This is a genomic window from Spirosoma pulveris, from assembly GCF_054781875.1.
In genome coordinates, this window is the sequence record NZ_BAAGTO010000003.1 from 749,728 (window position 1) to 806,122 (window position 56,395).

Consider the following 56,395-nt stretch of genomic DNA (forward strand, 5'->3'; position numbering starts at 1 on the left):
GGCCAGCCGATCAAGTCGTATACCTTCAAACAGGATTACTACTTCATGATGGGCGACAACCGCGATAACTCCCTCGACTCACGTTTCTGGGGCTTCGTTCCGGAAGATCACATTGTGGGTAAAGCGGTATTTGTCTGGATGTCGCTCGACCCTAACCCGGCCAACATCTGGAATAAAATCCGCTGGAACCGGTTGTTCAGAACAATCGATTAAAAAAAGGGAGTAAAAGGGAGGAGGGGGAGTAGAGCGACGAATGGGAGAAAAGGGTGGCGAATGTAGCCCTCTCTTTCCCTTCGTCGCTCTACTCCCCCTCCTCCCTTTTACCACTCCACCGGGGCCAATCCCTTACCTTCCAGATAAGCGTTGGCCTGACTGAAATGTTTATTGCCAAACCAGCCGCCATAATTAGCGGCCATAGGCGACGGGTGTTTCGCTTTTAGGATCAGGTGTTTTTTGCTGTCGATCACGGCTCCTTTCTTTTGAGCGAAAGCGCCCCAGAGCATAAAAACGACATGCTCTTTCTCTTCTGAGATCAACTTGATAACGGCATCGGTAAACGTTTCCCAGCCTTTGCCCTGATGCGACCCGGCCTGTCCGGCACGAACGGTAAGCGTAGCGTTAAGCAGCATAACACCCTGGCTGGCCCAGCGCTCCAGATTGCCTGATTTCGGGATGGGCTTGCCTAAGTCGTCCTGTATTTCCTTAAAAATATTGATTAGGGACGGTGGCTTGGTGATGCCATCGGCAACCGAGAACGCCAGCCCATTGGCTTGCCCTTCGCCATGATACGGGTCCTGCCCCAGTATAACGACCCGCGTATCATCGAAACTACACTTGTTAAAAGCATTGAACATCAAGGCACCCGGCGGAAACACACGTTGAGTACTGTATTCGTGTCGTAAAAATTGGGCAAGTTCAGCAAAGTAAGATTTATCGAATTCGGGCTGTAACCGATTTCGCCAGGATTCGGCAATAGATACGTTCATGAAGGGAACTGATAAGGGTGATTCGGCATTATACGCCTACAAACGCCAAAAACCCCTTTACAAAAATTTTTTGAGAGTGGTTCTTGCGTAACAAAACTAATCAACTTAATTTTCGTTCTAAGGTTGCAAAACGACACTAATATTTATGGTTTCGTCAGTCACAGAAGGCGTGAAAGTTAGCGTAAAGACTGAGTATCAGGCCGATTACTCTAGTCCACTCCAGGCGCACTACGTGTTCACCTATCGGATTACCATCGAAAATGCCAGCGACTACACAATCCAGTTGCTCCGGCGTCATTGGTTGATTTTTGATTCCAATGGTACCGTTCGGGAAGTAGAAGGCGAGGGCGTTGTTGGACTGCAGCCGGTACTTGAGCCCGGTGAAGTCCACGAATACGTATCGGGCTGTAACCTGCGGTCGAGTATTGGTAAGATGGCAGGAACGTATCTTGTCGAACGAATTATTGATGGCAAACAGCTTCGGGTTAGTATCCCTGAGTTCACGATGGTGGTGCCGTATAAACTGAACTAATTGTTGTTACTCGCTTATCTTCGGTATTTAAGTCGCGCCCGCGACGAACATTCGCTTCACTCTCCCTTTCTCTTTTCGCTGTATCTTCAGGTCATTCGGGCAAGAACCGGATCGAAAGAATTATTTGCGCCTATACGGGTACTTCGGAAAGAGCTCCGTAAAAGCCGTCAGCTCATTACAATCGCTGATCTGGGAGCTGGGTCCAAAGTAAACGCATCCCGGCAGCGTACCATTGGCGATATTGCCCGAAACTCCCAAAAGCCGGCGCGCTTCGGTCGGCTGCTGTTTCGGTTGATTCAGCGATTTGAGGCAAAAGTTGTCGTTGATTTAGGAACATCGCTGGGTATGACAACGGCTTGTCTGGCCGAAGCCACCAAACCGTACGGAGGCCATGTACTGACGTTTGAAGGCTGCCCGGAAACGGCGGCTGTGGCCCGGCAGAATTTTGAGCGATTAGCTATTCAGAACGTAGATGTATTGGTTGGTAATTTAGACGAAACGCTTGCCCCTGCTATTGCCGCGCTTCCTGCCGTTGATTTTGTCTTTTTTGATGCCAACCACCGGTATGAGCCAACGGTGCGCTACTTCGAAACCTGCCTGGCCAATATCCACAACGACACCGTATTCGTCTTTGACGATATTCACTGGTCGGAGGAGATGGAACAGGCATGGGCCTTTATTAAAAGCCATCAATCCGTTAGTGTAACGGTCGATTTATTTTGGGTAGGGTTGGTTTTCTTTCGAAAGGAGCAGCCGAAGCAGGATTTCGTACTTCAGTTTTGACGAAAGTAACCATAAATTACGTTACCTTTCTGAGGGCTTTATGGCCCATGAGCATCTATGAACTTCCTGAATTATACCCGATTAGCCCTGGCTGTTGGTGTTTCGGCTCTGGGGCTGAATTTAGTGTCCTGTTCTAAAGACACGACCGAAACCCTTGCTCCAACAGAGACATCGTCTTTCGATCTGATCCAGCAAAAGATACTGACGCCTTCCTGCGCTACATCGGGCTGTCACTTATCGGATAAAGATGCTACGTATTTCCAGCACGGACTGGTCTTGGCGGAAGGTGTGGCTTATCAGAATCTGGTAGGGGTCGACCCTAAGAACAGTGGTGCCAAAGCCGATGGACTCAAGCGTGTGAAGGCGTTTGCTTCACTGGAGAGCTTACTTTATCATAAGATTACAACAACCGCCAGCCATCATAGTGGTAAACAATATGGCAATCAAATGCCGTTGGGCGGCCTCTCACTGTCCGACGGGCAGGTTGAGTTCGTTCGTCGCTGGATTGATGCCGGAGCTCCCAAAACGGGTATCATTGCGGATGCTGCCTTGTTAAGCGATAAAACCGTTACGGAAGTGGCTTATGAGCCGTTGGCTGTACCAGCGCCCGGAACGGGTTTTCAAATGGCCGTTCCTTCGTTCGACATACAGCCGAATTTTGAACGGGAACTGTTCACCCGAAAAATGCTGGGTAACACCCAGGATGTGTATGTAAATCGCTATGAGACCAAAATGCAGAGTGGAAGCCACCATTTTGTTGCTTATGATTTTCGCAATAAATCGGTGCTGCCTAACTTAAACGATATCCGCGATTTACGTAATCCGGACAACTCCCTGAACATACTCACGGCACTTACGATGTCGAACCATGTGTATCTGGCGGGTTCGCAGGCACAATATCAGGATTATGTATTTCCCGAGGGGATGGCGTTACTTATTCCGGCAGGTGCTTCGTTTGACCTTAACTCGCACTTCGTCAACAAAACCACGGCCGTGCGCAAGGGCGAGGCCCAGATTAATCTGTACACAGTCGACAAAGCAAAGGTCAAGAATATTGTCCAGACGCTTGACCTGAGTAATACCAATCTATCACTACCCGCCAAGACGCGTGTCACGCTGACCAAAACGTTTACTTTCAGCAAGCCCCGGAAGGTGTTGACCCTTACGTCGCACATGCACAAGCTGGGGGAGAAGTTCGTGATTAAAATTGTGGGGGGCGCCCGCAACGGGGAAATCGTTTACACCTCCACCGACTGGGAAAACCCTGAAATCATCACTTTCAAAACGCCCATCGACCTGCAGAAAGGGGAAGGGCTCATGTCTGAAATAACCTATAACAATACTACCAGCAAAGCCGTAAGCTTCGGCCTGACGAGTGAAGACGAGATGGGAATTATTTTCGGATATTTCTATGAGGAATAGACTTTAGTGCCGTAAGTGAAATAGGTGGAATAAGTAAAATGGCTGACGCGAGATCAAAACTCCTGCGTCAGCCATTTTACTTATTCCACCTATTTCACTTACGGCATTAAACTACCGTGCTACTTCAATATTTACCCGGCGACCTTTAATGGTGTTGCCTTCCATAGCGTCGACAACGCGGTTGGCTACATCTTTCGGTACGTCAACATAGGTGAACTTGTCGAAGATGTCGATGCTGCCGATGCTGTTACCCGGAATGTTGGCTTCACCAGCAATGGCGCCTACGATGTCGCCCGGACGGACGAAATCTTTGCGGCCAATGCTTACCATCAGGCGGGTCATGTTCGCTTCGCGCTCACGGGGAACACGCTGATCGTCGCGGTCGAAGTAAGGTTTGCCGCTGCCCGACCGATCCCGGTCGTTGAAACGTGGACGGTCACCACCGTCATTCCGGCGGTCGCCAAAGCGGGACGGTCCGTCGTTACGGGCACCCCGGTCGCCACCCTCACGGCGGTCACCGAAACGCGAGCTGTTGCCCCGCTCATCGCGGTCGCCAAAGCGTGACCCACCCCGACGGTCTTCGAAACGTCCACCGCTCTCACCCCGACCACGGTCGGCGTATTTGTCGCGGCCATTCCGGCGATCATCTTCCAGGTTGAGGTTCTGATCCGCGAATTCGTTCTTCTCCAGACCCATGCTGCGTTTTACCAGCGCGGCCACAATCTGCTCGGTCGAGAAACCGGCGTGGTTGAGCTGCGTCAGTAAATCATCATACAGGTTCAGGTCTTTGCTTTCCTGAATCGTTTGTTGCAGTTGCTCGATGAAACGGGCTTTGCGAACACCTACGATGTCTTCGAATGAAGGAATAACACCTTTCTCAACCTTAACTTTTGTATAGGTCTGAATTTCACGGAAGCGGTACTTCTCATCGCGGCCTACGAATGAGAACGCCCGGCCCGATTTACCCGCCCGGCCTGTCCGGCCGATCCGGTGTACGTAATATTCTTCGTCGAGGGGAATGTCGAAGTTGATAACGGCGTCGACATCGTCAACGTCAATACCACGAGCGGCAACGTCGGTAGCAACCAGAATGTTGGTCGTACCGGCCCGGAACTTGCTCATGACGTTGTTCCGTTGCGCCTGGCGCAGATCGCCGTGCAAGCCTTCGGCCTGATAGCCACGGATTTGCAGGTCTTCAACGATCTCGTCGACTTTACGCTTTGTGTTACAGAATACCAGCAGCAGTTTCAGGTCGTACATGTCGATCAGACGGCACATTACTTCAACCTTTGCCTTCGATTTCACTTCAAAGTAAACCTGCTCGATGTTTACGTTCGTCAGTTCTTTCTTGACGACTTTCACAAGCACAGGATCTTTCTGGAACTTCTGGGTGATCTGCATGATCGGCTTCGACATCGTTGCCGAGAACAGAATCGTTTGCCGCTCTTCGGGCATTTCTTCCAGAATGCTCTCAATATCTTCACGGAAGCCCATATCCAGCATCTCATCCGCTTCGTCAAGAATCATCATCTTAACGTTGTTGAGTTTGAGGGTATTCCGCTCCATGTGGTCCATTACACGACCGGGCGTACCGATCACGATATGCACACCGCTCTTGAGCGACCGAATCTGCCGCTCAATGGAGTCGCCCCCATAAATGGCTTCGATACGGATACCACGCTTGTATTTGGCCAGTTTCTTGATCTCTTCGGCTACCTGCAGTGCTAATTCACGCGTTGGGCAAAGGATCAGCGTTTGAACCGAGCGGTCCTGAACATCGATCAGATCAAGAGCCGGGATACCAAAGGCAGCCGTTTTACCGGTACCGGTCTGGGCCTGTCCGATTACATCGCGACCGTCCAGGATTGGCGGAATCGCTTCGGCCTGAATGGGCGATGGGCTAACAAAGCCCATGTCCGTAACGGCCTGCAATACTTCGGCTGAAATGGACAGGCTGGAGAATAAAATCTGATTGGGATCAACCTTAGGCACTGCTACTTCTGCAGCGGCAGGCGTCGTAGAAGAAGCCGCTTTAGGTTCGTCAACGTGTGCAAGAGGTTCGTCGGCCACGATAACGACTTTATCGGCCACACCTTCCGCAACGATTTCGGCTGCTGTATCGTCAAAACCGGCTTCAACGGCTGGTTTTGCTACTTTCTTTTTAGGAACCTTAGCTGTTTTAGCTTCGGTAGTTGCCGAATCAGCAGGAGCGACCGCGCTGGCGGCCATTTCCGTGGCTATTTTTTCAATATCCAGGAAGTCATCCTGATTGGCTGATTTAGTTGTTTTCGTTTTCATTAATTGGAAATGATTAAATAAAATGAATCATCCAAACGAAGACGAGTATGTGCCAGTGAACGGCGCGATAATGCGAGAATTGCCCAACGAACCAAGCTGCCCCAACGACCCAACAGGACCATCACCCCATACCTCTTCAAGGGGGATAAAGACAACGACCGGATCTACCGGTACGACCATTTGACGATTAGCCCACGCGCAAGAGAATTCACTCCGAGTGCCCCACTCGGGAGCGTCCACACAGAAACCCATCCTGTACATCCGTACATAAGCTCTGTCAGACCTAACTCAACACGTAAAAAAGGAGAGAAACAGAGACGCGAACGGATGTCGCTTGTAAAATCTGGTGCAAAAGTACAAATAAGTTTATTGAAAAGCAAGAGGTCTTCTACTAATATTGTATTTATTTGAGAAACGACCGGATACGTTCGCTTGTTTCTAAGATGTAATTGACTTTTATCAATAGTAGCCTATGACACCTGCTGCCGGAAAATACATCATTCTCATCGGAGCCTTAATCGTACTGGTTGGTATACTGGTTTACCTTTTCGGCGATAAGCTGCATTGGCTGGGGCGTCTGCCCGGCGATATTCGCATTGACGGGAAGGACGGTGGCGGATTCTATTTTCCGATCGTGACCTGCATTGTAGTGAGTATCGTCCTGAATCTTCTCATCGTCCTGATCCGGCGTTTTTTCGACTAGTCGCCTTATCTGTTTCCGACGAACAGTTGTCTTCGCTGTAGGTCAACTTATTCAGGTAGAATACCTCCCGCTGACCGGCCGTCACGCTTTTCGTGGCCGCAATTTTCTGAAAGCCACAGGCTATAAAATGCCGGTCATACCAGGCCATTAAGTTGTCCTGAGCCGAAAACGTTACTTTCTCGTTTTCAGCGTTCGTTTTCAGTTTGAATTTCTCGGTTTCTTTCAAAACCTTACTGCCCTGAATCACTTCTGTAGTGATTTCGCCGTCGTTGGGGTAAGCCAGCACCATTTTATCCTGCTGATGCGACACCTGCACCATCTCGGTTAGTTCGGTGCTCAGCAGTTCCTTAATGGGGAAGCAGTTATCCCACAGCAATTTTCCCTGTTTGTCGAAGCCGCAGATGAAGGCGTGTGTATAGCGGAAGCCTTCATAACGATCGCCCCCGCGCAGGTAACCGCCATAAGCCAGCGTACTGCCCCGGTATTGGGGGTAATAGACTTCGGCAACCAGTGTGAGGCCGTCGGGGGTGGGTTTTAAGTCGTGTACCAGTAATCGATAGCGAAATTTATAGTCCTTGCCTTCTTCCTTCTTTTTCTGGGCCTTTGCCAGCAGCTTTTGCTGCCGGTGGGGTTTCAGGTAATTGAAGAAGTTCTGGAGCTGTGAGAATTCGATGTACTGAATATCATTGATCGTTTCTGTAGTAGACACACTACCACCTTCACTATGGTGAATACGCGCTACGTAAATACCTTGTGAATACGGCGTACAGTCCGTCGAGTAGTTGCCAACGAGGATGGACTCCTGCTGATTAACGGGCAACAGCTTACCGGAAATCAGGCTGTTTTGCGCTCCGTCGAAGTCGAGTGTTCGCAGGAGTTTGCTGTCGTAATTATAGGTCCGGATCGAAAATTTGCAGTGCCGCCGGAGGGAATGCACCAGCACGTTGACCTCCTGACGTGCTTCGTCGATTTCGAGGCTGCTGATTTCCATTCGGTTCGCATACAAGCCGGGAAGAACCTTCACGGTATGATCGAAAAACGAGAACGACATAACAACCGGGCGACCGTGGTGAAAGCCACTTACGTAGGCCTGGCTCCCCATTACCTTGAATTCATGCACGTCCAGTTGGTCAATGAGCTCACCTTCGAAGGTTTCAATTACGCCATCATCCAAGTGCAGCCGAAGGAACTGGTACTGGTTGCCGTCGTATTCCCGGAAGAGATGGTATACATATTGGCCAGACTCATAGGTACTAACCGGCTTGTATTTGAGGTCCTGTTTGAATTCGGTACGCCAAATGGGTTTAAGGTTAATATCGTACTTCTGAAAGTGTAACCTGACCGGGGTATTGTCCACAAAACTGCCCGTCCGGATGGTCATCAGCACCCCGCGTTCGGCCAGGGGCGTTACGTCAAATGATTCCGCTTCATTCGGGTCCGATGGAATCTCGATCCGCATGGACTGTGCCAATTGCGCCCGCACAGGTCTGACGCCAATGGCTAACAGAGACAGACAGATGATGGATATGACAAGACGCATGGAGTTGAATTTACGACCGGACGACCTGGTTAAATTCAGGCTATACGAAGTTAATCAGAATAAGTAACAAAAATCATACCTCATACAGGCGGCTATTGTTGGGCCGCCTGTATAAACAAATCAGACCTGCCAGCGTTTTTTCAGGTAATCTTTCATAAATACGTTTATATCCCACTGGCTGGCAACGGGTTGCTGGGTGAACGGAATCGTTGGCAAGTACCCCGCCGGACCGAATTCGCAGGTGACGGTCAGGGTAGGGGCGTTCGCCTTTTGAAATCTGTCGCGAATAGCGTCCCACCATTTGGCATGACTTTCCAGGGCATCTTTCCACTCCGGTGCACGCGGATCGTTCACCTGTGGTCCTTCGGGGTGTCCAACGCGGCAATGAATATGATCACTAACGGTAATGGCCCGGTTCACGTTTTCTATCTGGTCGGATAGATAGGATTCGGCTACGTTTACCCAGTGCGAGTAATCGGCGGTCAGGCGTAGCTCCGGTACTTTGAGGAGGTAGGACTGAATAGCGGGGGCGCTGTACGAAAATCGGCCCCGGTGCGTTTCATGCAGAATTCGGACGCCCGTTTGTTTTTCTACAGCCATGGCTACTTGGATCAATTCCACGTTCTGCTCAAACGTAAAGTAGTCGTGACCGGTATGGGCGTTGATGAACAGGGGTTTATACCGGGCGATGTCCAGCAGGTCGTCCTGGTATTTCTTTTTGTGTTCGCTGAAGTTACGGCCACCGCCGAAGGCCATGAGAATGAGCTGAAGGCCATGGTCGTGCGTGATTTGAACGGCTTCATTTCGTTTGTCTTGTCCGGCCGAGATTTCCATACCGTCGTATCCGGCGGCTTTCACACGTCTGGCAGCTTCGGCCATACCAAGGTTTTCCATACCCCAAAGTGGGCAGAAGAAAAGGGTTTTCACAGATTTAAGGGGTTAGTTTACAGGACTAAAATTGGTGGAAAAAGGGTTTTTGGGTAAATATTAATTGGTCGATCAGCCAAGAAGCATGTCCGTAAGATTAGTATTTTTTTTACAATATCCCCAACTTTACCATCTGAAACCAAATAGGTTAACCGTCCTCTTTTTCGGTAAACTATTTCTTGAACGAATCCAAAATTAACCCCAATTATGAGTGAAGTAGCCACCCGTTTTGCTCCCGGCGTTGTGACCGGCGAAGGTGTTGCCGAAATTTTTCGCCACGCCAACGAAAATGATTACGCCCTTCCCGCCGTCAATGTTGTTGGCACGGACTCCGTCAACGCCGTACTGGAAACAGCAAAAGCGGTTAACTCTCCGGTAATCGTTCAGTTCTCGAACGGTGGAGGTATTTTTTACGCTGGTAAGTCGCTGCCCAACGACAAGCAACAGGCTGCCATTGCCGGTTCAATTTCGGGTGCTTTACACGTTCACCATATCGCTGAACTGTATGGTGTGCCCGTGATTCTGCATACCGACCACTGCGCCAAAAAACTGCTTCCCTGGATTGATGGTCTTTTGACCGCTGGTGAAAAGCATTTTGACCAAACGGGTAAGCCGCTGTACTCCTCGCACATGCTCGACCTCTCGGAAGAGCCGATCGAAGAGAACATCGAAATCTGCTCGAAATACTTTGAGCGCATGGCCAAAATCGGCATGACGCTCGAAATTGAACTGGGTGTAACGGGTGGTGAAGAAGATGGCGTCGATAATACAGACGTTGATGATTCGAAACTGTACACGCAGCCATCTGAAGTGGCTTATGCCTACGAAGAACTGAGCAAAATTTCGCCGAACTTCACAATTGCCGCTGCTTTTGGTAACGTACACGGTGTATATAAGCCGGGCAACGTGAAGCTGTCGCCAATCATTCTGGACAATTCGCAGAAATTCATTCAGGAGAAATACAACACGGGACCGCTGCCGGTCAATTTCGTATTCCACGGTGGATCGGGTTCCAGCCGCGAAGAAATCCGGGAAGCCATCCGCTACGGTGCCGTGAAAATGAACCTCGACACCGACATGCAATGGGCCATGTGGGAAGGTATCCTGAAATACTACAAGTCGAAAGAGGGTTATCTGCAATCGCAGCTGGGTAACCCCGAAGGTGCCGATTCGCCAAACAAAAAATACTACGATCCACGCGTGTGGCTGCGTAAAGGCGAAGAGAGCATGGTACAACGTCTGAAAATTGCGTTCGAAGATTTGAACTGTATCAACCGCCTGGCGTAGTCAATTTCTGGATTAGTATTTATAAGCGTGTCGGGTTAACTAACCCGGCACTTTTTTTTTGCTGTTACCAGCTGAAGATAAGTGTTGAGGTTGGTGTGATAACATAGGTTGCCTGGCTGCTATTAAGCCTTACCGGTAACTCAGTAAAAGAAAGTGAATTGATTTTTGCCATGCTGACGCAGGAAGCATCTTCGGGGGGCTGCTTTAACCGGGTTACCGAAGATGCTTCCTGCGTCAGCATGACAAAAACTCAGTTGGTAATGCTATAACGTAAATCAGCTACGGCACTTCATTTATGCGCTATTTCAAGCTGAAAAGGGCTTTAGATGCGCTAAGGGTTTTTACTTATAGAGTAACCTGAGTAGAAAGTATGTCTATGATTTTATAGTAGAAAATGGTCATTAAAAGCCTCTAAAGGGGAGGAAGCAGACTGAAGTAGTATCGTATAAAATCCTTAACTTTCAGTATAATATACCGCTCTATGTGATGTATTGTGGAAAAAATTGGGTTTTATTCGATTTTGCTTTCGATCAGCCAACGAGTTGCAGGGAAGGAATTGACGAACTGGCTCAACAACGTTATTCATTTAAAATGATTTTAATTTAATATGAATTTGATCCGCTCTGCGTTACGAAAGCCAATTACTATTTTGGTGCTCGTAGCCAGCCTGTTTTACTTCGGTATAGGTGCAGTTCGCACGATTAAGATTGACATATTTCCGAACCTGAATCTGCCGGTTATTTATATTTCCCAACCGTTTGGCGGCTATACGCCAAACCAGATGGAGTCGTTTTTCGGGAAACAATACGTTAACCTGCTGCTGTATGTATCGGGGGTGAAAAGCATTGAGACGAAGAACATCCAAGGCATCACGCTCCTGAAGCTGTCTTTCTACGAAGGTACCAATATGGCCCAGGCGGCTGCGGAGGTGTCGGCCTATTCGAACCGGGCGCAGTCCAGCTTTCCGCCGGGTTCGCAGCCGCCGTTTATTCTCCGTTTTGATGCCTCTACGCTGCCGGTCGGGCAGTTAGTATTGAGCAGTCCGCAACGGACCAACAATGAGTTACAGGATTTAGCCAACGTCTATATTCGCTCGGGCTTTACGTCCATTCCGGGACTGGTGTCGCCCGCTCCTTTTGGCGGTAACGCCCGGTCTATTGTCATCAAAGCCGACCCGGAATTACTGCGGTCGCACAACCTGACGCCCGATCAGTTGGTGGCCGCCCTGCGGATCAATAACCAGGCAACCCCGGCGGGGAACGTGCGTATTGGCGACTTCAATTATTTTACGCCTGCCAATACCACCGTCAAAAATATTCAGGATTTCGGTGATATTCCGCTGTATACCGGAACCGTTCAAAACCTGTATCTGAAAGATGTAGCCACCATTGAGGATGGCGCCGATATCACACAGGGGTATGTGCTCGTGAACGGAAAACGCTCCGTGTACCTGCCCATCACCAAGTCGGCGGATGCATCGACCTGGGAGGTGGTGCAAAATCTGAAAGCCGCCCTGCCTCGTTTTCAGGCCCTCCTGCCCGAAGATGTGAAGCTGACCTACACCTTCGACCAGTCGGTCTATGTGATCAACGCGGTCGAAAGTCTGATGACCGAAGGGGCCATCGGGGCTATCCTGACGGGGTTGATGGTGCTGCTCTTCCTCGGCGATGTGCGGGGGGCACTGATCGTGATCATCACCATTCCAACCTGTATTATTTCCGGCGTTCTGTTCCTGTCGCTGTTCGGGCAGACGATCAATATTATGACCCTGAGTGGCCTTTCGCTGGCTATCGGGATTCTGGTCGATGAGAGTACAGTAACGATTGAGAACATTCACCAGCACATGGATATGGGCAAACCAAAGGCGCTGGCCATCTGGGATGCCTGTAAAGAAATCGCCTTCTCGAAACTGCTGATCCTGTTCTGTATTCTGGCCGTATTTGCCCCGGCTTTCACGATGACGGGTATTCCGGGGGCGTTGTTCCTGCCGCTGGCACTGGCCATTGGCTTCTCTATGGTGACGTCGTACCTGATGGCGCAAACGCTGGTGCCGGTACTGGCCAACTGGATGATGAAGGAACACCATCCCGCCAGCAATGGGAAAGCCAGTAAGCCAGAACCGGTCAATGGGCACGTAATAGCTGTCAACGGAAATGGAAAAGCGGCCGTCAATGGCAAACACAGCCAGGATGACATATTGCAGGAGAAGACGAAAATAGCGCACCGGATTGACCTGAATAATGATGGTAAAATCAGCTTTTTTGAGCGCGTACGGGCCCGTTTTGTGCGGTTTATCGGGCGGATGTTGCCGTACCGCAAAGTCATCGTAGGCGTCTATGTGGTCGGTGCGCTGGCGGTGGCCTTTGTGCTGATCAACTCTATCGGGCGCGATGTACTGCCTAAAGCGGGTGGGGGGCAGTTCCAGGTTCGACTGCGGAATCCTGACGGTACCCGTTTAGAGAAGACGGAAGCCACCATGCTCAAGACCATCGACGTGCTGAACAAAATGGTTGGCAAGGAAAACATCGAAATTACGTCCGCGATGGTGGGTATGCACGGGGCTCAGTTCTCAACGAGCCCCATTTACCTGTTCATGGCCGGACCGCAGGAAGGTGTTTTGCAGGTGAGCCTGAAAGACGATTACGATGTTGATCTGGACGAGTTGAAAGATAAATTCAGGGCCAGCATGAAGAAAGCGCTGCCGGGCGTGAAACTCTCTTTCGAACCCATTGAGTTGACCGATAAGATTCTTAGTCAGGGGTCGCCCACGCCTATTGAGGTGAAGCTTTCGGGTAAGAACAAACAGCAGAACGAGGAGTACGCCAACAAGGTCATTGCCAAACTGAACAAGATTCCGTACCTGCGAGATGTGCAGATTGGTCAGGCTACAAAATCCCCGGCCATCAACGTGAACATCGACCGGACACGGGCGGCTCAACTCGGTACGGATATATCGGCCATTTCGCGCTCGTTGATTGCCGCTACGTCATCATCCCGTTATACTGAGAAAAGCGTCTGGATCGACCCTAAATCAAGCCAGACCTACACCGTTCAGGTGCAGGTTCCCGAAAACCGGATGACCAGCGTGAACGACCTGGGCGAAATTCCCATTCTGCCTAATTCGAACCGCCCGGTGCTCAGCGACGTGGCGACCTTGCAGGAGGGCACTACCTACGGTGAAAACGATAATATCGGAGCCATACCGGTACTGTCGGTAACGGCTAACCTGAATGATATTGACCTGGGTACAGCCGCCCGTGACGTTCAGAAAGCCATCGACTCGCTGGGTGAACTACCCCGTGGACTGACGGTGAAAATGCAGGGGCTGACCCAGGTGCTCATCGACACGCTCGATAGTCTGCAAACGGGCCTGATAACCGCCATTGTGGTTATTTTCCTGATGCTGGCAGCAAATTTCCAATCGTTCAAAGTATCGCTGGTGGTGCTGTGTACAGTACCTGCCGTACTGGTAGGCTCGCTGGTGCTGCTGATGCTGACCGGCTCAACGCTCAACCTGCAATCATACATGGGCATGATCATGTCGGTGGGGGTGTCGATTTCCAACGCCGTACTCATGGTGACCAATGCCGAGGAATTGCGGATGCGAAATGGCAACGCGCTGCTGGCGGCTCGGGAAGCGGCCTCACTGCGGATGCGCCCTATTCTTATGACCAGTGTGGCGATGGTGGTGGGCATGATCCCGATGGCGTCGGGCCTGGGTGAAGGTGGGTCGCAGTCGGCTCCGCTGGGCCGGGCCGTTATTGGTGGTCTGATTGCTTCGACCTTCGCGGCCCTGTTCATCCTGCCACTGGCCTTTGCCTGGGTACAGGGCAAAACCTCAACCGAATCGGTATCGCTCGATCCCGAAGATAAAGACAGTAAATATTACATTTCCCCCTCGTATGAAACCGTCACTAAATAAACCGGTACGCAGGCTGCTTGTGCTGACAGGCAGTTTGTTGCTGGCCATTACGTTAACGAATTGTCAATCTTCCGAAAGTAAGGCAGAAGCGAAAGAGGAAGCAGAAAAACCCGAAGCTCCGGCAGCGCTGGAAACGTTTCCGCTGTCGAAGGGTAAACTGGCTTCGTCATTGCACATCCCCGGCGAGCTGGTTGCGTTTCGTGACGTAGATATTTACGCTAAAGTGAGTGGCTTTATCAAATCGCTGCACGTAGATGTAGGCTCCGAGGTAAAACAAGGCCAGTTACTGGCCCTGGCCGAAGCTCCCGAACTGAGTGCCCAACTAACATCGGCGGAGTCGCGACTGAAAGCGCAGGAAGCCACATCTATCGGTAGCGGGGCCAATTACGAGCGGGTGCTCGAAGCCAGTAAATTTTCCGGAGCTGTATCGAAGAACGACGTCGATCTGGCCTTAGCCCGGCGTAATGCCGATCTGGCACAGCTGGATGCCGCCAAATCGGCTTATCGCGAAGTGGCTGATTTGAAGAAGTACCTCGAAATCAGGGCCCCCTTCAATGGAATTATCAGCGCCCGCAACGCCAGTACCGGTGCGTACATCGGACCATCGGGCAAAGGGTCCGAATTCCCGCTGTTTGTGCTGACCGAACAGAAGCGACTGCGTCTGGTGATCTCCGTACCGGAAGCGTATACCGGTTATGTCGACCAGAATGACGCCGTGAGTTTCACCGTCAAGACCTTCCCGGATAAGAAATTTACGGGCCAGATAAAACGCCTTTCCGGTGCGCTGGACAAGCGTCTGCGTGCTGAGCGGGTCGAAGTGGATGTTGTGAACAACGACCGAAAGTTGCTGCCCGGCATGGTTGCCGAAGTCGATCTGCCCTTACCGGCCAAAACGAGCACGTTCGTCGTGCCTAAATCCGCCATTGTCAACTCCTCGACGGGTGTCTTTGTCATCCGCGTCAACAACCAGAAAGCGGAGTGGGTACCCGTCAAGAAAGGACTGGAAGCCGATAATAAAATTGAGATATTCGGTGCCGTCAACGAAGGCGACAAACTGATCACATCGGCCACCGAGGAGGTAAGGGATGGTGCGTCGGTAAATGTAAAGTAGAGACGCACCATCCTTTGCGTCTTTACTTTACATACCCTAATTTCCTCGGAATGGTATAAATCTCCGTTTGCCGACCGTCGATGTAGCGGAAGGATTTGCCATCGAAAAAGCCGTCTTCTTCGAGCATGATGCGCACTACTTTTTTCCATTCCGGAATTTCCACGGCGGCATTGAGTTCGATGGAGTAGGCGGTGTTGGCTAATAACGGATAGTCGCCGGGGCCGGGAACACCCTTCTGTTGATCCCACAAACCAATCGTTGGCCCGGCCGCGTGCCCATGCACACCGATGGGGTGCGAGTAAATGGTGCCGTTAATTCCTTCTTTTTTCGACTGCTCCAGAGCCGCCAATAGCATCTGATTGCCGGTTTTGCCCGCGCTGAACTGCTCGGTCAGGATTTCCTGTAACCGATTCCCCTGTTTGAACGCGGCTTTGATGGATTCGGGAACGTCGGTTTCGCCGGGGCGCAGGATGTAGGCGTGTTGCTGCTGGTCGGTGTTCAGGCGCAGGTAGGTGATGCCGAAATCGACGTGGATCAAATCGCCGGGCATAATGACCTGCTTGTCGGGGCGTTTGGAGAAGGTCCGGAGGTGATTAAAATCTGTGTCGTCGGCTCGTTGCACATCGACTGTTGGATGAAACCAGGTGTCGAGTCCCAGGTTGGTAATGCGCTGCCGAAACCACCAGACCACATCGTCGGTTGTGGTCACGCCCGGCTGGATCACCTGCTCCGAGAAACCTTCCTGAATGATTTGGTGCGACAGGCGGCAGATGAGCGGGTAAATGGCCATCTCCTTTTCCGTCCGCGTTTCGAGCCAGCCAACGGCTACTTTCTCGGCTGAAACAATGCGTTTTTGGTAATCGCCGGGGAGTTTTTTGACGAACTCTTCATGCTCCGAGAATGAAAGCCCGTCGGCGTGGCCGTAATTGGTCGACATGTTCAGACCAATTTTCTTCGGCTTTCGGTCTTCAATAATCTTCGCCAATGCTTCCCACTGATTCGGTCGAACGTCGATATCCCAGGCGCCTTTCAGCAGGTTGCCCACATCGTAACGGGCAATGGCCAGCTTTTCAACTTCCTTCCCGTTATCGAAGAAAACGATGATTGTCCGCCGACGAGCCGAGAGCCACGTGCTGGGCAGCATGGTTCGCAAAACGGGGTCTTCGTTGTATTCGCGGGAGATGATCACCCACATATCGATACCCTCGCGACGCATAAGCTGAGGCAGAAAATTGGTGAAGCGGTCGTCCAGAATTTCGTCGATCACCCTTGAGCGGTCGCGTTCGGATAAAATAGTAGATGGGGAAGGGCTTTGTGCATAGGCGGTGCACAGGATAAGCGAAAATGTGAATAATTTTATCAGGAAGTGTACTGATCGGAGCATAGCGTTCAGGGTATCAACAGTTTGGGGCAAGATACATAAAGGCGTTAAAGATTTTTAACAGAAAGGCAGACAACGTTTCCCTTTCCATGTGCATCTTGCCTTTAGAGTAGGCATTTACCAGGTTGTCAATGGAAATTGATAAATCGTATAAAAAAGAGGCTCTACTCTCCGTTTACCATGTACTTTCGTACACTTGTCAACTCACGCTTCATGAAGTCTACATTACTGTTAGTCATTGCCTGTCTTTATTCGCTATCAATATTTGCCCAAACAGGGACAACCGGCCTGCGCGGGACCGTTAAAAATACGCAGGGCGATGTGCTTCCGTTTGCGGCTGTGATTGTCAAAGGCACCGACGCGTCTGCTAAGTCTACGGGTACGATTACCAATGCCGAAGGTCGGTATGAGATTGTCCTGGCACCGGGCAAATACAACATTGCCTTCCAATATCTGGGTTTCCAGACCATACAGAAACCCGTTGAGATCGGAACGGGCTTTACAACGCTGGATGCCACCCTGGAAGAACAGGCGCTCCGGCTGGCCGAGGTGCAGACCAAGGCGGGTAACGAAGACCCGGCCTATACCATCATGCGCCGGGCTATTGCCAAAAGTCGGTTCCACCAACTGCAGGTACAGCGCTTCAAGGCGCGGGTGTATACCAAGTCGTCGTTTACCGTTATTGATCTGCCGAATCTGGCCGAAATGGCCTTTCGAAAGCAACTGAAAGAGGCCGAAAAAGAAGCTAACTTTAAAGTGGGTGTTCCCCTGCTCAATGAAACCGTAGCCGAAGTAACCTTCAGCCAGCCCAATACCTACCGGCAGCGGATCATTGCCAACCGGAATTCGCAGGGCGATTTTCTCAGTCCGAACCAGTTTTATAATGCCAGTTTTTACAGTCCAACCATTGCCGGGGCGGTGTCGCCGTTATCGCCCAAAGCGTTTGCCTATTACAAATTCGAGTACAAAGGCACCTTTCGGGAGCCGGGTGGGGTAGAGGTGAGCAAAATCCAGGTGATTCCGCGTCAATACGGTGAGGGTGTTTTTCGAGGCACAATTTACATTCTGGAAAACACCTGGGCCATTCATAGCCTGCAACTGGAGACGGTCAATAACATTGGCGTGTCGATCACAGTACGGCATATCTGCACCCCCATTCAGGGCGTCTGGATGCCAACCAACCAGCGGTATGAAGGCAAAGGTTCGTACCTGGGCGTTAAAGCGACGGGCTATTACATCCGAAACCTGACCTTTAGCGAGTTTATTGTCAACCCGGCATTTGTTGAGGATATTGAAGTGGCCGACGAGAAGAAAGCCCCACCCACCCAAACCTTATCCAAAGGCGAAATTAAGGGCCGGAATATGGATGAGCTGGTGAAGAAACAAAAGGAGTTTTCGACCAAAAACCTGCGACAGATGGTCAAAGAATACGAAAAGCAGGAGAAACAGGCCCGTAAGAACCGGAAAGAAGACGTTACGGTGGTGCGCGATGATTCGCTGGTTATTGACTCGCTGGCACGCAAACGCTCCAATGTGTTCTGGGATTCACTGCGTTCGGTGCCGCTGACGACGGCCGAAATCAAGAGCTACCGAAAAGCAGATAGCCTGGGTTTGGTCAAAGAAATAAAGGTGCTTACGAAGGCGGATAGCGTGAAGCGCGACAGCCTTGCGTCGGCGAACAAGAAAAAGTCGCCCAATAAATTTTCACTAGGTCAACTGCTGAGCGGGCACACCTGGCGGCTTACCAAACAGAGCTCGCTGATCTACACCAGTCCGCTGGAACGCATCGAATACAATACCGTTGAGGGCTACACGGTAGAAGGCGCCTTGAACCTGCGTTACCGGGCCAAAGTCGATTCGGTGAATCGGTTTCGGCAAATTCCGTTGGGGGAGTGGAACATTGGCGGTACCGGGCGGTATCAATTCGGCCGTAAGGCGATTGTTGGGTACGGATTGGGAAGTTATCAATACAAAAGCACAAAAGTCAGCGTGTCGGGTGGGCGTTATCTCTACCAGTACAACCCGGACAACCCGATCAGCCCATTTCTGAATACGCTGACGACGCTGTTATTCGAACAGAATTTTGCAAAACTTTACCAGAAAGACTTCCTGAACCTGACCGTGACGGCCTCTCCGTTCAAAGAACGTATTTCGTTGACCGGTAGTCTGGAATACGCCCAGCGTTCCGAACTGGCCAATTATCGGGAGGACCTCAAGCCGTGGATCAACTGGCGGGGGCGGACGTTTACAGCCAACCGCCCGGATAACGCGGAGGTGGAAACGACTGCTTTCCCAACGCATAATGCTCTGTTGCTGAACCTGACTGCTTCGGCAAAACTAGGTGCTACACAGTACACCATCCGCAACGGTCGGCGAATTGCCCGGCGGGATAACGATGCGCCCCTGCTGACGCTGAACTATCGAAAAGGCATGCAGGATGTCGACTATGATTTTTTACAAGCCAGTATCAGCCACTCGTTCGAGACGGGCATTCGCAGCCGGTTGAATTATAAGCTCAGCGCCGGTTCTTTTCTAAACGACCGGCGGGTTTATTTTCCGGACTTCAAGCACTTCGAAGGAAATCAGTTTTTCTTCCAGCAGGGCGATGTGGTATCGACTTACCGACTGTTGCCGTATTACCAGTACAGCACAGCTAAACGCTTTGCCGAAGCCCATGTGCTGGCCGAGTTTCGTAAGTTTTTTGTGACGCAGCTAACGGTGGTCCGGCTGCTCGGCCTGAAAGAAAATCTGTTCGTGCATTACCTCTACACACCGGCATCGGAGAACTATACCGAAGTGGGCTATGGTCTGGATGGTCTGATTCCGCAGGTGCTGCCGTTCTTCCGGGTTGAAGTTATTTCGCAATGGCAGGACGCCAAATACCAGGGACTGGGTTTCCGGATCGGCACGACGCTGAAGTTCGGACGGTAGGACCTGGGTAGCCCGGACATGGACGTCCGGGCTACCCAGGCAATCTGGTTGACCGTTTTCCGCACTCGAGTGACCAATGACCGATTGCGCTGGCAGACCTGTTCAATTCTTTACTACGTCACCAAACAATTGGAACTCCCGAATGCCGGGCAAGCCCTTCGAGTCTTCGATAACCAGCCGAAACTTGCGGGCCAGTACCGGGCTAATGACTTTCGACCAGTTGCCCATTTCTGTATCCTGAGCTACCGTTACCCAGTTGCCCGCTTTTTCGTACTGTATAGAAAACGCATTTATTTTTGACTTTGGATAATTGAGTTCACTAACTGCCACCCGATTCACAGTTTGAGGTTTGCCCAGGTCAACTTCAAGCCAGCCGGTGTGCTGAAATAAATTCATACAGGTATCCGACTGGTAGTTTATCCGGCTACCGTAATACGCATCAAAATTCACGTCGGTCCGACGACCCATTTTCCAGTGTGTATTCGGGTTATCATCGACGGCGGCCGTTGCATCGTGCAAAAATTTGCCAACGGCGCTCGACGCCCGGACGTTCCGGGCGTAAGAAAGGGCGTTACTCGTCGAAAACGGCATGATAGGCGTCAGGGTTGCGGCCGGTCTGTCAAGCGTCAGAGCAACGACCGTGGCCACCAGATCGCGGCTTCCGGATGGCAGGTCGATGTACAGACCATCGGCTTTGTGAGCCACGGTAACCGGCTTTCCGCTCAGCAGCCGGGCACTTTTTACGGTCGCGTGCAGATGGGGCAACCGGATGCTGGCCGGTGCGTCCGGGAACAGATATACATACACCGTATTGCCCCGGTAAGCGCTTACATACTGTTTGCCAGGCGTGTAAGGCCCTCCCCGTGTTTTGTAAATGGCTTCGCTGTGGCGGCTTATCCAGTCGCCCATTTCGTTGGTACGCGCTATAAACGAAGCCGGGAACACGCCCGTGCTGTCGGGGCCGATATTGAACAACAGATTCCCGTTGCCGCCAATGCACCGGAGCAGGGTTTGTATACATTCGGGTAACGGACGGGGGGAATCGCCAAATTTCCAGGCCCACTGGTTCCCCATATTGGTACAGGTTTCCCAGGGTACCGTGCCGTATCCAGCCACAAAGCCTTCGGGCGTCGCGTAATCAGCATAAGGGCCAACGCGCGCGTGAGACTCGTCGGGGTTGAACGGCTCCAGTCGGTTATTGATGATGATTCCGGGTTGTAAACGCCGGGCCAGTTCATACACTGGTTTGGGATGCGTGGGGCTGGGGGCGCCTTCATAATCGATCCAGAGTACGCTGATTTTGCCATAGTTGGTCAGCAGTTCACGTACCTGATTCATCATACGCTCTACAAACACCCCGTTGGTTTTCGGATTTCGGCAATCGGGGTCTTTCCAGTCGGCAACGGAGAAATACCACCCAATGGGTAAGCCCGCTTCGTGGGCAGCCTCGGCCAGTTCCTTGCAAACATCCCGGCCAAAGGGTGACTGCATGATATTGTAGGTTGTCGTATTCGTGCTCCACAGACAAAAGCCATCATGGTGTTTGGCGGTTAGCACAATCTGTTTGAACCCATTGTCTTTAGCCATCTTCACCCACTGACGGGCGTTGAATTGGGTGGGGTTAAACTGGCGGTAGAGTGAATCGTATCGGGCCGGACCATAAGCCTGCCGCGACCAGCTGATTTCTTTCCCGATTCGGCTGACAGGACCCCAGTGAACAAAAAGACTAAGGCGGGCATCGCGCCACCATTGCAACCGCTGATCGGTAGAAGTTGATTGCTGAGCCAGGCCCTGACAGGCTAGTAAACAGCCAAGTAGGACGATGAACTGAGTTCGTAAAGTTGCCATAAATGGGTCAAATGGGTAAGGGTACGGATGATGCCTACCTCGGCACTACGGGTTGAAGTTATAAAAAAAGCCCTCATTTAGGTGAGTGGCTACTGATCCGCCGTCCTGCTTTAATGTTACCCCCACTCAGCCAATGCCCCTTTACAACAGGCAGTTAATGCAATTTGATGTAAGAGCGGTTAACTGACAAAAGCCTAGCAACCACCAGGCTTTTGTCAGTTAACCGCTCTTACTATAAGCGTAATCAATTTGCGCTTTATTTAAATACGCCTATTGGTTTCGTTATATTTTTATCTTTCCTTGAATGAGCCGATTCCTTGTTTTTAAGCGCATATACTAGTACGGATAATAGGGATAAACTCACCATAGCTACTAAGCCTATCAACAACTCCCCCATTTCTATGTAAGTCGACTCTAAAAGTCTGTAAGCTATTGCCACCAGTAACACGGTCAACAGCTGAGATATCGTGCGTTTTTCCATAAATAGACCAGATTCTAGAATTGTATACAGTTAATATTTTTTACATAAAATAAATATTTTGTTTACAATATTATAGATATGAATATAAAAAAACTAATTAAAATTTACGCTAGCCTCCAGGCTTTAGAAATGCAATACACGTAATAAGGTAAGTGACGGATGCGGGCTAACATGTGTTAGATCAAGTGACGGTTATAACGCTTGATTTTGTCATGCTTTAGGCGCGGCTAAGCGTCCGGATACTTTCCGGAGCCAGACAGCCCAAATAGGTATACTCACTAATAGCCTTCCCTTAATGCTTCAATTTGTGAAGGACAAATTCTTCCAGCGTATTAATGGCAGGGTTGGTTGCCGTGTGTTTGATCAGGGACACATGCGTATCGGCTAGCTTCGGTAGCCAGACAGCGTCCAGGGCTTGTAAATCGCCGGGAATCATAGTCTGGGGCATCACCGAAATGCCCATGCCTGCCCGTACAGCCGCTACTGCCCCGGCATAACTCGGGCTGGAAAAAACGAGCCGCCAGGCCCGGCCCGCCTGCTGTAAAGACTGAATGGCCGAGGCTCGATAAACGCAGGGCTGCGGGGCCAGCACCAGCGGAACCGGCTTCCGGGCGTCAACCAGATTGACATCGCCCACCCACCGCAGCGGTTCCGACCATACATCCAGACCATTGGGGAAGTCTTCCGGCCGGTTCATCTTCACCAGTACCAGATCAAACTCGTTCTGTTTGAAGCGATCGAATAGATTGAGGGTCAGGTCGCATTCGATATTGAGCAGGATTCGTGGATGAATACGGGAAAAGTCGGCCAGTACGTCGGATAAATACACGCTGGCAAAATTCTCGGGAAGACCAAATCGGACTTCTCCTTCGAGATCAGGTTCTTTAAACCGGTCGAGGGCTTCGCGGTGAAGCGCAAAAATTCGACGTGCATAGCCCAGGAAAATTTCTCCTTCGGGCGTCAGCGTAAAGGCTTTACCCCGCACCAGCAACGATTTCCCCAATAAGTACTCCAGCTTGGTTATCTGCTGACTAATTGCCGATTGGGTGCGGCTTACCCGTTCGGCAGCTTTCGTAAAACTCCCCGTTTCGGCAACGGCAATAAAACACTGCAAAGCGATGGTATCAATATTCATAAGAATTTCTAATGTAAAGTATTAGAATTTCGAGTTTTTCTAATATTAGGAAAGCTAATACATTTGAGCGCTGAAACAAAGATAACTTATAAAGAAACGATCTGATGAATCTATTTTTACCTGATAAGCTGTTCCATATCGACAGGCTGTCCATAACTATGATGGCGCTGGTTGTCTTCATTGGGTTATGCGTTGGCAGCTTTGCTTATCGATATCTGAAAGGGGACACGCAATACCGACAGTTTTTCATACGGCTTGCGGTACTGATCGGTTCGGTCATGATTATGGTCAGTGCGGATCATCTGCTGCTACTGCTAATGGCCTGGTGCCTGAGTAACGCGTTGCTGGTTCGCCTGATGATTTATAAAACGAGCTGGAAAGCCGCCAAAGCCGCCGGGCTGCTGGCCACAAAAAACTTCGTCTGGGGCGCCCTATGTGTAGCCAGTGCCTTCGTACTGTTTTATACGGCAACCGGAGAAACCAGCATCCAGGCCCTCATTCACCAGCCTGTGCTTTCCTCAACCACCTTACTGGCACTGGGCCTTCTGCTGATTGGAGCCATGACCCAGTCGGCCATCTGGCCCTTTCACCGCTGGCTGATTAGCTCACTCAATTCGCCAACGCCCGTTTCGGCCATCATGCATGCCGGGCTGATCAACGGAGGAGGGTTCTTACTTGCCCGATTTGCACCGCTGTATCTGCAAAGTCCGTCCCTGCTGAATGTAGTAGTTGTCATTGGCTTTTGTACCGCGCTGCTGGGCACCTTATGGAAACTCATGCAATCGGATGTAAAACGGATGCTGGCCTGTTCCACAATGGGGCAGATGGGCTTTATGTTCGTGCAGTGCGGATTGGGCCTTTTCCCGGCTGCGGTTGCCCATCTGGTTTGGCATGGTATGTTCAAAGCGTACCTGTTCCTGTCTAGTGGCAGTGCCGCTAAGGAAAAACGGGTAGACCAGGGCTATCCGCCCAGCCCGGTTGCCTTTATCGGCGCTCTGCTGTGCGGGTTGACCGGCAGTTTTAGCTTCGCCGTTTCGAGTGGTAAAGCCTGGATGGCCGGGGACACGACACTCGTATTGATCATCGTGGCTTTTCTGACCGCCAGTCAATTCGCCCTGCCGATGCTTCAGTCGAAACCGTTGCGAAATCTGCCTCTGGCCTTGGTCGGTACGGGTCTCTTCGGGGTAATTTATGGTGGCAGCGTCCAACTGATTACCTGGTTTATGGCACCGTTGGCGTTAATGCAACCACAACCCCTGAATGGCTTCCACCTGGCGGGCATAGTGGCCCTGACGCTGGCCTGGCTGTCAAGACTCTTCCTGCGAACACCTGAGACAGCAGCCTCGTCGCCCGACTGGATGTTGAAAGGCTACGTGACGGCGCTCAATGCGAGCCAGCCACATCCAGACACTATAACTACGCATCGTAACCAGTATCAGTATCAATAAGCCCATCCCTCCAAACATGAATACAACCATCGTGGACACAACCGTCGTAGATACGGCCATTTTAATCGAAGAAGACGATCAACTTGTACAACTGGCAGAAAAGCTGGGTACAGCCCGCATAGCTGGTCTGGTGACGCAAAGTTTCAAGCTAATAGCGCCGTTCTGGCCGCTGAAAAATCTGATTGCCGTCAACCCGCTCCAGGGGTTCGAAGATTTACCCATTGAAGAAGCGCTGCCCTTAGGCAGTGCCTATTTTCAGCAGGCTTCTTTGCCGGAACCGATGGAAGCCATCAATCGTCAAACCATCAAATGGCTACAGGCGTATTTTGATGATGGTCAGGCAACGCTGCCCATGCCCCTGCGTCAGCAAGGGTTATATGCTGCCTGGCGACAGCTTGCCCTGCATGATGGCTGCTTACATAAGAACGATGAACAAAAGAAGGCATGGTTAACCACCCTGCCCGAAAATCCGGTGCAGGCCATACAACTGTATCTGCTGCGCGCTGGTATTGCGCCTGCCGAACACGAGCAATTTCTAACCCTGCTGCTCACCACACTGCCGGGCTGGGCAGCCTACATCCGGTACCGTACCGACTGGGCGGGACTCGATGCCAACCATCCCCATCCGGTAACCCAGGTCGACTATCTAGCCATGCGGCTCATCATCACCCAGTTATTGTGGCCGGACGCGAAGGTGTTATTGGGCTGGCATCAGGAAGTGCTTGAACAGGTTCAGTCTAAACCAGACGTACTGGCAAATATTCAGCAGGCCGAAGACACGTATCGTCTGCCGCTGCTTCAGCAACTGGCTGCCCAACCGCTGACCGAAGCCCGTACGCCCGACGCTCAACTTGTCTTCTGCATCGATGTTCGATCAGAACCCTTTCGACGGGCGCTGGAAGCTACGGGCGACTACCAGACGCTCGGTTTTGCGGGTTTCTTTGGCGTCCCGGTTCAGATTACGGACACCGTAACGGGCGAAACGCATGCCTCCTGTCCAGTGCTCCTCGCGCCTAAACATACAGTTCACGAATCGCCTTGCTGTAGCCCGGCCGAAGAGGTTCAGGATCGTACGGCCTACGGTCGTCAGAGGAAGCTCAAGCAGCTCTATCAATCCCTGAAATACAGCTTCACGACGCCCTTTGCGCTGGTCGAAAGTATGGGGCTGGCCAGTGGCACCTGGATGGGATTACGCAGCCTGGCCCCCGGTCTGGCATCGCGGCTCAAGCACAGCGTAAGCCAGTCGATCCGAAAACCGATGGCGGTAGCCCCATCGCTGGATACGCTCCCGCTGGCCGATCAGTGCGTTTATGCCGAAGGAGCGTTGCGGGTAATGGGACTGACCCATCATTTTGCTCCAATGGTTGTTTTCTGCGGCCATGGCAGCACGACCCAGAATAACGCCTATGCCACAGCGCTTGACTGCGGAGCCTGTGGCGGCCGACACGGAGCCCCGAACGCCCGTATCCTGGCGGGAATTCTGAATAAAACGGAGGTCAGAACGTATCTCGGTAAGCAAGGGATTGCGATACCAGATACCACCCGCTTTATCGCGGCTGAGCACAATACGACTACGGACGAAGTTACTCTCTATGGCGATGAAGCAGCTGAAGCGTGTAAAAAGTTGACGCAGGATCTGGCAAAAGCCCGACTGGCTAATAGCCTTGAGCGGCTCAAGCAGATGCAAACAAACGCGGATCATAGCGGTGGGGCGCAGCAAACCTGGCTGCGGTCGCAGGATTGGGCTCAGGTGCGTCCCGAATGGGGACTGGCACGTAATGCGGCTTTTATCGTCGGTCCGCGTGAACTGACTTCGGCCCTTAATTTGCAGGGGCGCTCTTTTCTGCATTCATACGACTACACACAGGACCCGGCGGGCTCGTCGCTCACGACGATTTTAACGGCCCCTATGGTCGTCGCCGAGTGGATCAATACGCAGTACCTGTTTTCTACACTGGACAATGTAGCCTTTGGCGGGGGCAGCAAAATAACGCAGAACATAACCGGCAAGATCGGCATCATGCAGGGGAATGCCAGCGACCTGATGACGGGCCTGCCTTTGCAATCGGTTTACGCCAGTGATGAGCTTGCCTATCACAAGCCCCAGCGTTTATTGACGGTTGTCTATGCTCCCCGTCCACTACTGGATGCCATTATTCAGGCGCAACCGGTATTGCAGAAACTGTTTGGGAATGGGTGGGTGCAACTGGCCTGCATTGAGCCGAACGATCGCCAAACGTATCAGTTAAATCGGGCTCTGACATGGCAGAAGGTAAACGGATAGCGCATTGCCCGGACGCAGACACGGATTATTCAACCATATCTGTAGCCTGCGAGGTAATGCACACAGTACATCTCTAATGGCGAGAAGATAGGGCAGGGGGCGTCAGTCAAATTCGTTGGCTGGCCACTGATCCGGTAGTGACACAAAAGGTGCTGGTTAAGACTAACCAGCACCTTTTTTTCTTTTATCAGCCGATTCGCACCGGCACATGGTAATAGCCCCGGTCAGGAAGGGCCAAGACTATGAACCGTATCGAACCAGTACTCGCTTAACAGTTCGATCCGTCTGCTCAATTCCTTAAAGGTCAGGGGTTTAATCAAATAGGCATTCGCGCCAATCGTGTACGACTTAAATATATCTCCTTTGTGGGCAGATATGCTTAGCATCACAACCGGAATTTGTTTGTAGTCGGAAGAGGCTTTAATCGTACTCAAAACATCGAAGCCGTTACAGCCGGGCATATTGATGTCCAGAAAAATAATGGTAGGTCGTCCATTCGCTTCCAGCCAGGGCATCAGCTCATCCCCTCGGTTAATAATCTTGACCTCACAAGCTGGTCGACAGGCTTTGATGACCTCTTGAACCAGGAAGCTATAGTCAGGATCATCATCCACTAAAATGACCTGCTTTGCCTGATTGTCTTTCATAAGTACCTGATACGTTTACGGTGTAGGAAAAAGAAGTGCAACTAGCTAATAACAAACGGCTTATGCAAATTAGTGTTGTATCTATTATTATCATGGGTTCTACACGTGTAAATACAATAATATAGGCCGCCGATATAAGATAATAGTTAAACTCGATCTATGGAATGAATCGACTGTACTAACCTGTAAATAGCTCTCATAAACTAATACATGGAAGTGTATAAATACGATATATGGTAATGTATACATTTATTTTAAAGTTTGATTTGATGTATGTACATTGGATAGATTTTATTCACACCGATACGTTTACAGATGGAAAATAAGAATGGGCATGTTCTGATTGTCGATGATGACCCTGCTTACACGTACTTACTTGAGGAAGCACTAAACGGGTGTCAGCAACGCCCAGCCATTCATGTGCTCCACACGGGCACTGATCTGCTAGCCTGGTTAGCGGTTAACCAAAGGCCTTCCCTCATTCTTCTCGATGTCAATATGCCCCTGGTTAATGGATTTAGCCTGTTGGCCAAAGTGAAAGATAGTGACCCTTATAAGGCAATTCCTGTGGTCATGATGACGGTTATAGGCGATCGACACAGTGTAGCGAAAGCTTACAATTTTGGGGCAAGTGCCTACATTATCAAACCAGCGAGCGTTGAGGCATTGCAGCGTCGATTAGACCTGTTAAGCAGCTTTTGGATGGATACCGATCAAGGCTCCTGGGGGAAGCGTGCGCCCATTCGTCAGGAATTCGAGCGGCATTTCAGTCAATATCGACGAGCGGCTTATGAGGGTCTTCATCGATGGCAAGATCAAGACGGAGAACTCCGTTTTAATGACCTGTCCGAATGTACAGAAGACTAATCAGCCGGTGTGCTATGAAAAAGCCTTTGCCAACACAATGGTTGGCAAAGGCTTTGTAAAATGGCTTACCCACTGTGGGCTCACGGCAGGCTATACCTGAGGGCGATCCCAAAAAGCAGGCGGTTCTACGCCCAGGGTGCGTAGGTAGACATAAGCCTGACCCCGGTGATGAATTTCATTATCGATCAGGTAGAAAAGAAACCAGTAAATAGGTCCTTCATATAGACCAAAAGCCTTATCGACCTCCTGGAAGCGGGCGGGTGAAATCTGGGGCCAGCAGGCATCAATCTTCTCGGTCACCCGATCCCACTGCGCCAGTACCTGCGCCTTCGTCGTTGCTTTGGGGGCTGCTTCCGAATGCTCGCCAAATGAAGGCCACTCGCCTGAAATAACACCCTGCATGCTCTGGTCGGCCATCTGAAGGACTTCATCAACCAGTGCCGAACAAGGTCGCATTCCGCCCAGCGTATACGAAAAGAAGTGCTCGTCGGGGTAGACTTCGATCAACCGGCGGGTGAGGCCCCGGTGCCCCTGCCAATGGGCAAGAAGTTGTTCGGGTGAGAGAACGATCTGGCTCATCGTTTGGCTAAGCTGCGCTGTGTTTTCCATAGTCTGCTAGTGCTTTAAATTGTCGATTGATTAACAGTACAAAGAAAAGCCAGGGGTGTGACAGCTGTATGTCAGTAGTGAATCCGGTCGTTTGGAGTAATAAAATGGCTCGTGATTGGACAGGCATTGAAGGAATTGACCTAGTTAAATCAGGTGTAACAATTTATCCTTCATGTTCGTGGAAGTTAGATAGAGCCTAGGGGTTTTCCTCTCGTACTGCTTCAAGTATTTCTTCAGCCAGCCTTTGAATTCGTTGCTCAATCACTTGTAGGGGCTGCCCTGTTTCTTTCGCGATCCGCTCCGCTTCAAGCTGTTCGAGTACCCGTAAATGGGCCTGTGTTACCAATAGCAACTCTTTTGATTCCAGTATATTCAGATACATGCAACGGATAGTTTAGAGCCAGTAAGTTAAACGACTGTGCTAAAGTACAGGAGATCAATTTGTCTATAGACGTTCAAAATACGTCAACTTGAGAATGACCTTCTGTCTCAACCGGTTCATTTTTTGCGGCTATTCAGTCTGAATTTTTGACACCTGCCCTGTAATGCTGTGGCTTGATCAGTACCATATGAGGTAGAAAAGAGCGGGAAACTTAACTCAGGAATAGATTGGCACAGCCAAAATCCCGATTAGATTTACGGCAGAATCCCGTTATGAAAACATGAATTATCGACTTAAGTATAAAATAACCCGCTGGAGTTGGGGCTTACTGGGTCTCGCTTTGTGGCAGTGTACGCCCGAAGCAGCGCCCAAAATTGATTACGATCAGGTAGCGGCTCAGGTCATGACCGAACTGAAGCCACAACTCGTAGGGACGTGGAAAATCAGGCAGGTACACGTAAGCCCTAACGCACCTAACCGAATCAACCGGCTTAACTTACGTCAGGATAGTACTTTTCAGGACCTGGGCTTACTAACGATCCTGCCCGCAGCCAGGCCACGCCAGACGCCTGTCGATCCCCGTTACAGCGAATACGACGGAACCATTCAGTATAATAAGAAGACGTACCCCATTCAGTTTAATGCATGGCCGGGCCCCCGGATTTATAGCCCGGGCCAGAAGGGACCTCAAGCTTTTTTGCTGTTTAGCTTTCATTTCCCCGATGGGATTCGTTTTCCCGAAGCTGAAGAAACGTTTCTGGAGAACTTGGGGCTTATCAACGAAACCTTCTCGCTGGAAACCACGGTTGGTCAACCGACCATGCAATGGGTGGGTTTGAACCGGGGTATTCAGCGAATGGACTTCGTTAAACAACCTTAAGCAAAGTGGACCAGCTTCTAAGGAAGCGATTTTTGGGACAGGTATCATCAACAACTATCGAATCACATTCGTCGCATACGGTTACTTTTTCACTGAATACACTACTTTTCCTGTGCCCGGCAGCCCACCGGAACTTAGTCCTTCGGCTACCGTCTGAATCGTCGTTTCTTTATCGGTATTGTAAAACGTTACGGTTGCCTTACCATTGGCGTCCGTTTGCAGGGATGGATTCCAATACAGGGTAGCCCGACCATCAGCCGGAGTCGTTTGGGTGGGCGGAGTGCTATACTGGGGAGCATAAAACTCCCGGCTAACCGTGTAACCGGCAATTTTGCTGATAACCTGATTGGGTTGTGCTTCGCCGTCTCCACCCCGCCGGGTGAGAATATTAATGACACCACCGCGAGCCCGTACGCCAAAGATGGCATAGGTAGCCGGGTTTTTTAACACATCAATCGCTTCAACATCGTTGGGATTGATAGTTGCCAGAACGGTGTTATCGATTATTGTTCCATCCATCATAACCGCAGCAGGCTCGTTCCGGATACTTATCAAACCGGAGCCATCGCCATTCATGGAAACGGTAACGCCCGCTACCTGGCCCTGTATCATGCGCAGCACCGTGGGCATCGAACGCATCTGATCGGTGGCGACTACCGTTGCGTCCGCAGTCCCGTACATTATACGGCGATAATCACGCTGGTCGCCTTCTTTCCGGGCCTTCACATTAACGGCCTGTAGCAACCGTCCGCCATTTTCGAGCTGCTGTCTGGCTACTGCCTGCGTCTCCAGCGCCTGATTGATTATGGCCTTCAGATGAGCTGAGCCGGAAACCGGTAAGGAAGGCAGGGAAACAAAATTGGGTATAGTCTGCTCATCCAATGAGAGACGAATGCGCCGGTTCCCGTTAGGGCGTATCATGACCGTTGCCGTATCGGAGAACAATAGGTTCATCAGCGAAAACCGGCCCTCTTTATCCGTCTTGATGTCCATTGGCACCAAACGCTGGATGGTTTTAAGGATACCCGTCATTGCTGCTTCACGGGCCGGACTGTGGTCATCTTCATAACGTACCCGACCGCCAATAGATAAGCCTGTTTCCAGCCCGTACACTGGACGCGTGGTGCTGTCGCTCATGAGGGCCTGCCAACTAAAACGTCGCCAGCCGTGGGTCATCATCACATAATCCAGATACTGCCGGGTGCGGGCTTCCGTCGACTCGAAGTAATAGTCAGGGGCCTCGATGTGGCCTCGTAAATCGGAGGTTAGTAACAGGTAACTCCGCAGGGTAGGGGCTCCCGGCTCGAGTTCTGCTGCCTGTTTGGTGTCAGTAACGGCGACTGAAAGTTTAGTTGGAATAGGTTTTCCCGATGAATCACTGACTGAAAAGTGGAGCGTAACGGGTTGTCGCGGCTGATACGTGTCTTTGTCGGACCGGATTTGAATGTGTAGTTTCCGATGTCGATCGATAAATGCCAGGCGCTCCGCCACCGGATGGTTATCGGCATCAAACAGCGTCAAGTGTAAAATTCCATCCTGCCGAATCGAATCATAAGGAATGGCAGCCAGCATCTCGGTTTTGTTGGCATCCAACTGGGCCTGATAACAAATTTGCCCCCGCACGTGCGCAAACAAGGTTAATTGCCCCATTTCGGGCTGGTTGCTCCGAATCAAAACGCGTAGCGCCTGCGAATTTGTCAGGTTATCGACCGCCAACGCATAGCCGGTAGGTAAGGCTTCCGGCAAATCAGCCGGAAGTAAGGGGCCATTGGCAGAGGTGGCTAAAATCCGGTAATGCTGGCCGGGCTGGGGCGTAAGCGTGAACGTGCCCATGCCCCGGTGCAGGCTCTGGAAATCGCTTAACGTGTCCCCTTTTTGATTGGTGAGCACACCCTTTATGGCTATGCTGCGGCCCTGTGCATCGAGTGCCTGAAAGGCTACCCGTGCGGGCAGGCCTTCCACTAAGTTGCCGCCTTCGGGAAACAGGCGAACCGTTAGCCCGACTGCCTGGGATATCGTATTAGCTACTGGGAAGTTAGTGCCGGCCTCAATCCGAATGCGCTTTCGGAACAGAAATTCATTGTCCGCATTTCGCATCCAGTTGGTGTAGGCGAGCAGTTGATAGGTACCACCCGGTAGTGGAGCAGGTAGGGTGATGCTGCCGGGCGCTTGCCCTGTGCTGTCAATGCGGAGTAGTTGACGAACCTGAACCTCTCCGGTCGAATCAACCAGATTGACGTATAGCGTCTGGCTGAGAGCGCCGGGTTTGTGCTCGGTAGCCTCAACCACATATGCGTTAAACCAGAGGGTGTCGCCCGCTACATACTGCACCCGGTCGGTATGCAAATAAGCTTTCTCGGCATAATAAGCGGTTTTGGCAGTAGGTATTGCCCGTACTAAATCGGCGCCATTGGGGGTTATCACGCCATCTGGCTGTGTAGGTTGCCAGTCGGCGGGAAGTAGCGTAGACAGTCGGTCCTGGCCTAAAGAGCCTTGCATCTGTACGCCATTCGGCACGGTTATCCACCCATTGGTGAGCAGCTGCATCGAACCCGTGGGTAATTTTATTCGGGTATAGGCATAGGGGGCATCCCGGTAGGGCGAGTAGGGCGATAGAACTTTGGTATAAAGAACAATGAGGGGCTTGGTTGCCACGAGCATCCGTTCAAACGGCAGTTGGCCCGGCTGAATCAAATCCGACTGGCGAATGGGCCGAAGCTTTTGTTCAATGGCCTGTTTTAGCGTGATCGATGCACTCGAGTTATACGTTGACAGGGTAGAATCCTGCTCTTCATACACCAAAAAATTCTGCTCCTGATAGTCGCCGGCAATTAAGCTGGTCATCAGGTGCCGGGTTGAGCCTAAGTAGGCCCGCATCCGGTTTCGCTGAAATCGTTTTTCCTGCCGCTTATTTTTCTGATCAATTTCTTCAAACCGGGCCGAGCCGCCGTAGTACACCTGCCTTGCTTCGCCATGGAAATACGTCAGGTCGAACCAGAGACGATACCCTAATGCCTGATTCTGAATTTGGAGCGGCTCAGTTGCCACGGCTTTTAAGTAGCCGTTAGCCTCTTCGAAGTGAAGCACATCGGGGTTGAGCAATACACATTGGTTGCCAAAAGGTTCGCCGAACAGCTGGTTTTTAAATTGTTGAAGCTGCCGTTGCCACACCTGCTCGTTTCGCTTAGCGGTTATAGTCACCCCGGCTAACGTCTGATCGCCGGATTTCAGCCGAAAATTTATCGGCTGGGTTGGGGTACTAAGCAGACGCAACGTTTGCTGCTCCGTTTTATACCCCACAAACGAAGCCACTAGTTCCACGGTCCCCAACGGTACATTGGTCAGCACAAAGTTGCCTTTACTATCGCTGATGGTACCGTGTGTGCTGTTGTTGAGATAGACATTGGCAAACGGCATCGGCTCACCAGTGCCGGCATCACGGACGTTGCCAGTGAGGGTAGTTGTGCTCTGAGCCAATACGCCGGATACTCGACCAGCTATCAGGATAGTAATCAGGCTAAGCAGAACAAGCACACGAGTCATCTTGGTATGGATTAATTTTTAAATTCGGTTAATTCTCCGTTGCAGGGTCGCCCGGTCAAATTTTTCAGAATCTTCCAGGTTCAAATCAGCAGACTGCGATTAAAACTGTACAGAAGGGACGAAAAATAGACGAAATATTGCAAAGTTGACATGCCAATTTTGCGCCTGAATCACATTAGCCTGAAATGGGGATGAAATCAACAACAGTGAAAGGGTTTGGCCTGGCTATTGGTGCGGCCCTCCTCTGGGGAGTGTCGGGAACAGTCGGACAGTTTCTCTTCCAACATCGGAGCCTCAACGTAGAATGGCTGATCACAACCCGAATGCTCGCAGCGGGTGCCCTTCTTCTGCTTTTTTCTGCATTTGTCGAAAAAACAGTGCTCCTGCCCATATGGCGACACAAAAGGGACGCCGTGCAGTTGGTCATTTTTAGTCTTGCGGGGATGCTGGCCGTTCAATACACGTACTTTGCGGCTATTAAAGAGTCCAATGCTGCCACGGCAACGGTGCTGCAATATGCAGGGCCGATTCTAATAACGAGTTATCTGGCTATCAAAAATAGAGTCATGCCCACGGCTACGGAACTGGCCGCTCTCTTCCTGGCCATCTTTGGGACAGTGCTGTTGGTAACTCGCGGCAGTATGATGAGCTTGTCCATTTCGGGCTTAGCCTTGCTGTTTGGGATTGGCTCTGCGGTTACGCTGGCCATTTATACGCTGCAACCAGCCAGTCTGTTAGCGAAGTACAGCTCCTCGCTGGTGATCGGTTGGGGTATGTTTTTTGGCGGCATGGTTTTCTCTCTGGTAAGAGCACCTTGGCAGGTAAGCGGCCTATGGGATCTGCAAACCTATATGGGCATGGGCTTCATTATCGTATTTGGGACGTTGGTTCCCTTTTACGCCTATGTATCTGCGGTGAAGTTAATTGGCGGTCAGAAAGCCAGTTTATTAGCTTCCGTAGAGCCACTTTCAGCTACCCTGATGGGGGTCATCTGGCTACACATATCCTTTTCAGGTCCGGAATGGATTGGTAGTCTTTGCATTATATCAACCATCTTTCTCTTAAGCAAGCAGTCCAAGCATGACTAGAAACAGGATGGTTATTGCTTTCATAGAAGATTCATTTTCCCAGCGTTACATACACCTGAAGAACTCAACTTTAACCTACACCTTAGGAACAACGTATTCTGCAATTGACTACTCTTAGCCATGAAACTTATATCGCTCGCCTGTTTCCTATTAATTGGTATACAATCTATCGTTGCTGCTCAAAGCAACCAATACGTCCGGGTAAAAGCGGGGGAGAATCTAACGAATTCTGTTTCGTTCAATGAACGCTACCAATACCCGGCATTTACTGCGGGGCAGCTGGTTTACGCGTCCAGCAAGTCGTCTGCGGCCAGGTTTAACTACAATCTTTTTTTGGGTGAGATACATTTTATCAGCGCTACTGGCGATACACTGGCACTGCAAAATGATCCCACGGTTCAGCTCGTGGTTATCGGCCCAGACTCGTTTTATTACGAGTATCCAAAGTCCTATTGGCAGCTGGTGTCTACCTACGGTTCCGCTAAACTACTTATTAAACGAACCATGGTTTTGATTGATCGAGAGAAAGAAGGAGGGTATAAACAATCAACGGGGGCTTCAGCCATACGAACCACCACCACTTATTCCGGCGCCAACGGATCGTTAGCTCGCTTAAACACCCATAGCGATATGTTATTTTCTAAAAGGGCTGAGTATAAATTACGGGATAGCAACGGCAAGTTTCATCTGGCAAACCAAGCTGGTTTTCTGAATCTATTCGCTAAAAACAAACAGGTTGTTAAACAATACTTAAAAGAGTACTCCATTAATTTCAATCAGGAAACTGATCTAAAAAATAGCCTTGCTTTTTGTGCTGCTCTGCCTTAAAAAAGCAGGAAATGAGGGTAGATACTAGTCTTCATAATTGATCGCCAACCATTTTGACAGTCAAAGTAATTCTATAATAAAAAAGTGCCCCGTATAAATACGTTATAGTTTTTTTTAGTTCGTTCTATTGAGATTTTTCGCATAGCTCAGTGTAAAGATATAATCGGTTTTTCTGTAACTAATTCTTGTTTGTAAAGCAGATACAATTAAAAACTTGATGAATTTTTGACTGTTTATACTGCTTTTTGAGCGCCTGATTGCCAAGGATTAGATCAATTTTGAATTGAAGGTTGTCGGGTTAATAAATTCACTAAAACTGATGTAGAGAAAAATATTCCTATTAGAAATAAGAAAGGAGCTTACATGTATATTGAGTTCTCTGCTACTGCATCGACAGCACCGACCAATTTTGCTATGTTTATGTCTTATAGAGACGAAGAAATCAATTAAATGAGCCTTGGAAAAACCGGCTCTTTATCCATTCAAGATTGTTACAGGAGGCTGTTCTGAAGGGAGTGAATTATTTACAGCGTGATCAGGCGCGTAGGAGCGGCTTCATTCGGAAGAGGGAGGAGCATTTGCTACAGACTAAGCTACATATCTGTAAATTATACGATTATTTTTAATTCTATCTGTCATATAAATAGCTGGATCCACGATTAAATATAATACAACTACCTGATAGAAAGGTAGTTGTATTTTTAATTAGCAAGGTTGTTGCATAAGTGATTTTTAAAATCCCTAAAATAAATTTAACGTAATAGAAGGGAGCACTTCACCGTTAGCAATGTTAAAGTTTCAATTACCTGGGAAATATTTTTACGTAAAAAAAACTTTAAGGATACGCTTGTGCAAATAAACGTTACATAAAAGTCTACAGAAATAAGTCTATTTTATATAAAATAGCACGTTTGTGAAATAGTCATGTTTCATTGATGTATTATTTTTTATAAAGAGATTTGCAGACGAATTAACTTTTGAAAAGAATACTTTTGTGTTTCTGATCATCTTATCTCGTATTAGACTACCTGAAGTGAGCAAATGCGTGTTGAAGAAAGATAATCGGGGAAAAGTCTCAACTTAACTTGAAAAACTTTTGAACTCTATAATTGTACCACAAACTCAAAAAGAGAATGTTAATCGATTTAAGCCGAACTATTCATTTGTTAATTGGATAAGGTTTGTTGCAATACTATCGATAGTGTATGAGCACAGTCTGGATTTAGTAACACCGGAGAGCTCATCTCAAACTATTAATGCCAATGTTCATTATGTAAAAAGTATTAGCCAGGCATTAGCTATGCCGTGGATTGTACAGCCGATGAAATTTGGTACTATATGCTTCTTTATAATCTCGGGTTACTTACTCGGTAAGCATCTATCACTTCAAGAATCACCATGGTCCTATTATAAGAGAAGGCTTCAGGTGGTTGGAGTACCCTTCTTAATTGCTTCGGGTTTATTTTTGTTAAAGCACTCAGGGTTGTATGGCATATTGATTGGTCGTTATAACATTGACCTACTTACACTTGACTTCATACAAGAAAAAATTTGGGTGGTCATTTTTAATTCTGCCTACTGGTTTGTTTTTAATTTTCTTATTGTACTTGGCATATTCCTGCTGTTCTGGCGCCAATCGTACAAGCCAATATTTGGGTGGATTACGGGGCTAATCGCCTTATTTTACGGTATTAACATCTATCTGAATTGGATTGAGCAGCGACACAACCTGGCCATACCGCCGTATTTGTTTTATTTGTGGGTGGGTGTCTGGCTTTCACGTCGGCAAGATATTTTGGATCGGATACAACAACTGCCGAATCGTTGGTTAATCCTTTCTACGTTATTTACCCTATGTCTTGCAGTGCTTGAAAGTAAATACTTGTGGGCAGCAAACTCAATCAGTCCGTTTAACTCACTGCGTCTTACTAACCAACTATTTTCTGTGTTGGTTTTTGTTCTTCTGTTACGCAATGATTACTCTAAACAACTGTCTTGGGTTAACCCTCGGACTGAATCGTTTGGCGTTTATTTATATCACTTATATTTCACAGAATTTATTAACAATTTATTGAGGTTGTTAAATATTTTCACTTATTCGGTTGATAATACAGGCTTAGAACTAGCAATTACTACACTAGTACGGTTCTTTATGATATATACCTTGACAATGATGTTTGTTAAACTGATAAACAAAACTAGATTTAAATGGCTCTTCGGGAATTAAAACCAGGGCGTGTCGACAATTAAGTAAACAGTATAAGCCAAATTTGCTTTCTGTAACTTTGCAGGACTACCCACCAAATCATCATAAAAAATTGTATACCGCTATTGCTTTGTAATCTATTGTTAGCTAGCCCACGCCTGGCTCAGAACGATGTAATTATGGTGAGTTCTACCGGAACCACCAGTCGAAGTAGCGTATTTATTGGGGTAGGCAATCGGTAGGCGGTAGGACCGGGCTGCCGGAGCCCCGCCAAGATCCATGCATCGCGGTGGACGCCTAGGATCATCCACTACTTATCCGGCTAAGTGTAGGGCAACGGGCTGGTATTACTAACGACTGGATGCGGTGAATTACTTTCAGGCTGATTGAGCGTGTATAAGCGGATTTTTTCTGAAGAAGGGATAGCCTTCGTTATGGACTAGCTCACTATACTATTAACTATCTTCTACTGATCAGGAAGGGCATGTATCAGACGTAGTTAACCGCCATCAAACAGACAGCGCCAATCCCAATCAGCCGAAGCCGCTAGGAGGTTTGTAACGACGGCACTACTTTTGCAACCCGATGAATAACCCCCTTCGCTGCGCCATTATCGACGACGAACCTCTGGCCCAGGAGTTACTCGAAAAGTATGTCAGGCGCTTGTCGTCGCTGGAGCTTGTGGCTACGTTCGATGACGCGATTACCGCCTTCGACCAGTTACCGGCTCTCCGGGCAGATGTCCTTTTTCTCGATATCAATATGCCCGAGATGACAGGACTGGAATTTTTAAAGGTCTACCCGACCCCTCATCCTTTGGTTGTGATGACTACCGCTAATGCCCAGCATGCCCTGGACGGATTTGAGTTAGGGGTAGTTGATTATTTGCTCAAGCCCATTACGTTTGAGCGGTTTCTGAAAGCGATTGGGCGCGTTAAAGAGCGTTTTCAACCAACGTCCTGGCCCTCCGTAACCGATGGGAGTACCACCCAACCAACTCCTCCGAAGCCACCAACGCCCGAGCCGGAAGACATACGGTCGACTGAGTTTATTTATTTGAAAACCGATAAAAAACTAGAGCAAATTCAACTGAAGGACCTGGTTTTTGCTGAATCGCTGGGCGACTACCTCAAGGTCTTTCTGCCTGATCGGTTCGTAGTAACTCACTTAACCATGACGAAATTGAGTGAGATCTTACCGGCAGATCGCTTCCTGCGCATCAACCGGTCCTACCTCATTCAACTTCGGCACGTAAAAACTCTGGAAGGTAACTCGGTCCGCTTATCGACTGGCGACAATCTGGTGATTGGGCCTAACTACCGGGACGCGGTCAAAGAACGGATCAAGCGGGAGCTTGTTCAGTAATGCGTCGGTCCATCAGAGACCCATACGCCCTTTCTCATCCTCATTCCCCAGCTGCGTTTGGCGGGCGGCTTTGACAGTCTTCTTCCCAAAATTGTAGCTGAAGGAGACCTTCACGCGCTGGCTGTCGTTGTAGCTGCGCATGGTTAAATCAACCGCCCCGTAGTTAATGGCCAGGCGACTATAGAACGTCCGAAAAACGTCGCTTACGTCTACCCGGAGGTTGGCCCGGCGAGCCAGCAGGGATTTGGTGATGCTCATCGATACGCCACCAATCGCTTTCTGGGTAAACAACCCCGAGCGGGCCGATGACATATACACGAGGGTCAGTTCATATTTCCAGTCGCGGGGTAACGAAAAGATGTTGGTCGAATTTACGTTGACCCATAGTCCCGATGCCCGGTAGCGGGCGAGTTCGTTAACGGGCGAGTCTGTCAAGTTACCCGTGCCCATCAGGGTGGTATTGGTCTGCCACGACTTGGTGATGTTTTTGGCATAGGTGGCACCCAGGTAGAAGTCATGACTATTGCGCAGATTGGCATCGATTTGGGTGTATCGCCCCGTCTGCTCGTTCGCGATGAGTACGTTGGTGATTGGATCGCGACTGAAGGAATAATTGGCGAATAAATTCAGGCTACCTAAGGCATAAAAGGCGTCGAGGGTGTGAATGAATGTGGGCCGAATCTGCGGATTACCTTCGATTAGGGTGTATGGGTCAATCAGATACCGGTACGGCACCAGGCTGTTCAGGCTGGGGCGGCTTACTTTGCGACTCAGCGTCATGCCCCAGGAATTTCCATTCGTTAAACTCCGATTCAAACCCAGGCTGGGGAACAACCCCCTGTAGGTACGCGCCAGGTTCGACTGGATCAGACTTTGCTCGGTCTGTTCTGCCCGCAGGCCTCCCTGCAGAGACCAGCCTTTGGTAAACTGGCGGCTAAAATTGGTGTAAGCCGCGTAAGTGTGCTCCTGGTAAAGACCAATCTGGCTAAAGATGGGGTCGGTCACGAATTGATCTCCGACGCGGGTTTGCTGCTGAAGCGAGTTGTTGTTCCGGATGAAGACATATTTCGCCCCCAGGTCCATCCGCCAGCGTCCGCCCAGCACGGGTGTGCCGAAGTCAAGCTGACTAATGAAATTCCGTTGTTGATTAGGGTTGAGGATGCGAAGTTGGGTTGTTGGCCCCGCCGGAAGTCCTTCGGTAGTATTTTGGTAATTGATCAACTGGGTTTCGTCTTTGTCCTGTGTCGATTCGGTCAGGTAAACCGTCAATTCGCGGGGGCCGCCCGGGGCGTTAGCCGGGCCAAACTGGCCTTTATAGTTGAGGTTAAAATCATATACCCCGGCACTTTCCCGGTCGTCATTCCGGGTACGGATGGTGGAGTCAATGGCTGGCGTAGCCATGGTCCGGGTCAGTGTGTTAGTCGTTTTGGTATCCCGGTTCCACTTACCGTTGAGCCGCATTCCCACTGTGTGACGCTGGTTGATCGTGTAGTCAATGCCCATGTTGGTCGCTAACGACCGATAGCCATCGAAGGTTGTGATGTTGTTTTGCTGGAGGGTACCCGGAAAAGTACGGTTCACCAGCTGAGTCGAATAAGCCGTTGAGGGCAGCGTTGCATTCAAACTGCCAAATACGTTCCACTTACCCTGCCGGTAGTTGAGTGACCCATTCATCGACGAGCGGCTGTATTGTCCCTGTGAGTAGGTAGCCGATGCCCGGCCGTTGACGCCCTGCTCCCGACTTTTTCTGGTGACGATATTGACAACCGCGCCCACCGTGGCATCGTAACGCGCTGATGGATTGGTGATCAGCTCAATCCGCAGAATGTCTTCTGCCGAAAAGGTTTGTAGAAAACCTGCTAAACTGGCCTGCCCCATCTGGCGGCCATCGACCAGAATCAATACGCTGGATTTATTGCCCACACGCACGTTTCCGTTGTCGTAGCTCACGCGGGGCATATACCGGAGCAGGTCTTCCACCTTATTTCCCTGCGCAATCACGCTGCCTTCCACATTCATCACGATCCGATCGGGCTGCTGGCTGATGAGCGATTGCTGGGCTTTCACCGTGACCGATGCCAGTTGCTGCGCGCTGGGGAGTAGGGTAAAGACACCCAGATCGAGCGCGGGTGAGTTAGTGTTTAATATAATTTCTGATGAGTAATGGTCGCTGAATCCAACTGCGCTAATGTGTGTCCTGTAGGTTCCGGGCAAGAGCGTCTTGAAGACAAACCGACCAGCCTCGTCGGTCAGTGCTCCCTTTACAACCGATGAATCACGGGCATTGAGCAGGGCTACGGTGGCGTAGGCCAGGGGTTGGTTCGCTTTTTCGATGACGATACCGCTGAGTTGGGCCTGTGCCGTGGCCGTTACCAGAATTATTGACAAAAAGAGGGTGAGAAGCGTTTTCATGAATTGACCTGCGTTTGCTTGATTGATGAGGCAAACCTAGTCCTGCCGGACAGCAACCCCCAGTTAATTCGGTGAACCGATTCTGCTATTCGATGAAAAACCGATAGCCAGTTTCAACGAAAAAAATGAGGTCTTCATCGAAAAAGTCGCCGAATCACGTGCAACCAGCCCACTTTTGTACTATGAACGAACCCATGGCTATTCCCTTACTGGCCCGCATCGTGCCGAGCCGGTACGCTACCCGCTTCGCGTCGTTGCTGGTACTCTGTGTATTGGTTTATAATGATGGCTTTTCAGTCGATTTAATAAACCGATACGGGTTGATGGGCCAATGGGCTATGATTGGGCAATTCGCGCTTCAGGCAGGTATCTATTTCAGTTGGGGGTACTGGCTCTTTCCCCGGTATCTGTATCGATTTAAGCCCCTGCCCCTGCTAACGGGGATACTGCTAACCTACACGCTGTCGTACATTGCCAACTACCTTATCTTCAGTTGGCTGCATCGGGTGGCGGGTTTCCCCGCAACAGAGTATAATGAGCTGAAGAGCCTGTCCTGGCAGAATGTGCCCTTGTTGTGGGAACTTATGAACCAGCGCGGACCCCTGGGCCTTTACACCCATCCTGGCTTATTTGGCTGGAATTTTCTGCTTTCTTTCGCCTACCCATCGCTGTTGCTGGCAGCTAAGGCGTTTTACGATAATATGGCTTCTCAGGTGAACAACGCCCGGTTGAAAGAGCAGAACGTGCAACTGGAACTGGACTACCTGAAAAGCCAGATCAATCCTCATTTTCTGTTCAACGTACTCAACAGCGTTTACGCCTTAACGGAAGAAGACTGCCCGCGGGCGGCTCAATTGGTGCATCAGCTGAGTGGCATGTTGCAGTACACGCTGTATGAGACCACCGAGCCCAAAGTGCCGCTTCACAAAGAACTTCAGTTTATCCGGGATTACGTGGCGCTGGAGAAAAATCGGACGGGGAAACGGGTGGATTTGCAGGTGGACTTACCCGAGTTCATTCCGGAAACGTTGCAAATTGTCCCGTTCCTATTGATTCCTTTTGTAGAAAATGCCTTTAAGCACGGGGTGCAGCGAACGGCCCGAAAATCCTGGGTTCAGCTTCAGGTATCGGTAACCGGAAACGATCTGCATTTGTTGGTAAGTAATAGTAAACCGGCTGCCCCTGAGCCAACAACGGGTGGATTGGGGCTGGCCAACGCCCGTAAACGATTAGCCTTGCTTTATCCCACCCATCGCCTTGCACTCCATGACGAGACAACGCAATATTCGGTATCGTTAACCGTGGACTTAACCGCCTAGCGGAACCCTGCCAGGTACCTATTATAATTGGTCCGCCTTTAAACACTAACCCGGTAAGTGTTCGCTTATTTGAGAGGTATGGTTGCTGAAATTATACGAATAACGAATACTGTTCGAACTGTCGACCTATAAAGTAGACTGAGTATACAATGCTGCTAATGATTTAACTATGTACCATTTACTTACAACCTTATTGCATAGCGTTGAATCAGTATGACAAACCCCTTTTCATTAAGAAGATTAACCATACTACCTAGACACTACTTGGTTTACCGTTCCATCAGTGCTCACCTGATAATGGACCTACACCTAAACTGACGGTTGAGCAAGCAAGTATTGTACTAGAGAAGGAGTTGAAGCCTAAACTAGTAGGCCAGTGGACACTCCGACGAGCAGATTTGAAGTGCCAGCCTGATAATGTCTTTCAAAAGCAGCTTAGGATAAGAAAGGATACCTCCTTTAGTGATTTAGCTGTTCTAACGTTTGCACCAACAACTCAACCTCGAACATCCCCAGGAGATCTGCGGGTAGGTGAATACGATGGTACAATTCAGTTTGGTAGTAAAACTTACCCCGTTCAATTTGATTTGCAGGGAGCCGATTACCGCGAAAGCCAGTTGGGTCGTTGGCCATAGATAACTCGTTTTCTGCCTGATTTACCTAAACTGACGGTTTGTGCTGGCCAGTTTAGGTATGTTGGCTTACAGGAGCCGCAGGTTCACCGGTAGTTTGCTGAAGATAGGTGTGACGAACCACTTTCGCCGTTTTGTGATCGCCGGTATGGCTCCAGCCGGGCGGCATAACGATGTATAATAGCTTGTTTACCAGGCCGGGAGCCCGCTTCATATCGATGAATAGCGCATGGAACTCCCCAAAGTAAGCATCCCCAAAATGACCCCGCCTGATTTGTCGGGATATGCCATATTCAATTTTCAACTCTTTTTCTTCCTGTTGTAAGGTACCAAAGGCTTTGTCCCAGATAGGCAATAAATTACAAAAGTTCGTGTCCATGTAAAGCGGATTCTTGGCATGGTGCACGCGGTGGTGGGAGGGGGTAAGCAGAATTTTATTGAGAAAACCCAGCCGACCGTCTTTCAGGAGGTTTTCGCCCACGTGAATAAAAGCGCCCCAGGTCCCATCAATGAACATGATGAGAAATAAAAGCGGGGGTGTCACCCCAAGTAACAGACAAATGGTAGTCCGGATGATATCGGCGTAGGGAGCTTCCAGGAAAAAGTGGGCATACGTAACCGAAAGGTTCATGTCTTCCGGTGCATGGTGGGTCGAGTGCAGGCACCAAAAAATCCGCACTTTATGGCCCAGATAATGGTAGACAAAGTGAGCGAGTTCCCAAACGATATACCCGTAAATGAACCAGTACCAGGTAAGGTCAGCCTTCAGCAAACCGTGGCCTTCAAACAAGCCGATGCAATAAGCCACTGCGCCAATGGAGAGATACCGGGAAATAAAGCGGTTAACAATGTAGATCAAAAAGGGCATCTTATAGTTTTCCACCTTAAAGGTGCGGTACAAACCTCCCCGAATCAGCTCGATCAGCAACAGGATCGGAATCAGGGGAGAAAGGGCCGATTGGAGTCCCTTCCAAGTAAGCAGCGACTGGTAATCGCCCGATCGGAACATCTCCATCCAATGGCGAATACCAAAAAAACCAGTAAACTCGTCGACAAGAACTTGCACGATATCTGTCATGATGAGTTGCTTTTGAGTTGAATTAATAACCTTCCTTACTAAACGAGAAGCCAAAAAAGAAGAAAGCCTACTACTGTCTGAAGCATTGAAAGGAGTCATTTTTGTTAGACCGTCGGTAGTGCGCTCGTTACTGAACATACCACCGACGGTTCAACCGAAATGATTACCCCTTTCTGTCTACTAGTAACCGGTATTGTTAGGCAACAGGTTCGGGTTCACGTTCAATTCCTGAAGAGGCACTGGAAAGAGCAGGTTTTTTTCGGTAAATGTGGCACCGAAGACCGTTGTGTGCCCCACAAAATCGTCCCAGTTGCCCGTTACGTCGTTGTGTACTTTGCGGGTACGGATCATGTCGAACCACATCTTGTTTTCGAAGCACAGTTCAAAGTAGCGCTGCAACCACACCTCCTGTTCAAAAGCGGTTTGGCTCAGCGCACCGATTGGTGCCAGTTTGGCGCGGGCACGAATTTTATTGACGTAATCGACCGCTTTCGCATTAGGCGAGCCCTCAGCCCGGTTGGAGGCTTCGGCATACATCAAATACACATCGGCCAGCCGGTACAGCGTATAATTGAGGTCAGACTTGGCCGTATTCGTTACCGCGTTCACGTCGAACCACTTATAGATGTAGGTGTTTCTGAACGTTACATTCTCGCCCGTTTTCAGACTGGGGTAGGACCGGTATACAAACTGCCGATCCTGCGCCCGCTTGTCGCCTGCCGGAAACGACTTCATAAACTGATCCGTTGGGTACACAGACCCGTATTCATCAGCGTATTTCGAGATGCCCGAATAGTTCGGGATCGTGAGGGGCGTCAGCGGATTAATGGATGGAACGCTGGCGGCATACTGTACCTGTAAAATAAATTCGCCCTGGTTTTTGTTGGCTGGATTTATCATGTCCGTGTATTCCGGAAATAAGGTATATCCACCGTTTTGAATCACATTCAGCGATCGTTTTGCCGATTCGGCATAATACTGTGCGCCACCGTTGATGGCCGCACCCGCGTAGGTCAGGTACACATCGGCCAATAGCGATTCGACAGCTCCCATCGACACCTTTCCCGTATTATCCTGCCAGGGTAGCGTCGATTTTTCGGCTAGCAGCAGATCGGGAATAATGATCTTATCATAAATGTCTTTCGCCGGTGTGCGGGGGAAATTCAGATTCAAATCGGTAGGTGTGCTGGTTACACTCGGTACCGCTCCGTACATGCGCACCAACTGAAAATAATACAGGGCTCTGAGGGTATGGACTTCAGCCAGCATATTTGTTTTCTGCTCGTCCGTTAGTCCGCTGGCATTGATCGAGGGGATACTCTGAATGGCCAGATTACAGTTTCCAATCCCCAGATACATCTGCTGCCACCAGGTATCGAAGTAAAAGGACGAGTTATTGTAGGCCATCTTCTGAAACGTAGCAAACCCGGTCTGCCCCAGGTCACTGTTCACTTTGCCGGTTACAAACTCCAGCAGGTTCCAGGTATTACCGCCGTAGGACGCGGGCTGACCAGCCAGAAAACCCTGCAGGCTGGCGTAGCCTGCATTGGCGTAGGCGCGGGCAACTTTTACGCTCGACACATTGGAAGCGGGTGTAATAAACCCGGTTGGCTTTTCCTGTAAGAACTCTTTACAGCCCCCCATTGTGAGCAGGGCCATGACGACTAAACTATATCTGACTATTTTCATGACGTTTCGTAGAAAGAGGTTAAAAGGTGAGGTTTACGCCCAGATTCCAGACGCGGGGCCGGGGATAGGCAAAGAAATCGAGGTTTTGCGAAAAGGCACTGTTCGACCCGTACCCCGAATTAAACGTGTCCACCTCCGGGTCGTAACCGCTGTATTTGGTGATGATGAACAGGTTCTGTACACTCGCATAGACCCGTAGCCGGTTCACTTTCAACCGCTGTAAGGCAGAATTACTAAAGTTGTAACCCAGCACAAAGTTTTGCCCGCGAATGAACGAGCCATCCTCTACCCACCATGTATCGAAGTGCGAATCCTGCGCAAATTTGTAGTTACGCACCTGCGAAATCATGGTGTTCTGGTGGTCTGGTGTCCAGGCATCCAGTACGGTGGCCAGGCTGTTTGCCAGCGTCTGCCGGTCTTCGGTAGAATGTTTGAAGGTGCCTGCGGTGTTAATACCCTGCACAAAGCGGATATCGGCGGTGAGATCCCAGTTACCGTACTTGAAGGTGTTGCTCAGTACGCCCGTCCATTTGGGTGTTGTGCGGCCAATGATGCTGTAGTAGTTGCTGCCATCGGCATTGTAGATGTACTTCCGGTCGCCGGGCTTGAGGTTGTGCTTGGCGGCTTCATCGGCCTCGTTGGTACCGTACGTACCCAGGCGGGTCATGCCCCACAAAGATCCAATGGGTTCGCCCACCCGCAGAATGTTTGTCTGACCCAGAAAATTAGGACCGGGAAAAATATCTGCGTTGCCGTTATTGAGTTTTAGAATCCGGTTTCTGTTCGACGCAAAAACGACACTGCTCGTCCAGGTAAAATTGTTCTTCCGGATGTTCGTACTGTTTAAACTTACTTCTATACCCGAGTTTCGGACCGAGCCGATATTCTGGTAGACATTGGCATTTTGCTCACCCGCCGACCATGGGATGGGAGCCTGCAACAACAGGTCTTTGGTAACCCGGTTGTAATAATCAACGGTCAGGTTGATGGCCTCGCCAATACCCAGTTCTACCCCTGCATCGAATTGCTGCGATCTTTCCCATTTCAGGTTGGGGTTACCCAGGTAACTAGGCAACAGGGCCGATTGCTGAGCGCCACCGAGTACGGTGTTGGTAGGCTGAATCTGCGCAATGGAGCGGTACTGACCAATTTCCTGATTACCCGATAAGCCATAGCTTGCCCGTACCTTTAAATTGGTAATGGTTTTGTTGCCTCTCAGGAAATCCTCTTCCGATACGCGCCAGGCAGCTCCGGCAGATGGGAAAAAGGCGTATTTATTATTAGCCCCGAATTTCGACGACCCGTCGTAGCGGCCGGTGGCCGTAAATAAATACTTCTCGTTGAGGTTATAGCTCAACCGGGCGTAGTAGGAGTTCATGGCCCACTGATAATCCGATGAGGTCGATGAACTTCTTACCGAGCCCGAACCTAAGTTGTGATACTGAAAAATATCGTCAATAAAGTTCTGGGTCTCAACGTAGTTGGTTTCCTGGTTGTATTGCTGCCAGGAGGCCCCCAGCAGGGCGGTCAGGTGCTGATGCTCATTAATGGTCTTGTTCCAGGTCAGGTAATTCTCTGATTGCCAGTACCGGGTCGAGTTGTTCGTGATACCGGCAACCCCACCCTGGTCCGCCGAGATGTGTGGCAGGTTCTGGGAAGAAAAAAAGTTGTTTTTCTGGTAGTTTACGTTGTACCCCAGATCCGTTCTGAAGTCCAGGTCTTTGGTGATATGGAACAGCAGGTAAACATTACCCAGCGCCTGCAGCGTATTATTGAGCGTGTACCGGTTCGTGGCGGTGTTGACCGGGTTAGGAGCTCCTTCCAGACCAGCAATGTCGTTGTTACCCGCCCAGGTACCATCGGGGTATTTTACCGGCACAATGGGCACTTCTTCTGCCACAGAACGCGGAACGTTTAAGCCGCCATTTCCGTCCGAAACTACCTTTTGCTGGCTGTTGATCGCCGAAATGGTACCACCAATTTTCAGCCATTTGTTAACGTTGTTATCGAGTGTTAACCGAACCGAGTACCGCTTGAAACCGGAGTTGATCATCAGGCCATTCTGGTTCAGATACCCTAGTGATAGACTGTAAACGGTTTTATCGTTCCCTCCCTGAATGTTCAGATTCTGATTTTGGGAGAAAGCGGGCTTGTAGACCTCTTTTTCCCAATTGGTGTTATACAGAGGCTTGTTGTTCGTGTCGAACAGCAGTGGGAAATGGGCGTGGTCGAGCGGAGCCAGTGGGGTCCAGGTCGCACCGTTGGGATCGAACTTACTGCCATTGGCGAACGCCTGGTTGTAGACCTGGACGAACTCATCTGAGTTCAGCGTTTTGACGTGACGGTACAGATCGCTCACGTTCACATCGCCGGAATACGTAACACGGGCCGCCCCCGACCGGCCCCGTTTGGTCGTAATCAGAATTACCCCGTTGGCACCCCGCGCTCCATAAATAGCCGTTGACGAGGCATCTTTCAGCACTTCCAGCGATGCAATGTCATTGGGATTGATGGAGTTGGCATCTACCCCGATCACGCCGTCGACAACGTAGAGCGGGTCGATATTGGAGTTGATCGACCCTAAGCCACGAACCCGTACTTTAGCCGGTGCTCCCGGTGCGTTGCTGTTTACACTGACCTCAACGCCGGCAATTTTCCCCTGCAATGCCTGCGACACGTTGGGTACGGGTTTGTCCATCAGTTCCTCTCCTTTAATAGTTGCTACCGCCCCGGTCAAGTCGGATTTCTTAACTGTACCGTAGCCAATAACTACGACTTCGCCGAGGGCTTTTGCATCGGATGCCAACGTAATGTTGACCGTACTCCGGTTACCCACTTTTACTTCCTGACTGACATAACCGACAAAACTGAATACCAGTGTTGCCGAAGTATTTGGTACAGAAATCCTATAATTTCCCTCTGTATCTGTTGTTGTTCCGGTACCCGTTCCTTTAATGATAATGTTTACACCCGGTACGGCCGTTTGCGTTTCTGAATCGACAACTTTTCCAGTAATAGGTATATCTGCTGTCCTCTCTTTTGCAGGAATTCCGGCACTTACAGTAAGTAGTTTTGACAGTAAAATATTTAACAGAATAAACTGTGTAAACCTGCCAATCCTACAGATGCATTTCTGTACAGTCGTTTTCATACGTTTTTTGAGTTAAGATGTAAAAAAGTAAAATTGTGGGGCAAGTATATATAATCAAGTTGAGGTTTTTCTGTGCTCCGGATGTGCCCAGGTTTGCTACAGAATATACTCATATACAACTAGTTATATTTTAGGTAGAATTGTATTTTTTCATACTTGTTGAAAGGCTTACCTTAAAAAGGCTTTAAAAAATTAAAGCTTTTTTTAAATCATTTTTGTAAATCTATTCGCTGTTAATGGCTAGCTATTTTAAGCCGATTCCGTATTTAGTTTCTAAAGTTTTTCCTCCTTTTTAGATAATTACATTAAATAAATTAATAAAGAATAATACTAAATCCTTTACTCTTGAAGAAGATTAAAATGCTATTAAGTAAAGGTAATTACTTGAACAGTAGTGGAATCAGGAGCAAACAAAAAAACGATGATCTGTTCCGGCAGATACAGCCTTTTTTTTGGGTATAACTTATGAGAGTCTTTTGCGAATGGGAAACAGCTAAAAGAGAATAAATAAATTCATCGGACTGATAAGGGCTGACCATTTTGGATGAAGCAACACAAACGGACCTGACCTATGTCAGTCACTAATTGGCTTTTAGGAAAGCTCCAGGCCAATTTCATTATAGATTATTAATGGCTTATTGGCGGGGTAGCGACACGGTAATGGTCGTTCCGCTTCCCAGTTGCGAGTTAACCATGAGGGTTCCTCTGTGAAGTTGGATGATCCGACTGGTCAGCGACAGACCGATACCGCTGCCTTTGATGGCGCGGGCATTGGTGGCGCGGTAAAAAGGCTGGAAAATTTGATTCAGCTCGTCAGCGGCAATGCCTATGCCCTGATCAGAAACGACAACTTCAACCGATGTATCAAGTACGACAACGGTGATCTGGACATGATGACTGCCCGAGAATTTACAGCCATTATCGATCAGATTGATAAAGGCTGTTTTCAGTAACGACAACTCGCCATACAGCATCACGTCGGGTAAGCCCTCATCAGCCCAGTCCGCCGGTGCGGTGGATTCGCCCGGCCGGTCCGCCGGTGCGGTGGATTCGCCCGGCGTGGATTCGCCCAGCGTGATGCGGTACGTAGGGTGTTTACGGAGTACCAGCCCTACCGCTTCGTATAGTACCTCATCAAGGGCTATCTCGTCTCTGCTTAGGTCGACCTGTCGGTTTTCCAGTTGTGCCAGTTCCAGTAACCCGTTTGAGAGCGCATTGAGCCGCCCGATCTCTTCCTGTAACGAGGTCAATAGCTGTTCGTATTCAGATGCCGGGCGTGGCTTCATCAGGGCCACCTCGATCTGGTTGGTCAGCACAGACAACGGGGTCCGTAATTCATGCGACGCATTGGCAATGAAGCTACGCTGCAATTCAAATGCAGAAATCCGATCAAGCATTTGATTGAAGGTGTGCGTCAGTTGCGCCAGTTCGTCGGTACGGCTTGGTGTGGTCAGCCGGGCGTCCAGGTTCGAAGGCGTAATCTGATTGATCTGCTGAATGATATCGACCAGAGGCCGGACCGATCGGCTGGCAAATAGTCGGCTCAATCCAATGACAAGCAGCCCCGTTATACCAAACATGAAGCCCATTACAACAGCGGCCTCCTTCATGGTGCGGAAGCCGTAGTCATCAATGGCATAACTGATCACTTTGAGCCGCTGCCCCGGCTGCCTCACCAGCAGGCCCAGGCCAACTCGTCGGCCGTTGACCAGGCGTACCTCTCTCCCCGGACTAATCTGGTTCAGTAAGCGATCGTCAATGGGGATGGGCGAGTTCGTTCCGGTACGGTTGTCCAGTTCGCCACTATCGTACAGCAGCTGGTTCTGCATGTCGAATATAGCGACCCGCCGATCTGAATAAGCGGTGTGCGTTTTTTTGTCGATTTGCCGAAGCAGCGGTTCCTGGATAGTCCGTTTCTCCTGCAGGAGTTGCGCCATCGTCATGCCCCTATAGCGGAGTTTGATCAGAAAATCGTCGCGTTTCGATCGGTCGACATAAAAATAAAAGGTGCCCAGTAGCAGCAGTAGTACCGGCAGCACCACGGCAATAAACGTGAGCGAAAGTCGGGTCCGAATTTCCATCGACGCATCAAGCCTCCTGACTTATAGTGAGCATGTACCCGATACCTTTCCGTGTATGGATCAGCTTAACCGGAAAGTTCCGGTCAATTTTTTTACGAAGCGAGTTGATGTAAACGTCAATTAAGTTAGTACCGGAGTCGACGGGGATATCCCAAACATGTTCGGCGATTTGCTGGCGGCTGATGATCACGCCCGGATGGCGTAATAAATAGAGCAGCAGGGCCAGTTCGCGCGGGGCCAGGTTGATGGGCTGACCGGCCCGGCTGACCCGCCTTTCGGCGACATTCATAACCAGGTCGGCGATGGTGAGCAGGTTGGCGGCCTCTACGCCACTCGCCGTTGTAGCTCGCTTTTGCCACACCCGAATACGGGCCAGCAACTCACCAAATGCAAACGGTTTAACCACATAGTCACTGGCACCAACGTCGAATCCCGCCAGCTTATCGTCTAACGACCCCAGAGCCGTCAACATAATGACAGGAATCTGGGCGTAATGTCTACGCATTTCCCGGCACAGGGTAAGTCCGTCGACATCCGGCAGGCCAATGTCGAGCAGCATCAACGTTACATCGCCCAATGCCAGTATCCGTCGGGCAGCGGCTCCGTCCAGTGCCACCGTTGTCTCGAAGCCACATTCTTCCAGACCCCGCTTGAGTGAAAGAGCCAGCTTAATCTCATCCTCAACAATTAGAATACGCATATTTTTTTATGCCCTCTCTGGGTGGGTAGCCATCATCTGCCCGCCACCAAACGGCTTTAGGATTATTTAATCCATCCTAGCAGATGCCTTCATCTACCAGACAAGCCCGACACGTATCATTGCGGTGGTGCTTACCAAAGCGGGATTTACCCTGATTTTACCGTTTACTCAACCTCCATTATGAGACCAGATTCCCCCAGCTCGCATGGTCCTGTTACCGCATCTGTCAGACCCCCGTTGGTAACGGGTGGGAAAACATATGCAGATGTTACGGAAGATATTTGTCGTCAGGTCGAGGCCTGGCCAACCCGGGAATGGAAAATTGGGTTTGGCATCTCGCTCACGGTACTGCTTTATGGCACAGCCTGCGTCTTCTGGACCTGGTGGCAGGGACTGGGGGTCTGGGGGCTGAACAAAACCATTGGCTGGGCCTGGGACATCACCAACTTTGTCTGGTGGGTGGGCATTGGACATGCCGGCACATTGATTTCAGCCGTACTGCTGCTGTTTCGTCAGAAATGGCGGACATCCGTAAACCGGGCTGCCGAAGCGATGACCATCTTCGCCGTTATCTGTGCCGCCATGTTTATCATGCTGCACATGGGACGTCCCTGGCTGGCCTACTGGGCGTTGCCACTTCCCAACACGTTTGGGTCGCTCTGGGTCAATTTCAAATCGCCATTGGTGTGGGATGTATTCGCTATCAGCACCTACTTCACGGTTTCGCTGGTATTCTGGTACATGGGGCTGGTGCCTGATCTGGCTACCATCCGCGACCGGGCCTCCAACCGTATATCCCGGTACATCTACGGTACGCTGGCACTGGGCTGGAATGGCTCGGCCAAAACCTGGGCGCGGTACGAATACGTGAGCCTGATTCTGGCCGGGGTTGCTACGCCCCTGGTCCTGTCGGTGCATTCCATTGTCAGCATGGACTTTGCCACTTCACTTATCCCCGGCTGGCACACTACTATTTTTCCCCCTTACTTCGTGGCCGGGGCCATTTTTTCGGGTTTCGCGATGGTGCAGAACCTGATGCTGGTTACGCGGGTGGTCTTCCACCTGGAAGATTACATTACCGTAGAGCACATTGATTCGATGAACCAGGTCATTGTGCTCACCGGCTCAATCGTGGGGGTGGCTTATATCACGGAGTTGTTTATTGCCTGGTATTCGGTCAATGAATTTGAACGGTTCGCCTTTCTCAATCGGGCTACGGGACCCTACTGGTGGGCTTATGCCACCATGATGACCTGTAATGTCATTACGCCCCAGCTTTTCTGGTCACGTACCATCCGGCGGAGTGTCGTCTGGTCGTTTGTGCTGGCCGTGGTGGTCAATATTGGTATGTGGTTCGAGCGGTTCGTAATCATTGTCACCTCGCTCCACCGCGACTTCCTGCCTTCCAGTTGGGCCATGTTTCACCCTACGCTGTTCGACATTAGCGACTTCCTGTTTACGATGGGGCTATTTTTTACCCTGTTTCTGCTTTTTGCCAAGTTGCTGCCCGTCGTAAACATGGCCGAAGTAAAAGCGATCCTGAAATCCTCCTCGGAGAAAATGCCCCAACTCAGGCACGAGCGTTCACCACAGGAGGACGCTCCTGATCTGCTTATTACGGCGAAGGCGACCCCGCCAGAAAATGGCTGATGGAGCGACGCTGGGGCGGGGTGAGTTGACGGGCTGGGCGGATTATTCCACGTGTAAACTTCTTTTTTATGGCTGATATCACCAACCAAGCCGACGTTGAACGGCTAGTCAGCGCCTTTTACAGTCGGGTATTCTTCGACGAAGAAATCGGACTTATCGTTACGCTGGTGGCACGCGTCACGCCAGCTACTCATTTTCGGAAAATTGTAGACGTATGGACGCGGCTACTCCTGAGCGGGGCTACGACACCGCCTGACATTATCCAACAGCATGTTGAGCAAAACCTGATGCCTCTGCTGGAGTCGGTCTATTTCAGACGGTGGCAAGCCTTGTTTTGTTCAACCGTTGATGAGTTGTTTTCGGGTCCCGTTGCCGAGCAGGCAAAAGCACTGACAAGGCAAATTGAATCACGACCGCTCACCAAAACCCCCGCCCGCGAGCCCCTGGCGCTGAATCCATGATTCACTTTGCGGAGAGCTTGATTGGCCTGACTCCAGCACATGCTAAAGTTGTTATCTCTAGTAGACAAAAATACGGGTAGGGGTGAAGACCCCTCAAAAAGGAACTGTTAATCAATGTTATATATACTTACAATACAGTTTGTCGATGATGGATTATGTACCAATGAAGTTAAGTTGACATAACATAGGATCATATCCTATTTGTAACTACCTTTACTTAGTTACTTAAGTAAGTATCCTTACACCAAGTTCATATTTATACTTGTGTATCTGCTTAGGCAGCTTAGTCTACTAATAGCCTGTTCAGGAGAGCTTATAGCTAGTTAAATTGTCGTGAAACGCCGAGCCTGCGTTCTATCCTTTTCATCTGATAGGTAATTATATAGTATATGTTCATGTATTGTATTATTTTCTTTTTTAACCGACAACGTTGACTTCTTTTCTACTGGTTCTGGACGACGATGAAGATGACTGCGTGATGCTCACGTATTTGATCAAGACACTCTTTGGCGAGCGCCTTTCGCTGGTGTGTACCATCAACAAGACGGACTTTCTGGCGCATCTGACCCCGGCAGAACCGTCTGTCAGCCTGATCTTGCTGGATTACCATCTACCACCCACTACGGCTGCGGAGTTGATCCCCTATATCCGGGCCCAGGCAGGTATGGGAGAGGTTCCGCTGGTTGTTTGGTCAGCCCATGCGAACGCTCAGGAGCAGCAGGCTTGTTTGGCCCAGGGGGCCAGCGAATACCTTTCTAAAGTGTCGGGTATAGATAAGTTGACCCAACAACTCCACCAGCTAGTGATCCGGCACTTGCCGCATCTTTCTCAAATTGATGAGGCCTAGGCGCCCCAAATGATATAATACCCTACACATCAAGGAAATTACTTTAGATTAAATCGTATTCACCCTTAAATCCTCAGAAGGGGAATTTGCACGTGCTTGAAAAAATCCCTTTTAGAGGATTTAGGGGTGGAATAGACTGAAAATAACCTAATATACTTTCGCTGACCTACTTAAAATATATACCCTTGAATAAAAGGCCAGTACTCGGTAAAGGCGAGAAAGGTAATTTGGATTTCTGAATCCAAATAGAAAAATACGCCTTCGTTTTGTTATGAAAAAGCTACTTATTGCTCTAATCCCACTATTAAGCCTATGGGCTCCCCCGACAGGTGCTCAACAGCTTCCCCAAAATTCCACTCAGGAGCTCATCAGATCCGTCATCAACAACTATGAGCAGGCCTGGAACCGTCATGATGCGAAAGCTTTAGCCGGGCAATACCATACAGATGCTACGTGGGTCAACTGGTTTGGTGCCTATTACAAAGGCCGGGCCGAAATAGAGAAGCATTATCAAACTACCCATAGCACCTATTTTAAGGCAACTCATTTTACCACCCGTTCCGTTGAGGATATTGTGTTGATCAAACCCGATATGGCCCTGGTTCATGTGCGTACGGATTTAAGTGGCGATGAGCGCTATCCCGGACAAACCTTTCGATTTCGCCGAACGGTTCTATTAACTAACAAGGATGGTGGCTGGCGAATTTTAGCCGGTCAAAACGCTAAACTCAATGAGGGAATAGAATGAGGTATGTTAACAAACCGCATAGGCCACTCACTAAAACTGCCAGCTGGTAAATCTCACAAAAGGGAGGTGGCTGTTGCACAACTCTGCCAGTGCCTAAAACTGCATGATAGATGGAGTTTTTGTACCTTCAGCTATCTATGCAAGGCAGAAAACACGACCGCGAAAAACTCATCACCTCTTTCCACCTTTCCAG

The 56,395-nt window shown here is 49.9% G+C and carries 39 protein-coding genes (1 of these 39 cut by a window edge); 22 read left to right on the forward strand and 17 right to left on the reverse strand.

The window, feature by feature from the left end:
* Window positions 1-213: the final stretch of a signal peptidase I gene (gene lepB, locus ACYVJM_RS15730; protein WP_461149182.1), read on the forward strand. 960 nt of this gene lie to the left of the window's left edge; the window shows 213 of its 1,173 coding nt (coding positions 961-1,173); its start codon lies beyond the left edge, outside the window; the stop codon is at window positions 211-213.
* Between the two features lie 107 nt (window positions 214-320).
* On the opposite strand, the gene ung is transcribed toward lepB, so the two are convergent.
* Window positions 321-986 carry a uracil-DNA glycosylase gene (gene ung, locus ACYVJM_RS15735; RefSeq protein ID WP_461149183.1) on the reverse strand — a complete coding sequence of 222 codons (666 nt, stop codon included), beginning with the start codon at window positions 984-986 and terminating at the stop codon, window positions 321-323.
* Window positions 987-1,131: 145 nt separating this feature from the next.
* On the opposite strand from ung, the gene apaG reads away from it, so the two are divergent.
* From apaG to ACYVJM_RS15750, 3 genes are read left to right on the forward strand one after another with little or no spacing between them, the layout of a single operon-like run.
* Entirely contained in the window at window positions 1,132-1,518 is a 387-nt protein-coding gene (apaG, locus tag ACYVJM_RS15740; RefSeq protein ID WP_012924864.1) for a Co2+/Mg2+ efflux protein ApaG, read from the forward strand.
* A 3-nt stretch (window positions 1,519-1,521) separates the two neighbouring features.
* Window positions 1,522-2,301 carry an O-methyltransferase gene (locus ACYVJM_RS15745; RefSeq protein ID WP_461149184.1) on the forward strand — a complete coding sequence of 260 codons (780 nt, stop codon included), beginning with the start codon at window positions 1,522-1,524 and terminating at the stop codon, window positions 2,299-2,301.
* A gap of 57 nt (window positions 2,302-2,358) precedes the next feature.
* The gene (locus ACYVJM_RS15750) at window positions 2,359-3,723 is read left to right on the forward strand and encodes a monooxygenase (RefSeq protein WP_461149185.1); all 1,365 of its coding nucleotides are present in this window, start codon (window positions 2,359-2,361) and stop codon (window positions 3,721-3,723) included.
* A gap of 111 nt (window positions 3,724-3,834) precedes the next feature.
* On the opposite strand, the gene ACYVJM_RS15755 is transcribed toward ACYVJM_RS15750, so the two are convergent.
* Window positions 3,835-6,021, reverse strand: coding sequence for a DEAD/DEAH box helicase (locus tag ACYVJM_RS15755; RefSeq protein WP_461149186.1), 2,187 nt, complete (start codon window positions 6,019-6,021; stop codon window positions 3,835-3,837).
* Window positions 6,022-6,493: 472 nt separating this feature from the next.
* On the opposite strand from ACYVJM_RS15755, the gene ACYVJM_RS15760 reads away from it, so the two are divergent.
* A complete protein-coding gene (locus tag ACYVJM_RS15760) occupies window positions 6,494-6,724 on the forward strand; it encodes a DUF2905 domain-containing protein (RefSeq protein ID WP_461149187.1) in 231 nt (76 codons plus the stop codon).
* Here the strand turns inward: ACYVJM_RS15760 and ACYVJM_RS15765 are convergent.
* Window positions 6,693-8,264 carry a hypothetical protein gene (locus tag ACYVJM_RS15765; RefSeq protein WP_461149188.1) on the reverse strand — a complete coding sequence of 524 codons (1,572 nt, stop codon included), beginning with the start codon at window positions 8,262-8,264 and terminating at the stop codon, window positions 6,693-6,695. The two genes, ACYVJM_RS15760 and ACYVJM_RS15765, sit on opposite strands and share 32 nt — an antisense overlap.
* 120 nt (window positions 8,265-8,384) lie before the next feature.
* Window positions 8,385-9,191 carry a sugar phosphate isomerase/epimerase family protein gene (locus ACYVJM_RS15770; protein WP_461149189.1) on the reverse strand — a complete coding sequence of 269 codons (807 nt, stop codon included), beginning with the start codon at window positions 9,189-9,191 and terminating at the stop codon, window positions 8,385-8,387.
* Window positions 9,192-9,398: 207 nt separating this feature from the next.
* Here ACYVJM_RS15770 and fbaA point away from each other — a divergent pair, with 207 nt between their 5' ends.
* The 3 genes from fbaA to ACYVJM_RS15785 all read left to right on the forward strand — a co-directional run bounded on the left by fbaA (window position 9,399) and on the right by ACYVJM_RS15785 (window position 15,511).
* A complete protein-coding gene (fbaA, locus tag ACYVJM_RS15775) occupies window positions 9,399-10,478 on the forward strand; it encodes a class II fructose-bisphosphate aldolase (protein WP_461149190.1) in 1,080 nt (359 codons plus the stop codon).
* A gap of 607 nt (window positions 10,479-11,085) precedes the next feature.
* Complete coding sequence (locus tag ACYVJM_RS15780) at window positions 11,086-14,400, forward strand: efflux RND transporter permease subunit (RefSeq protein ID WP_461149191.1); 3,315 nt, start codon at window positions 11,086-11,088, stop codon at window positions 14,398-14,400.
* Entirely contained in the window at window positions 14,381-15,511 is a 1,131-nt protein-coding gene (locus tag ACYVJM_RS15785; RefSeq protein WP_461149192.1) for an efflux RND transporter periplasmic adaptor subunit, read from the forward strand. Before ACYVJM_RS15780 ends, ACYVJM_RS15785 begins: the two co-directional genes overlap by 20 nt.
* Window positions 15,512-15,533: 22 nt before the next feature.
* On the opposite strand, the gene ACYVJM_RS15790 is transcribed toward ACYVJM_RS15785, so the two are convergent.
* Window positions 15,534-16,895, reverse strand: coding sequence for a M24 family metallopeptidase (locus ACYVJM_RS15790; RefSeq protein ID WP_461149193.1), 1,362 nt, complete (start codon window positions 16,893-16,895; stop codon window positions 15,534-15,536).
* Window positions 16,896-17,105: 210 nt separating this feature from the next.
* Here ACYVJM_RS15790 and ACYVJM_RS15795 point away from each other — a divergent pair, with 210 nt between their 5' ends.
* On the forward strand, window positions 17,106-19,823 hold the full coding sequence (locus ACYVJM_RS15795; protein ID WP_461149194.1) for a DUF5686 and carboxypeptidase regulatory-like domain-containing protein: 2,718 nt from the start codon (window positions 17,106-17,108) through the stop codon (window positions 19,821-19,823).
* 102 nt (window positions 19,824-19,925) lie between these two features.
* Here ACYVJM_RS15795 and ACYVJM_RS15800 read toward each other — a convergent pair whose 3' ends face one another.
* Entirely contained in the window at window positions 19,926-21,671 is a 1,746-nt protein-coding gene (locus ACYVJM_RS15800; protein ID WP_461149195.1) for an alpha-L-fucosidase, read from the reverse strand.
* Window positions 21,672-22,444: 773 nt separating this feature from the next.
* A complete protein-coding gene (locus ACYVJM_RS15805; RefSeq protein WP_461149196.1) occupies window positions 22,445-23,287 on the reverse strand; it encodes a LysR substrate-binding domain-containing protein in 843 nt (280 codons plus the stop codon).
* 104 nt (window positions 23,288-23,391) lie between these two features.
* Between ACYVJM_RS15805 and ACYVJM_RS15810 the strand changes: the two genes are divergently transcribed.
* Window positions 23,392-24,735, forward strand: a complete 1,344-nt coding sequence (locus ACYVJM_RS15810; protein ID WP_461149197.1) for a proton-conducting transporter transmembrane domain-containing protein — start codon at window positions 23,392-23,394, stop codon at window positions 24,733-24,735.
* A gap of 16 nt (window positions 24,736-24,751) precedes the next feature.
* Complete coding sequence (locus ACYVJM_RS15815; RefSeq protein WP_461149198.1) at window positions 24,752-27,019, forward strand: DUF2309 domain-containing protein; 2,268 nt, start codon at window positions 24,752-24,754, stop codon at window positions 27,017-27,019.
* Between the two features lie 224 nt (window positions 27,020-27,243).
* Here the strand turns inward: ACYVJM_RS15815 and ACYVJM_RS15820 are convergent, their stop codons facing one another.
* The gene (locus tag ACYVJM_RS15820; RefSeq protein ID WP_461149199.1) at window positions 27,244-27,666 is read right to left on the reverse strand and encodes a response regulator; all 423 of its coding nucleotides are present in this window, start codon (window positions 27,664-27,666) and stop codon (window positions 27,244-27,246) included.
* A 315-nt stretch (window positions 27,667-27,981) separates the two neighbouring features.
* Between ACYVJM_RS15820 and ACYVJM_RS15825 the strand changes: the two genes are divergently transcribed.
* Window positions 27,982-28,533 (forward strand): response regulator, encoded by a 552-nt coding sequence (locus ACYVJM_RS15825; protein WP_461149200.1) that lies wholly within the window; start codon window positions 27,982-27,984, stop codon window positions 28,531-28,533.
* Window positions 28,534-28,623: 90 nt separating this feature from the next.
* On the opposite strand, the gene ACYVJM_RS15830 is transcribed toward ACYVJM_RS15825, so the two are convergent.
* The gene (locus ACYVJM_RS15830) at window positions 28,624-29,142 is read right to left on the reverse strand and encodes a DinB family protein (RefSeq protein WP_461149201.1); all 519 of its coding nucleotides are present in this window, start codon (window positions 29,140-29,142) and stop codon (window positions 28,624-28,626) included.
* A gap of 196 nt (window positions 29,143-29,338) precedes the next feature.
* Entirely contained in the window at window positions 29,339-29,524 is a 186-nt protein-coding gene (locus ACYVJM_RS15835; protein WP_461149202.1) for a hypothetical protein, read from the reverse strand.
* Window positions 29,525-29,804: 280 nt separating this feature from the next.
* Here ACYVJM_RS15835 and ACYVJM_RS15840 point away from each other — a divergent pair, with 280 nt between their 5' ends.
* Entirely contained in the window at window positions 29,805-30,404 is a 600-nt protein-coding gene (locus ACYVJM_RS15840; RefSeq protein ID WP_461149203.1) for a hypothetical protein, read from the forward strand.
* 81 nt (window positions 30,405-30,485) lie between these two features.
* Here ACYVJM_RS15840 and ACYVJM_RS15845 read toward each other — a convergent pair whose 3' ends face one another.
* Window positions 30,486-33,947 (reverse strand): carboxypeptidase-like regulatory domain-containing protein, encoded by a 3,462-nt coding sequence (locus ACYVJM_RS15845; RefSeq protein ID WP_461149204.1) that lies wholly within the window; start codon window positions 33,945-33,947, stop codon window positions 30,486-30,488.
* 191 nt (window positions 33,948-34,138) lie between these two features.
* Here ACYVJM_RS15845 and ACYVJM_RS15850 point away from each other — a divergent pair, with 191 nt between their 5' ends.
* The 4 genes from ACYVJM_RS15850 (at window position 34,139) to ACYVJM_RS15865 (ending at window position 39,434) form a co-directional block, all read left to right on the forward strand.
* Window positions 34,139-35,035, forward strand: coding sequence for an EamA family transporter (locus ACYVJM_RS15850; protein ID WP_461149205.1), 897 nt, complete (start codon window positions 34,139-34,141; stop codon window positions 35,033-35,035).
* Window positions 35,036-35,155: 120 nt separating this feature from the next.
* Window positions 35,156-35,863 (forward strand): hypothetical protein, encoded by a 708-nt coding sequence (locus tag ACYVJM_RS15855; RefSeq protein ID WP_461149206.1) that lies wholly within the window; start codon window positions 35,156-35,158, stop codon window positions 35,861-35,863.
* Window positions 35,864-36,959: 1,096 nt separating this feature from the next.
* Complete coding sequence (locus tag ACYVJM_RS15860; protein ID WP_461149207.1) at window positions 36,960-38,090, forward strand: acyltransferase family protein; 1,131 nt, start codon at window positions 36,960-36,962, stop codon at window positions 38,088-38,090.
* Between the two features lie 564 nt (window positions 38,091-38,654).
* On the forward strand, window positions 38,655-39,434 hold the full coding sequence (locus ACYVJM_RS15865) for a LytR/AlgR family response regulator transcription factor (protein WP_461149208.1): 780 nt from the start codon (window positions 38,655-38,657) through the stop codon (window positions 39,432-39,434).
* Window positions 39,435-39,446: 12 nt separating this feature from the next.
* On the opposite strand, the gene ACYVJM_RS15870 is transcribed toward ACYVJM_RS15865, so the two are convergent.
* Entirely contained in the window at window positions 39,447-41,846 is a 2,400-nt protein-coding gene (locus ACYVJM_RS15870) for an outer membrane beta-barrel protein (protein WP_461149209.1), read from the reverse strand.
* A gap of 182 nt (window positions 41,847-42,028) precedes the next feature.
* On the opposite strand from ACYVJM_RS15870, the gene ACYVJM_RS15875 reads away from it, so the two are divergent.
* Entirely contained in the window at window positions 42,029-43,165 is a 1,137-nt protein-coding gene (locus ACYVJM_RS15875) for a sensor histidine kinase (protein WP_461149210.1), read from the forward strand.
* A gap of 687 nt (window positions 43,166-43,852) precedes the next feature.
* On the opposite strand, the gene ACYVJM_RS15880 is transcribed toward ACYVJM_RS15875, so the two are convergent.
* The 5 genes from ACYVJM_RS15880 to ACYVJM_RS15900 all read right to left on the reverse strand — a co-directional run bounded on the left by ACYVJM_RS15880 (window position 43,853) and on the right by ACYVJM_RS15900 (window position 52,496).
* Window positions 43,853-44,875, reverse strand: coding sequence for a sterol desaturase family protein (locus ACYVJM_RS15880; protein ID WP_461149211.1), 1,023 nt, complete (start codon window positions 44,873-44,875; stop codon window positions 43,853-43,855).
* A 180-nt stretch (window positions 44,876-45,055) separates the two neighbouring features.
* The gene (locus tag ACYVJM_RS15885; protein ID WP_461149212.1) at window positions 45,056-46,564 is read right to left on the reverse strand and encodes a RagB/SusD family nutrient uptake outer membrane protein; all 1,509 of its coding nucleotides are present in this window, start codon (window positions 46,562-46,564) and stop codon (window positions 45,056-45,058) included.
* A 19-nt stretch (window positions 46,565-46,583) separates the two neighbouring features.
* Window positions 46,584-49,715: a SusC/RagA family TonB-linked outer membrane protein gene (locus ACYVJM_RS15890; protein WP_461149213.1), complete on the reverse strand. Its 3,132-nt coding sequence runs from the start codon at window positions 49,713-49,715 to the stop codon at window positions 46,584-46,586.
* A gap of 635 nt (window positions 49,716-50,350) precedes the next feature.
* A complete protein-coding gene (locus ACYVJM_RS15895; RefSeq protein WP_461149214.1) occupies window positions 50,351-51,796 on the reverse strand; it encodes a HAMP domain-containing sensor histidine kinase in 1,446 nt (481 codons plus the stop codon).
* Window positions 51,797-51,803: 7 nt separating this feature from the next.
* Window positions 51,804-52,496, reverse strand: coding sequence for a response regulator transcription factor (locus tag ACYVJM_RS15900; RefSeq protein WP_461149215.1), 693 nt, complete (start codon window positions 52,494-52,496; stop codon window positions 51,804-51,806).
* 180 nt (window positions 52,497-52,676) lie between these two features.
* Here ACYVJM_RS15900 and nrfD point away from each other — a divergent pair, with 180 nt between their 5' ends.
* From nrfD to ACYVJM_RS15920, 4 genes are all read left to right on the forward strand, one after another.
* On the forward strand, window positions 52,677-54,146 hold the full coding sequence (gene nrfD / locus ACYVJM_RS15905; RefSeq protein ID WP_461149216.1) for an NrfD/PsrC family molybdoenzyme membrane anchor subunit: 1,470 nt from the start codon (window positions 52,677-52,679) through the stop codon (window positions 54,144-54,146).
* A gap of 68 nt (window positions 54,147-54,214) precedes the next feature.
* Window positions 54,215-54,607, forward strand: a complete 393-nt coding sequence (locus ACYVJM_RS15910) for a group III truncated hemoglobin (RefSeq protein ID WP_461149217.1) — start codon at window positions 54,215-54,217, stop codon at window positions 54,605-54,607.
* Between the two features lie 430 nt (window positions 54,608-55,037).
* Window positions 55,038-55,454 (forward strand): response regulator, encoded by a 417-nt coding sequence (locus ACYVJM_RS15915; RefSeq protein ID WP_461149218.1) that lies wholly within the window; start codon window positions 55,038-55,040, stop codon window positions 55,452-55,454.
* A 271-nt stretch (window positions 55,455-55,725) separates the two neighbouring features.
* On the forward strand, window positions 55,726-56,202 hold the full coding sequence (locus tag ACYVJM_RS15920; RefSeq protein ID WP_461149219.1) for a YybH family protein: 477 nt from the start codon (window positions 55,726-55,728) through the stop codon (window positions 56,200-56,202).
* Window positions 56,203-56,395: the final 193 nt, after the last annotated feature.

Coding starts and splice junctions, on each gene's coding strand:
- ung (WP_461149183.1), bottom strand. CDS start 986: ATGAACGTATCTATTGCCGAATCCTGGCGAAATCGGTTACAGCCCGAA.
- apaG (WP_012924864.1), top strand. CDS start 1,132: ATGGTTTCGTCAGTCACAGAAGGCGTGAAAGTTAGCGTAAAGACTGAG.
- ACYVJM_RS15750 (WP_461149185.1), top strand. CDS start 2,359: ATGAACTTCCTGAATTATACCCGATTAGCCCTGGCTGTTGGTGTTTCG.
- ACYVJM_RS15755 (WP_461149186.1), bottom strand. CDS start 6,021: ATGAAAACGAAAACAACTAAATCAGCCAATCAGGATGACTTCCTGGAT.
- ACYVJM_RS15760 (WP_461149187.1), top strand. CDS start 6,494: ATGACACCTGCTGCCGGAAAATACATCATTCTCATCGGAGCCTTAATC.
- ACYVJM_RS15765 (WP_461149188.1), bottom strand. CDS start 8,264: ATGCGTCTTGTCATATCCATCATCTGTCTGTCTCTGTTAGCCATTGGC.
- fbaA (WP_461149190.1), top strand. CDS start 9,399: ATGAGTGAAGTAGCCACCCGTTTTGCTCCCGGCGTTGTGACCGGCGAA.
- ACYVJM_RS15780 (WP_461149191.1), top strand. CDS start 11,086: ATGAATTTGATCCGCTCTGCGTTACGAAAGCCAATTACTATTTTGGTG.
- ACYVJM_RS15785 (WP_461149192.1), top strand. CDS start 14,381: ATGAAACCGTCACTAAATAAACCGGTACGCAGGCTGCTTGTGCTGACA.
- ACYVJM_RS15790 (WP_461149193.1), bottom strand. CDS start 16,895: ATGCTCCGATCAGTACACTTCCTGATAAAATTATTCACATTTTCGCTT.
- ACYVJM_RS15795 (WP_461149194.1), top strand. CDS start 17,106: ATGAAGTCTACATTACTGTTAGTCATTGCCTGTCTTTATTCGCTATCA.
- ACYVJM_RS15800 (WP_461149195.1), bottom strand. CDS start 21,671: ATGGCAACTTTACGAACTCAGTTCATCGTCCTACTTGGCTGTTTACTA.
- ACYVJM_RS15805 (WP_461149196.1), bottom strand. CDS start 23,287: ATGAATATTGATACCATCGCTTTGCAGTGTTTTATTGCCGTTGCCGAA.
- ACYVJM_RS15810 (WP_461149197.1), top strand. CDS start 23,392: ATGAATCTATTTTTACCTGATAAGCTGTTCCATATCGACAGGCTGTCC.
- ACYVJM_RS15815 (WP_461149198.1), top strand. CDS start 24,752: ATGAATACAACCATCGTGGACACAACCGTCGTAGATACGGCCATTTTA.
- ACYVJM_RS15820 (WP_461149199.1), bottom strand. CDS start 27,666: ATGAAAGACAATCAGGCAAAGCAGGTCATTTTAGTGGATGATGATCCT.
- ACYVJM_RS15825 (WP_461149200.1), top strand. CDS start 27,982: ATGGAAAATAAGAATGGGCATGTTCTGATTGTCGATGATGACCCTGCT.
- ACYVJM_RS15830 (WP_461149201.1), bottom strand. CDS start 29,142: ATGGAAAACACAGCGCAGCTTAGCCAAACGATGAGCCAGATCGTTCTC.
- ACYVJM_RS15835 (WP_461149202.1), bottom strand. CDS start 29,524: ATGTATCTGAATATACTGGAATCAAAAGAGTTGCTATTGGTAACACAG.
- ACYVJM_RS15840 (WP_461149203.1), top strand. CDS start 29,805: ATGAATTATCGACTTAAGTATAAAATAACCCGCTGGAGTTGGGGCTTA.
- ACYVJM_RS15845 (WP_461149204.1), bottom strand. CDS start 33,947: ATGACTCGTGTGCTTGTTCTGCTTAGCCTGATTACTATCCTGATAGCT.
- ACYVJM_RS15850 (WP_461149205.1), top strand. CDS start 34,139: ATGAAATCAACAACAGTGAAAGGGTTTGGCCTGGCTATTGGTGCGGCC.
- ACYVJM_RS15855 (WP_461149206.1), top strand. CDS start 35,156: ATGAAACTTATATCGCTCGCCTGTTTCCTATTAATTGGTATACAATCT.
- ACYVJM_RS15865 (WP_461149208.1), top strand. CDS start 38,655: ATGAATAACCCCCTTCGCTGCGCCATTATCGACGACGAACCTCTGGCC.
- ACYVJM_RS15870 (WP_461149209.1), bottom strand. CDS start 41,846: ATGAAAACGCTTCTCACCCTCTTTTTGTCAATAATTCTGGTAACGGCC.
- ACYVJM_RS15875 (WP_461149210.1), top strand. CDS start 42,029: ATGAACGAACCCATGGCTATTCCCTTACTGGCCCGCATCGTGCCGAGC.
- ACYVJM_RS15880 (WP_461149211.1), bottom strand. CDS start 44,875: ATGACAGATATCGTGCAAGTTCTTGTCGACGAGTTTACTGGTTTTTTT.
- ACYVJM_RS15885 (WP_461149212.1), bottom strand. CDS start 46,564: ATGAAAATAGTCAGATATAGTTTAGTCGTCATGGCCCTGCTCACAATG.
- ACYVJM_RS15890 (WP_461149213.1), bottom strand. CDS start 49,715: ATGAAAACGACTGTACAGAAATGCATCTGTAGGATTGGCAGGTTTACA.
- ACYVJM_RS15895 (WP_461149214.1), bottom strand. CDS start 51,796: ATGGAAATTCGGACCCGACTTTCGCTCACGTTTATTGCCGTGGTGCTG.
- ACYVJM_RS15900 (WP_461149215.1), bottom strand. CDS start 52,496: ATGCGTATTCTAATTGTTGAGGATGAGATTAAGCTGGCTCTTTCACTC.
- nrfD (WP_461149216.1), top strand. CDS start 52,677: ATGAGACCAGATTCCCCCAGCTCGCATGGTCCTGTTACCGCATCTGTC.
- ACYVJM_RS15910 (WP_461149217.1), top strand. CDS start 54,215: ATGGCTGATATCACCAACCAAGCCGACGTTGAACGGCTAGTCAGCGCC.
- ACYVJM_RS15920 (WP_461149219.1), top strand. CDS start 55,726: ATGAAAAAGCTACTTATTGCTCTAATCCCACTATTAAGCCTATGGGCT.